Raw genomic sequence first — 40,666 nt, 5'->3', positions numbered from 1 at the left:
TGCCGCGCTCGTCCGAGCCGTACTCGGAGCCGTGCTCGTCCTTGTTCTCCCAGCCCTTGTCGGAGCCGTTGTCCGAGCCGTATTCCGAGCCGTGCTCGTCCTTGCCGTAGCTGCCGCGCTCCTCCGAGCCGTACTCGGAGCCGTGCTCGTCCTTGGACTCCCAGCCCTTGTCCGAGCCGTACTCGGAGCCGTGCTCGTCCTTCGACTCCCAGTCCTTCTTGCCCTCGTCCTTGGACTCCCAGTCCTTCTTGTCACGGCCTTCTTCGGCGTCCTGGCCGTGCTCCTCGCCCTTCCAGTCCTTGCTGTCCTCGTCGCCGTAGGCGTCGGCGGCAGCGCCGCCACCCTGGCCGCCGTTCTCGTCCTTGTTCTCGTCGTCCTTGCCGTTTTCGTCCTTGCCGTTCTCGTCCTTGCCTTCGTGGTCCTTGCCCTTGTCGTCCTTGCCGTGCTCGTCCTTGCCCTTGTCGTCCTTGCCGTTCTCGTCCTTGCCCTCGTGGTCCTTGCCGTTCTCGTCCTTGCCCTCGTGGTCCTTGCCGTTCTCGTCCTTGCCGTTCTCGTGGTCGGAGGAGTTCTCCTCCTCGCTCCACTCGCGGTCCTCGCCCCGGTCTTCGTGCGCCGGCTTGAGCTTGACCTTGCCGGTGACCTTGGACCACACGTACGCGTGCTCCTGCCGATCCGGGCAGATCTCGAGGAGCTTGACCTCGTCGCCCGCCTTGACGACGTGCGGCTTGGCGTAGACCTTGCCGTCGTCGTGGCCGTCGGCGAACGCGATCCCCGGTGCGAACACCAGGAGCGACGCGCCGCCGAGCGCGGCGCCCGCAACGACCTTCCCGAGCATCTTCTTAGCCATGACCTGCGTCACTCCATCCCTGTTGTCCTGCGCTCGGCGACAACCGAGCTAAGACCGACGTTAGACGGTTTCGCGACTTATGAAGTGAAAGATTCGCGTTTTGACCTTTGATCCAAGTAAGAGGTGAAGGAGTGCTACGCGGCTTTCGCCGCGGCGAGCGTCGTGTCGCGCGGCCCGGGACCTTCTGGATACGGCACGGTGTTCCGCGCTCGCCGTGCCCGGCTGGCCTTGGTCATCCGGTAGCGGCGGGTCCGAGCGGTGCGTGCCGCTCGGGCGCACTCGGGGGTATCGTCCGAAACGCTCCGGCAACGCATCGAGCCATTGCCATGGAAGCGCTCCCATGCAAGAATCGGCGAACGCGGTTCAGAGAGCCACACCGTGCAGGCAGGGGAGTCGAGGGCACCCGTTCATCGGGCGACATCCCGCCGCTGATCGACCGGCCGAAGCATCGGCCGGGCACCACCACCACCATCGCCCGTCCGGGTCGGGCGCCCCCCAAGAATCCCGTTGGCGCCGACGGCCGTCCGTGCAGGACGCCCATCGGGCCGTCCCGCCGGGCCGTACTCGGGCCCGGTCTCGCCCAAGGAGATCAGTGGCATGAATGTGTGGAGAAGGCTAACCGGCCCACGCCGGGCCCTCGCGCTCGCCGGCGCGGGTGCCCTGGTCGCCGGTGGGCTCGTAACGATTCCGGTTACCGCGGCGCAGGCCGCGACGCAGTGCGACATCGCGTACACGAGCAACGAATGGCCGGGCGGTTTCACCGCGAGCGTCACCATCAAGAACGTCGGCGACCCGCTGAACGGCTGGACCCTGGGCTGGACCTTCCCCAACTCCGGCCAGCGCGTGCAGCAGGGCTGGTCGGCCACGTTCACTCAGTCCGGCAGCCAGGTCACCGCCCAGAGCCTGTCCTACAACGGCACCCTGGCCACCGGCGCGTCGACGAGCATCGGCTTCAACGGCGCGTGGAGCGGCAGCAACCCGAAGCCGACCTCGTTCACCCTGAACGGCGTGGTCTGCAACGGTGGCACCACCCCGCCGACCACGCCCCCGCCGACCACGCCGCCGCCGACCGACCCGCCGCCGACCACGCCGCCGCCCACCACGCCGCCGCCCGGCACCAAGGTCGACAACCCGTACGCCGGAGTGCGCGGCTACGTGAACCCGGAGTGGAAGGCCAAGGCGGACGCCGAGACCGGCGGAAGCCGCGTCTCCAACAACCCCACGGCCGTCTGGCTGGACCGGATCGCCGCGATCAACGGCACGCCGGACAGCAGCTCCAACGGTGCCTTCGGGGTGCGGCAGCACCTGGACGAGGCGTTGCGCCAGGGCGCCGGCTACATCCAGTTCGTGATCTACAACCTGCCCGGCCGGGACTGCTCCGCGCTCGCCTCCAACGGTGAGCTGGGTCCGGACGAGCTGCCGAAGTACAAAGCCCAGTACATCGACCCGATCGCCGCTATCCAGGGCGAGTCGAAGTACAGCAGCCTGCGGATCATCAACGTCATCGAGATCGACTCGCTGCCGAACCTGGTCACCAACACGTCCGGCCAGCCCGGCGGCACGGTCATGTGCGACACGGTCAAGGCCAACGGCGCTTACGTCAACGGTGTCGGCTACGCCCTCGCCAAGCTCGGCGCCATCGGCAACGTCTACAACTACATCGACGCCGGACACCACGGCTGGCTCGGCTGGGACTCCAACTTCGGCCCGACCGCCGACATCCTGAAGACCGCCGCGGTCGCCTCCGGCAGCACGGTCAACAACGTGCACGGGTTCATCACCAACACCGCGAACTACTCGGCGCTGACCGAGCCGTACTTCAAGGTCACGGACAACGTGAACGGTCAGTCGGTGCGGCAGTCCAAGTGGGTCGACTGGAACTTCTACGTCGACGAGCTGTCCTTCGCCCAGGCGTTCCGTACCAAGCTGGTCTCGGTCGGCTTCAACTCCAACATCGGCATGCTGATCGACACGTCCCGCAACGGTTGGGGTGGCTCCGCGCGGCCCACCGGTCCGGGTGCCACGACCAGCGTCGACACGTACGTCAACGGGGGTCGCATCGACCGTCGGGCCCACCTCGGCAACTGGTGCAACCAGGCCGGCGCCGGCCTCGGCGAGCGGCCGCGGGCCAACCCGGCGACGGGCATCGACGCCTACGTCTGGGTGAAGCCCCCGGGTGAGTCGGACGGCTCCAGCAAGGAGATCCCGAACAACGAGGGCAAGGGCTTCGACCGGATGTGCGACCCGACGTACGGCGGCAACGCCCGCAACGGCAACAACCCGTCCGGGGCCCTGGCCAACGCGCCGATCTCCGGTGCGTGGTTCTCCGCCCAGTTCCAGGAGCTCATGCGCAACGCCTACCCGGGGCTCTGATCGGGTAGCTCACGCACCAACCCGCTGCCAGTGGTTGGTGAGGCACTGTTGGCAGCAGGTTCCCCCCGGGTCCCCGGCCCGACCGTCACAGGTCGGGTCGGGGACCCCCCTTGGGCGTGGTCGAAGCCCCTGGCGGGCCTGCGGCGGGCCCAGACGACGGTCGGCCGCGTTGGAGGTTGGCCCGGATACAACACCGGTATCCGGGCCAACCTCCGCCTTGCCGGACCGCCGCCTGGACTCCGCCTCGGCTCGACCGAGGACTTCGACTCACGCCCGTGTCGTCCCGACTCAGGGCACGGTGCGTTCGATCGCCGCCCGGCCCTGCTCGGCCAGGTCACGGCGGGCCTTCTCCAGGTTCTCCGGTGTCAGGTCCTGGCCGCGGGCCATCACCAGGTCCTCCGGCTCCCAGGGCTGTTCGCCTCCGGTGCGGATGTTGTCCCCACCAGCGCCGGTGCCCGTCCCGGTCGCCCCGGTGCCGGCCGCGTACGGGTCGCCGATCAGCTCGTCGGTGTCCGGTGCGAGATCGTCCGGTCGGGTGCGGGGTTCGGCGAAGCCCGGCGTGTCCCGGTCCGGGCCACCGCCGGTGCGCAGCTGCGGCACGGTGGCGTCATCGTCCACCGCCGAGGCCACCTCGGGGCTGTCCTCCAGCGGCGGTTGGCGATCGCGATCGGTCATGGTGCTGCCTCCTGTGTCCGACACGGTGCCTGATTTCCCCCACGTACCCCTTCGTGCCCCGCTCATGCCGCACGGCCCGGCGGTCGGGCCGGGCCGTGCTCATGTCGTGCGGTCGGGCCGGGCGGCCCGGCGGTCAGGCGTCGGGTTGCTTCTCGTTCGGGGCCGGCGCCTCCGCCGGGCGCAGCCACTGCCAGAGCAGCATGAGCAGCCCGAACACGAGCATCGCCAGCCCGGCCCACAGGTTGATCCGGACGCCTTCGGCCTTGTCGATCTCGGCCCGGCTGTCGAAGATGCCGATCAGCGTCACGATGATCCCGTACGCGACGAAGAGGCCACCGATCACCCGGCGGATGTCGAACAGCCGGGCCGCGGCGGAGCGCCGCTGCTCCGCCTGCGCCTCGTCGATCAGCGGGTCCTGTGCCGGCTGGCCATCGTTGCTCATCTGCCGACCCCTTTCCTTAGAAGACCGGGATGTAGAAGAGGGCGGCCAGCGCGACCGCGATCAGACCGAGCAGCACCGGAGAGCGGTACCAGACGGCGTCCCCGGCGAGCACGTCGCCCTTCAGGTCGACGCCGCCCATGCCGTACACCAGCCCGCGCAACTCCTCGTCCCGCTTGGGTGAGGTGAGTGGGGTGACGATCGCGGCGACCACCACCGCCGTGACGAACGCCAGACCGGCACCCCAGAAGCTCTCCTCCAGGTCGGAGTTGAAGTCGACCACACCGCCCTTGTAGAGCAGGTAGAGGCTCAGCGACACCAGGGTGCCCAGCAGCAGCGACCAGAAGCCGGCCAGGGCGCTCATCCGCTTCCAGAACATGCCGATGATGAAGGTGGCGAACAGCGGCGCGTTGAAGACGGAGAAGAGCGCCTGGATGTAGTTCATGATGTTGCTGAACCCGGCCGCGATGAACGCGGTCCCGATCCCGATCACCACGGCGGCGACCGTCGCCCACCGACCGACCCGCAGGTAGTACTCGTCCGACCGATCCCGGCGGATGTACGCCTGCCAGATGTCGTAGGTGAAGACGGTGTTGAAGCCGCTCACGTTGGCCGCCATGCCGGCCATGAACGAGGCGAGCAGCCCGGTGACCGCCACCCCGAGCACGCCGTTGGGGAGCAGGTCGCGCATCAGCAGCGGGATGGCGTTGTTGTACTGCAGGTCGCCGCTCTCCGCGCCGAGGCCCTTCACCGTCACCAGGGCCACCAGGCCGGGGATGACCGTGACCAGGGGAATGAACAGCTTCGGGTACGCGGCGATGATCGGCGTACGCCGGGCGGCGCTCATGTTCTTGGCCGAGAGGGCCCGCTGCACCTCGGCGAAGTTCGTCGTCCAGTAGCCGAACGACAGCACGAAGCCGAGGCCGAAGACGATGCCGATCCAGTGCGCGCCCAGCGGGTTGGCCGTGCTGCCGGTGTCCTGCCACGCGTGCAGGCCCGCCTCGCCCAGCTTGGTGTCGCCGACCGCGTCCATCAGGCCGTTCCACCCGCCGACCTTGACCAGACCGATCACGGTGACCGGGATGAGGCCGGCGAGGATGACGAAGAACTGGAGCACCTCGTTGTAGATCGCCCCGGACAGGCCGCCGATGGTGATGTACGCCAGCACGATCGCCGCGCCGACCACGATCGCCGTCCAGAGCGGCCAGCCGAGCAGCGCCTGCATGACGAGGGCCAGCGCGTAGAGGTTCACGCCGGCGATCAGCACCTGGGCGACGGCGAAGCTGAGCGCGTTGAGCAGGTGGGTGGGGCGGTTGAACCGCAACCGCAGGTACTCCGGCACGCTGCGGACCTTGGAGCCGTAGTAGAAGGGCATCATCACGATGCCCAGGAAGACCATCGCCGGGACCGCGCCGATCCAGTAGTAGTGGACCGTCATCACGCCGTACTGGGCCCCGTTCGCGGCCATTCCGATGATCTCCAGCGCGCCCAGGTTCGCCGAGACGAAGGCGAGACCGGTCACCCAGGCCGGCAGGGAGCGGCCGGAGAGGAAGAAGTCGACGCTGGTCCGGATCGCCCGACGCGCGGCGAAGCCGACCCCGAGGACGGTGACGAAGTACAGCGCCAGAATCAGGTAGTCCAGGCCGTTCATGTTGAGCCGAAGACCGTCGCCGTCCATCCCGCCACCCCTCGTCCCGACGTCCGCGCTGGTTGGTGCGCGCGCGCCCTATTACCCCCGTCCGGGCGGTTTCACTCCCGGAGGTGGAGACCGCCGCGTTCGGGCCCGCTCGGGCGGTCTCGCCCGCGCCTGGCGATGATGGGTACGCAAGGGGCGCCCCGGCCGTCACGGCCGGGGCGCCCAGTTGTCGGTCGGGTGTGACTCAGCGACCGAGTACGCGGTCCAGGAAGTCCCGGTAGTTGCGGACCGCCATCCGCAGTTGCTCGGTGTCGGCCGAGCCTGCGTCCTGCCACCCGCCCAGGGTGTTCTTTTGCGCGGCAAGCGCCGAGGAGAGGGCCTGGATGGCCTCCTCCACCAGCGACTGCGCCTCGCCGGCAGCCGCCTGCGGGTCGTCGACGAAGCGCAGCTGCACGTCCCGCCAGCGGTCCCGGAAGCCCTGCGCGGTGTTCGTGTCGAGGAGCGTGGCCGGCTCGGCCGCGACTGTCGACCCGGCGGGCCGGGATGTTCCGGCGGACTCCAGCGTGGGGCTGGTGTCGTCGCCGGGGACCGGCTCGCCGTCCGCGTCCGGGTCGACCATCTCCGGCGTCGCGCTGCCGTAGCCGGCCGCGCCCGCCGTGGCGGCGTCCCGATCGCCGGTCAGGTCGCCGCGCCGCTCGGGGTCGCCGTCCGTACTCCCCATGGGGACGACGGTGCGCGCGGACGTGTCCGCGTCGGTACGGTCGGCGCTGTCGTCGAGGTCCGCGCTGTCGACGTCGGTGTCGCGGCGGTGCAGCTCGGCGGTGGGGTCGGCGCGCAGGCCCTCCCGCTCGCCGTCCTCGGCGCCGTCGCCCGGCTGGGCGGTCCGCTCGGCCCGGGGGTCCGGTTGATCCTGCGGGCGTGGGCTGGCCAGCGCGGAGGCGGCCACCGCGTCGGCCACCGTGGTGGCGCCGAACGTCGTCGGCAGCGGCCCCGGCTCGTGGAAACCGCCCTCGTCGGCGTCGCGCCGGTGGCGCGGGTCGGAGTCGTCGGTCAGCTCGTCGTCGGCCGGGTCGTACGCGGGATCCCGGCCGGTGTCGTCGGTCCGCTCGTGGGCGGCGGTCTGGTCGTCGAAGGTGCCCCGGTCGTCGAGGGCGTCCTCAGGGACGTCGGAGCGGCCGGCTCGGTCGCCGGCCGGGGGTACCGGCACGGGCGCGGACCGGACGGCCTCCGGGTGGTCGTTGCTCACCTGCTGCTCTTCCTGGCGCATCGGTGGCCTCCTCAGCGGCTCGTGGCGTCGTGGTCCGGGTGGTGGCGCTGTTCCGGCGTACGGTTGCCGACCGGCTCCTCGCCCAGCAGGTCGGCGAAGAGTGCGCGGTAGTGCACGACCGCCTGCCGCAGCTCCTCGGTGCTGGCCTCGCCCCGGGAGTTGCGCAGGTGGATCTCGTGCGCGTCCCGGTAGTTCGTCAGTGTGCGGGCGTGCTCGACGGAGAGGTGGGCGATCTGGTCGGAGAAGTCACCGGTCGGGTAGCCCTGCTCCTCGATGAGGCGGGTGACCAGTTCGTCCGCGTCGCCCACGGTCTCGCCGGGGGAGTCGATGAAGCGGACCTGGAGTTCCTCCCAGGCGGCGCTGTACCGGGCCCGGGACTCCGGGCTGAGTGGGGTGAGCGTGAGCTCGGCATGCCGGCGTTCCCGGTCGCGCAGCTCGCGCTCGGCGGCGGACCGGCTGTCCTGTTCCGCCACCACCCGGTCGTACTCCGGCCCGAACCGGTTGCGCAGCGCGCGACGGCGGCCGAGCGAGCGGGCGGCCACGGCCAGAGCCGCGACGATCACCAGCACGACGAGCACGATGACGATTACCTGCGTGGGCGACATGGGCTCCTCCTTCGTCTCCTGGTATTCCCTCTGTGCGGTGATCGCCAATCCCGATCCGAGACACTTTCCTGACGGGGGCCGCAACTGCCCGCCAGCCAAAACTTGACTCATTCCAGAAAAGGCGCTTGGGTGGGGTGATGCACCCACAGCCCAGCAAGCCGATCCTCACCACCCGGCAGGGTCACCCCGTGCACAACAACCAGCAGCAGCGGACGGTCGGCTCGCGCGGCCCCGCCACGCTGGAGAACTACCACTTCCTGGAGAAGATCAGCCATTTCGACCGGGAGCGGATCCCGGAGCGGGTGGTGCACGCGCGCGGTTTCGTCGCACACGGCGAGTTCGAGGCGTACGGGACCATCGGCGACGAGCGGGCCGCGACCTCCACCCGGGCCAAGCTGTTCCAGGTCAGGGGCAGGAAGACGCCGGTGAGCGTGCGCTTCTCCACGGTCATCGGCGGCCGGGACTCCTCCGAGGCCACCCGCGACCCGCGTGGCTTCGCCGTCAAGTTCCGCACCGAGGACGGCAACTGGGACCTGGTCGGCAACAACCTGCCGGTCTTCTTCATTCGAGACGCGATCAAGTTCCCCGACGTCATCCACTCGCTGAAGCCGGACCCGGTGACGTTCCGTCAGGAGCCGAACCGGATCTTCGACTTCATGTCCAACACCCCCGAGTCGATGCACATGCTGACCTGGCTGTTCAGCCCACGCGGCATCCCGGCCAACTACCGGACGCAGGACGGCTTCGGTGTGAACACCTACCGGATGGTCAACGCCGCGGGCGAGGGCGTGCTGGTCAAGTACCACTGGAAGTCGCAGCAGGGCATCGAGTCGCTGACCGAGGAGCAGGCCTCGGCCATCCAGGCCAGCGAGTTGGGCCACGCCTCCAAGGACCTCTACGAGGCCATCGAACGCGGTGAGTGCCCCCGGTGGGAGCTGCACGTCCAGATCATGAGCGACGACGAGCACCCGGAGCTGGACTTCGACCCGCTGGACGACACCAAGACGTGGCCGGAGGACGCGTTCCCCCTGCGCCCGGTCGGCATGATGACGCTCAACCGTAACGTGAGCAACGTCCACAACGAGAACGAGCAGATCGCCTTCGGCACCGGCGTACTGGTCGACGGCCTGGACTTCTCCGACGACAAGATGCTTGTCGGACGGACGTTCTCCTACTCGGACACCCAGCGCTACCGGGTCGGCCCGAACTACCTCCAGCTACCGATCAACGCGCCGCGCGAGGACGTCCAGGTCAACACCAACCAGGACGGCGGCCAGATGTCGTACGGGGTGGACAACCGGGCCGGTAACCCGCACATCAACTTCGAGCCGTCCTCGGTGGCCGGTCTCGACCAGGCCGACGAGTCGTACCGGGAGTACCGGCCGTTCGTCTCGGGTCAGGTCATGCGGGCGCCGATCGAGCGGCAGAACAACTACGCCCAGGCCGGCGAGCGTTTCCGCACCATGCCCCAGTGGGAGCGCGACGACCTGGTGAAGAACCTGGTCAACCTGTTGGGTCAGTGCGACAAGCACATCCAGCAGAAGATGGTCTGGCACTTCAGCCAGTGCGACGACGCCTACGGTCGGCGGGTCGCCGAAGGTCTCGGCATCGCCGACCACGCCTGATTCCCACCGTCCGTCGCCGGCTCCGCCGGCAGCCGCGACAACGGCCCCGCCGTACGCGAACGCCCCGCCGGTCCGCCGCCGGGGCGTTCGCCGTTCCCATCCCCCGCACATCCCGGAGCGTCGATGTCGGCGCGACGGGCGGTAGTGCAACGGCCCTCGATTACGTATCCTGCCCAAGGCGCCCGCGCCGGTGCCCGGTGACACGGCCGGGCACGCAGTCGGCCGGCGCGTTGCCCGGCGGTGCCGGCGCCCCTCCTGCCACCCCTGTACGGGCGAGGTCTGATGAGAACCCGCGACTGGCCGATCCGCTCGAAGCTGACCGCGTTGGTCGTCGCACCGGTGACCGCGCTCCTGGCACTGTGGATCTTCGCAACCACCCTGACCTTCGGTCCCGCCCTGAACCTGCTCTCCGCCCGCACCCTGCTGTACGACCTGGGTCGTCCCGGCGAGACAGTGGTCACCGAACTGCAACGGGAACGCCGGCTCTCGGCGGTGCAGCTCGCCGGCAAGACCGAGCTGCCCGCACTCGCCGAGCAGCGCGGGCGCACCGATCGGGCGGTCGCCGAGCTGCGCCGCCGGGTGGACGGGGAACCCCTGCGCGACGCCGCGGACGACCTGCTGGAGACCCGGGTCGACCGGCTGGTCAGCGCCCTGGCGGCGCTACCCAGCGGGCGGAAGTTCATCGACGACCGCAAGGTGGACCGGGCCGGCGCGATCGGCCTGTACAGCGGCATGGTCGCCGCGGCGTTCCAGGCGTTCGCCGGCATGGCGACCCTGACCGACCCGGCCATCAACCGGCAGGCACTGGCGCTCACCGCACTGGGTCGCTCCCGGGAACTGCTCGGCCAGAGCGACGCGCTGCTGGCCGGCGCGCTGACCGCCGGGCGGTTCGCCGAGGGGGAGCACACCCAACTCGTACAGGCCATCGGCAACCAACGGTGGCTCACCGAGAGCGCCGTGGCCGACCTGCCCGAGAGCAGCCGGACCGCCTACCAACGGTTGACCGAGGGCGAGGCGTTCACCCGGCTGCGCACGATGCAGGACGCGCTTGTCGTACCCAACCGGTCCGGCCGGCCGGCGGTCGACGCGGCGGCCTGGCAGGCCAGCCAGGACGCGGTGCAGCAGCAGTTGCGGACCTTCGAGCTGTCCGAGGCCGACGCTCTCACCGACCGCTCGGTGCCGATGGCGGTCCGCATCCTGGTGCGGCTGGCCGCCGCCGGCGTGCTCGGGCTCGTCGCCGTGGTCGTCTCGGTGCTGGTGGCGCTGCGGGTCGGCCGCACCCTGGTCCGGCGGCTCAGCGGCGTCCGCACCGCCGCGCTGGAACTGGCCGAGCACCGGCTGCCCGACGTGGTGACCCGGCTGCGCCGTGGCGAGCAGGTCGACGTCGCCCGGGAGGCGCCGCCGCTGGAGTACGGCCACGACGAGATCGGCGAGGTCGGGCGCGCCTTCACCGAGGTGCAGCGCACCGCCGTCCAGGCCGCGGTGGACGAGGTCACCCTGCGTCGCGGGCTCAACGAGGTCTTCCTCAACATCGCGCGCCGGAGCCAGAGCCTGGTGCACCGTCAGCTGCACCTGCTGGACCGGATGGAGCGGCGCAGTGAGGACCCGGACGAGCTGGCCGAGCTGTTCCAGGTCGACCACCTGGCCACCCGACTGCGCCGGCACGCCGAGGACCTGGTCATCCTCGCCGGCTCCGCGCCCGGCCGGGGTTGGCGAAACCCGGTCGCGATGGTCGACCTGATCCGCGGCGCGATCTCCGAGGTCGAGGCGTACGAACGGGTGGACGTCACCGCCGTGCAACCAGCCGGCGTGCTGGGGCGGGCGGTCGGTGACGTCATCCACCTCCTCGCCGAGCTGGTCGAGAACGCCACCGCCTTCTCCCCACCGGACACCCGGGTCACCGTCACCGGGGCGCAGGTGGCCAACGGGTACGCCCTGGAGATCACCGACCAGGGGCTGGGCATGTCCGACGCGGCGCTGGAGGCCGCCAACACCCGGCTGGCCAGCTCGCCCGAGTTCGACCCGGCGCAGAGCGCCCGACTCGGCCTGTTCGTGGTGGCCCGGCTGGCGGCCCGACACGGCGTACGGGTGCGGTTGCGCCCCTCCGGGGAGGGCGGCGTGACCGCCGTCGTGCTCGTCCCCGGCGACCTGGTCACCACCGAACCGCCGGCCGGTCCCGACCCCGCCACGCTCGGCGCCGCGTCGGCCGACCCGAGCCGGCGGCTGGCCCGGACGGCGCGCCGGGGCACCGTGACCCGCCCCCGTACCCGCCCGCCGACGGCCCCGCCCGCCAGCACGCCTCCGCCCGCCCCACCCACCGGAGCGCCGACCCCGGCCACCCCGCCCGCCAATGGGCGCGACGACGGGTCGGCGACCTCCGACGAGCCGGCCGACGAGCTGGATGGCCTGCCCCGCCGGGTGCGACGTCGTACCCCGGTCGCCCAGCCCCGGTCTACCGTCACCGACACGCCGTCACCCCGCTCGCCGGAGGAGGTCCGCCAGGTGATGGCGGCGCTACAGGCCGGCACGGCGCGCGGACGCGCCACCGCCAGCACCCCGACGGGCCCGGCAGCGCCAACGGCGGCGCCGACCGGTCCGGCGGTTCCGGCGGCCCCCACCGACCCGCCGACGACCTCGGAACCCCCGACCGCGACTGAGAGGGACGCCTAGTGCGGCATTCGACGAAGCAGAGCGCCGGCCTCGACTGGTTGCTCGACGAGCTGGTGCAACGGGTACCGGCCGCCCGGGAGGCGGTGGTGCTCTCCGCCGACGGCCTGCTGCTCGGTTGTTCGGCCGATTTGGAGCGCTCGGACGCCGAACACCTCTGTGCGCTCGCCGCCGGCTTCTCCAGCCTGGCCCGGGGCGCCAGCCGGCACGTGGACGGCGGCCCGGTCCGGCAGACCGTTGTGGAGATGGAGGCGGCGTACCTCTTCGTCACCGCCGCCGGGCAGGGTGCCTGCCTCGCCGTGGTGAGCGATGCCGACGCGGACATCGGGCTGGTCGCGTACGAGATGGCGATGCTGGTGATCCGGGTGGGGGAGAGCCTCGCCGCGCCGGCCCGATCGGCTCCGGGTGCGGGAGATGCGGACTGAGCCGCCCGGGCCGCAGCACGAGTGGCTGGACGGCGAAGCCGGCCCGGTGATGCGCCCGTACACGCTCACCGGAGGCCGGGTACGCTCCGCCGTCGACGATTTCAACCTGGTCGCGTTCGTGCTGGCCGGTTCGGATGTCGACGCGGCGAGCCAACCGCACCTGCTGCCGGAGCATCGACGGCTGGTCGCGTTGGCCCACCGACCGGTGTCGGTGGCCGAACTGGCAGCCGAGCTGGACCTCGCGGTCGGCGTGGTCCGGGTACTGCTCGGTGATCTGCTCGCCGAGGGCCTGGTCGCGGTACACGAGCCGCCGGCCGCCGGCATCCTTCCCGACGACGACATCCTCAAGGCGGTGGTCAGTGGACTCCGTGCGCTATGACCAGGTGGGCACCAGCACCACCATCCCGCTGGCACTGAAGATCCTCATCGCGGGAGGCTTCGGGGCTGGCAAGACGACCTTGGTGAGCGCGCTGAGCGAGGTCCGTCCGTTGCAGACCGAGGAGGTGTTGACCGGCGCCGGGATCGGCACCGACGACATCTCCGGCGTGGAGGGTAAGTCCACCACCACCGTGGCGATGGACTTCGGCCGGATCACCATCAACGACGACCTTCAGGTCTACCTGTTCGGCACGCCGGGTCAGGACCGGTTCTGGTTCCTCTGGGACGAGCTGGCCTTCGGGGCGCTCGGCGCGGTGGTGCTGGCCGACACCCGGCGGCTGGCCGACTGCTTCCCCTCCATCGACTACTTCGAGCAGCGCGGCATCCCGTTCGTGGTGGGCGTGAACTGCTTCGACGACGCCCGCCGGTTCAACCTGGAGACCGTACGCCGAGCGCTCGACCTGGACCCGGACGTGCCGATGGTGCTCTGCGACGCCCGGGACCGGCAGTCCGGGAAGATGGTGTTGATCTCTCTGGTGGAGCATGTCGCCCGGCAGCGCGGCGAGCCGGTGCCGGCGGCCTGAGAACCGGACCCGGAAAGCCGGTTAACGGGCGGGCAACGCGGGCAGCCTCTGGTTGGATCGACGAAGGATGCCGGCGGAGGAGTGGGACGTGAGCGGTCAGGGTGAGGTCGTCCACATCGGGGGTTACACCGCGCAGAGTGGCGGGCGGGGCAGCGGCATCGTCGCCGCGCACCGCGACCCCACGACCGGGGCGCTGACCCCGCTCGGCACGGTGGCGGTCACCCCGTCCCCCTCCTTCCTGGCACGGCACCCCACCGAGCCGGTGCTCTACGCGGTCAACGAGCTGACCGACGGGGAGATCAGCGCCTGGCAGGTCGGGGCGGACGGCGCGTTGGACCCGCTCGGCAGCCGGTCGACCGGCGGCGCCGAGCCCTGCCACCTGGCGGTGCTGCCCGGCGGCGACCACCTGCTGGCGGCCAACTACGGCAGCGGCAGCATCGCGGTCTTCCCGCTCGACCCGAAGGGCGTGCCCGGCGAGCGCACCGATCTGGTGGTGCACGAGGGGCACGGTCCCGACCCGGATCGCCAGGACCATGCCCACGCCCACATGGTCTCGCCGGGGGCGGGCCGCGGCCCGATCTTCGGCGTGGATCTCGGCACCGACTCCGTCTACCGGTACGACCTGGACGACGCCACCGGACGACTGGTGCCGCGTGCGCCGCGGATCCGTACGGCGCCCGGCACCGGCCCCCGGCACCTGGCCCGGCACCCGGACGGACGGCGCTGCTACCTCGTGGGCGAGCTGGACGCCTCGGTCACCGCGTACGAGCTGACCGACGACGGCGCGTTGCACCAGCGCGGGCGGGTCGAGGCGAGTGAGCGGGCCGGTCACGTCCAACCGTCGGAGGTCGCGGTCGCCCCGGACGGCCGGTTCCTCTACGTCGCCAACCGTGGGGTGGGGACCGTGGCGGTCTTCACGCTGGCCGGTGACTTGCCCGAACTGGTGGCCGAAGTGGACACCGGCGGCGAGTGGCCTCGCCACTTCGCCCTGATCGGCGAGCACCTCTACGTCGCCGACGAGCGGGCGGACATGGTGCGGGTGTTCCGGCGCGACGCCGACACCGGCGTCCCGGAGGCGGTCGGCGAGCCGGTGCCGGTGCCGAGTCCGACGTGCGTTTTGCCCTGAACGATGGTTTAGGGACGCGAGTGTTGCACTGATTCGGCAACGCCACGAGGCTGTTACATCACTCTGTGTTGCAAAAAGGTGGTCAACTGTTTCTCCTCCGTAACTTTAGTCCGAACGGATGTGGCAGAGACGGCACCTAGTACGCAAGATGGTCACCGTGTCAGCAGGCCGCCATCGCATGCGTTCGAAACTCCACCTAGCCGCCGCCGCCGCAACGGCGGGGGTGCTCGTCGTGACGACGGGCGCGTGGTTCGGCTATCGGGAGTTGATCCAGCCCAGTTGCTCGGGGGAGATCCGACTCGCCGTCGCGGTCGCCTCCGAACTCGCGCCAGCGGTGGACGCCGCCGCGTCCCAGTGGGTCAAGGACGGCGCCGCGGTAGGCCCGACCTGCATCCGCGTCGACGTCTCCGCGTCCGACCCGGTCGACGTGGCGGCGGTGGTGGCGGCCAAGCACGGCGCTGTGCTGGCGGGTGTGGGGCAGGCCAGTGGCACCGCCGTCAGCCCGGACGTCTGGGTGCCCGACTCCTCGACCTGGCTGCTGCGGTTGAAGAAGGACGCGACCGCGTTCGCTCCGACCAACGGCGCGTCCATCGCGCGTAGCCCGATCGTCGTCGCGATGCCCGAGCCGATCGCCACGCGGCTGGGCTGGCCGGACAAGAAGTTCAACTGGACCGACCTGCTCAAGCAGGTCAACAACACCAGCGCACCGCTGCGCACCGGGATTGTCGAGCCGACCCGTGACGCGGCGGGCCTGTCCGGTCTGCTGTCGCTGACCGCGGCCGCCAACGGCGCCGGCGGCGACGCCCAGCGCAGCACCGTCGGCGCGCTCCGCGCACTGGCCACCGGGCGCTCCTCACTCCGCAACGACCTGCTGGCCCGCTTCCCGACGGCCAACGACTCGACGTCCATCGCCAGTGGTCTCGGCGCGGCGGCCCTGTCCGAAGAAGACGTCATGGCGTACAACAGCAAGAAGCCGCCGGTGCCGCTCGCCGCGCTCTACATGGAGCCGGCCCCGATGCCGCTGGACTACCCGTACGCGGTGCTGCCCGGCATCGAGCCGACCAAGGCGTCGGCGGCCCGGGTGCTGTTCGAGCTGCTCACCAGCCCCACCTTCCGCAACCGGCTCGCCGCACAGTCGCTGCGCGCCCCGGACGGCAACTGGGGCGAGGGCTTCAAGGCGCCGCAGGGTGCCCCGAGCCCGGCCGGCGGCGCGCCCACCGCACCGGCGAACGGCGGCACCGCGGCAGGTGGCCTTGACCCGGCCGCCATCCAGCGGGTCGTCTCCAGCTGGTCGATCGCCACCCAGTCCGGTCGCATGCTGGCCGTCATCGACGTCTCCGGCTCGATGAAGGACGAGGTTCCGAGCGCCAACAACCGCAGCCGGGAGGAGGTAACCGTCGACGCGGCCCGCCGCGGCCTCGGCCTCTTCGACGACTCCTGGTCGATCGGTCTGTGGACCTTCTCCACCAGGCTGGTCGGCAACCGCGACTACCGGGAGCTGGTCCCCATCGGACCGCTCTCCGGCCAGCGGGCCCAGTTGGAGGGCGCACTCGCCACCGTCAAGCCCTCCAGCGGCGACACCGGCCTCTACGACACGATGCTGGCCGCGTACCAGGCGGTGCAGGAGAACTGGCAGCCCGGCCGGGTCAACTCGATCGTGCTGTTCACCGACGGCAAGAACGAGGACGACAACGGGCTCAACCAGCAGCAGCTGCTCGCCAAGCTCAAGCAGCTCGCCGACCCGGAGCGGCCGGTCCAGGTCATCATGATCGGTATCGGCGAGGGCGTCAGCAAGGCAGAGTTGGAGTCGATCACCAAGGTGACCGGTGGCGACGTCTTCGTCACCAAGGACCCGAGCGAGATCGGCAGCATCTTCCTGAGCGCCATCGCACGGCGTCCGCCCGCACCGCGCTGATCCGACGCTCAGACGTCCAGGGGGCCTGCCGTACCGTCGATTCGGTGTGGCAGGCCCCTTTTCGGCCCGCCGGGTTGTTGAAGAAAAGTGACGGCAATACGTCGGAAGTAATCGGCAGTCATAGTTGTCAAGGCAGGATGTCGACTGTTCCGGCACGGTCGGTCCGCCTCCGGTCCGACCCGTCGGCCGGGGCCATCCTGTACAGAGTGGGAGGGCCGGTGAGCGTGGCGACACTCTTGACCCCCGCCACGTCGGCGGAGCCGAACGGTCGACGCGCCGGGCTGGTGGCACGCGCCGACGAACGGTCCTACGTCCGGGTCCTGGTGGTGCTGGACACCACCATCCTCATCATCGCGTTGCTGATCGGGTACGTCGCCCGTTTCGGTGACGACGAGCCGAGCGGCTCGGAGATCCCGTACGTGCTGGTCGCCCCCGGGTTGGTGCTGGCCTGGCTGATCTCGCTCAAGGCGCTCGGCTGCTACGACGACCGGGTGATCGGCTACGGGGCGGACGAGTACCGGCGGGTCAGCTCCGCCAGCCTGCGCCTGGCCGGGGCGATCGCCATCATCGGTTACATCGCCGACGTCGGCGTCTCCCGGGGCTTCCTGGGCATCTCCTTCGCGGTGGGCACCGTCGGGCTGGAAGTGGCGCGGTTCGCCGCCCGTAAGCGGCTGCACCGGGCCCGTTCGCTGGGCGCCGGCTGGTCCCGCAAGGTGCTGGTGGTCGGCGACACCGCCCACGTGTTGGAGCTGGTCCACACGCTGCGCCGCGAGCCGTACGCCGGTTATCAGGTGGTGGGCGCCTGCATCCCGGACGCGCTGCTCGCGCCGGTGGCGCAGCGGCTGGGTGACGTGCCGGTGGTGGGGTCGTTCCGGGGCATCCCGGAGGCCGCCACCGCGATCGGCGCGGACACGGTCGCGGTGACCGCCTCCGGTGAGCTGACCGCGACCCGGCTGCGCCGCCTCGGCTGGCAGCTGGAGGGGACCGGCATCGACCTGGTCGTGGCACCCGCGCTGACCGACGTCGCCGGCCCGCGGATCCACACCCGCCCGGTCGCCGGCCTGCCGCTGATCCATGTCGAGGCGCCCGAGTTCCGCGGGGTCCGCAAGCTGGTGAAGGGTCTCGTCGACCGGTCCGCCTCGTCGCTGGCGCTGGCGGTGCTGCTGCCGCTGATCGCGTTCATCGCCCTGGCCATCAAACTGGACAGCCGGGGCCCGGTGCTGTTCCGACAGGTCCGCGTCGGCCGGGGCGGGCAGGAGTTCGGCGTGTTCAAGTTCCGCACCATGGTGGTGAACGCGGACGCGCTGCTCGCCGAGTTGACCGCGCGCAACGAGACCGACGGCCTGATGTTCAAGATGCGCCACGACCCGCGGGTGACGCGCGTCGGCCGGCTGCTGCGCAAATGGTCACTGGACGAGCTGCCGCAGCTGGTCAACGTGTTGCTGGGTCAGATGAGCCTGGTCGGGCCCCGCCCGCCGCTGCCCTCGGAGGTGGCCCGCTACGACGGTGACGTGGCCCGGCGGCTGCTGGTCAAGCCCGGCATGACCGGCCTGTGGCAGGTCAGTGGCCGCTCCGACCTGAGCTGGGAGGACGGCATCCGGCTCGACCTCTACTACGTGGAGAACTGGTCCCTCGCCGCCGACCTCACCATCCTCTGGAAGACCTTCGGTGCGGTGCTGAACGGCCGCGGAGCGTACTGACCACCGGTCACGGTTGCGGGCCGGTCCAGTCCAGGCAGACGACCACCGCGTCGTCGACCAGGTCACCGGCCACGAACGCGCGCAGATCACCGATCAGCGACCGGACGGCGTCCAGGGGCGCCATCGGGCCGGTCCGCCGCAGGAACCGGTCCAGTGCCGTCTCGCCGTAGCGCACGTGCTGACCGGTGGCCTCCACCACCCCGTCGCTGACCACGAAGACCCGGTCGCCGCGCTCCAGCGGGAACTTCTGCTCGTGGTAGTCGGTCGCCTCGAACATGCCCAGCGGGAACTGCGCTTCCAACGGCTGCTCGGTGACGTCCCCGTCACGGAGCAGGACCAGTCGGGGCGACCCGGCGTCCACCACGGTCATCATTCCGGAGCGCAGGTCCAGCTCCATCAGCAACGCGGAGAGGTGCTGCTCGCCTCGGTACAGGTCGTAGATGGCCTGATCGGCGAGGGCGGCCTGGTCGGCCAGGCTCAGCCCGGCCCGACGCGCGTTGCGCAGTGCATGGGTGGCCAGCGAGGTGAGCAGGGAGGCGGCCACACCCTCACCGGTGCCGTTGATGGTGGACAACCAGAGCCGTTCCCCGTCGTCGGACCAGTCGAAGCTGTCGCCGCGCACCGCGTACGCCGGCTCCAACTGCCCGGCCAGGCTGAACGAGGGACGGATCCGGCTGCGGCCGGGGAGCAGGTCCCACTGCATCTCGGCGGCCAGGGTGAGGCGCTGGGTGCGCCGGGCCGCCCGATAGACGTCGGTGCCGGCGGAGACCGCCGCCACCTCGTGGGCGAGCGCGGTGGCGATCTCGGCCAGCGCGGCGACGACCTCCCGGTCGTCGGCAACGGGCGAGAGGCGCAGCACCCCTCGACGCTCGCCGCGCATGGTGACCGGGAACCAGGCGGTGCCGTCGGTCAGTATCGGCGACTGGTGGTCGAAGGCGCGCCAGGCCGGGTGCCCGGGGCTGGTGATCGAGTCACCCTCGGTGAGTGGCAGCAGCTCCGCGAGCCGGTAGTCGACCTGATACAGCTCGACCTCGGTGATCCCGTACGACCCGGCGAGCACCTCCCCGATACCAGCGACGAGCCGGTCGGCCGGTGTCTCGTTCAGGGCGCGTCGTGCCCGATTGACCGGTTCGCTCATCGTCAGTCCTTCGCTGAAAGCTCGACTACCAGTGGGTTCGGAGTACTCTCGGGCCACCATGGCCGAACTGAACCGTCCGACGGACCCTGAGACGAGTATGGCTGCCGCGCTGGACGCGGCGGCTGCTGCCCTGCTGGGCATCTGGGAGTCTGCCCGGGAGGGCACCGCCAACCGCGTCTCCGGCGCCCAGTTACGGGCGGTGATGGTGGTGGAGCAGTCCGACGGGATCAACCTGCGTCGGCTCGCCACCCGACTCGACATGCTGCTCAGCTCCGCCAGCCGCCTCTGCGACCGGCTGGTCGCCGCCGGTATGCTGGAGCGCGAGCCGGGCCGCTTCGACCGGCGGGAGATCTCGCTGCACCTCACCCCGGAGGCCCGCCGGCTCCTCGCCGAGCTGCGGGCCGACCGCCAGGCGCAACTCGCCGCCGTGCTGACCGGGATGAGCCGTGAGGGCCGCGACGCGCTGCTGCGCGGAATGCGGGAGTTCGACGAGACCGCCCGCCGCCAGCAGGCGCAGCACGCGCCGTCGCCCGTCGAGTCGACGGGCCAGGGGGACTGGCCGGACGACCCGGACCGGCCCGGTGGGCGATCGGGGGACTGGTCGGCCGATTCTGGTCGGCAGACCCGGGCGGTGTGGACGGGTTCGTCGGGCGGCCCGGAACGATCGGTCGGCACCACCCGAGAATGGCCGGCCGGCGACCCGCCGGTGGCGCGTACCGCCTGATCAAGCCGGCCGGGCCGTCGCCCGCCGGTCATGCCGGCGCCGACGCGCCCACGGCCAGCATCGCGATGTCGTCGTGGGCCTGCCCGTCCAGCCATTCATCGACCGCCCGGAGCACCCGGTCGATCAGCGCCGCCGGCGGTTGCCCGGCCGCCGCCGCGAGCGCGGCCCGCAGCCGGGCCTCGCCGAACGTCGCCGGGTCGCGCGGGCCGCGCGCCCCGGTCACCCCATCGGTGTACGCGAGCAGCAGGTCGCCCGGATCGAGGTGTACCCGGGTCTCGGTGAACCGTGCGGCTGTCAGCGCCCCCACCGGCATGCCACCGACCGGGACGGTGGTGACCGTGCCGTCGGCGGTGACCAGTAGGGGCGCCGGGTGCCCTCCGCCGGCGATCCGGACGTCCAGCCCGGCCGGCCCGCGGTCCAAGGAACCGAGCAGCAGGGTGGTGAACTGGCTGCGCCGTGCCGCGTCCGGCGCGTCGAACAGCGCCTGGTTGAGCAGGTGGATCAGCTCCAGTGGGCGTTGCTCGACGAGCCGCAGCGTCTGCAACGACTGGCGGACCCGGCCGGTCAGCACCGCCGCGCCCACGCCCTTGCCGCACACGTCGCCGAGCGCGAACAGGGCGCCGCGTGGGTGGGGGAACACCTCGTAGAAGTCGCCGCCGATGCGTAGGGTGTCGCCGGCGGCCCGGTAGCCGCCGGCCATGGTCACCCCGGGCACGACGGGCAGCTCGGGCGGGAGCAGGCTGGTCTGCAGCACCCGGGCCAGGTGGGCCTGCTCACCGTGCAGGTCGGCGGTGGCCAGCGCGGCACCCGCACGGGCGGCGAACTCCCGGGCCAGCTCCACGTCGCGCCTGTCGAAGCCGGCCCGCCCGGGCCGGCGGATGAGCAGCAGCGCGCCGGCCGACCCGCTGGCGCTGAGCAGCGGGCTGACCAGCACCATGCCCGGCGGGCCGAACCCGGGCGGCAGCAGGTCGGCCAGCTCGGAGCGTGGGGCGTCCGGCCAGGGGCCCGGTTCGGCGCGGTCACCGGCTAGCTTGGCCACGGCGCTGGTCAGCGCGGGACCGGCCAGCCCGGTGACCGGGGCGGGCTCGCCGTCGGCGTACCGGATCCACCGGGCGTGCGGCTCGGCCGGCGCGGTCGGTCGGGGCAGTGCCACGGCGACGTCGGCCAGGTAGGGAACGGCGAGGGTGGTGGTGGCCAGCAGAACCTGATCCCGGTGCACGGCCAGCGCCAGCCGGCTGCCGGCCTGGGCGAGGAACGCGGTGCGGGAGCGTTCGGCGAGCAGGGCTTCGGCGCGGGCGTGCTCCTCGGTGACGTCGCGGACATACCACGCCCACCGGGAGCCGGCGAGTCGCCGCCGGACGCCGCGCAGTCGCCGGCCGTGGTGGTCGGCCTCGAAGCGGTCGGCTCCGCTGGCGACCGCCCGGGCCAGGGCTGCCACCGGGCAGCCGGCCAGCTCGGTGCCGGCGTCGATCTCCGGGATCAGCTCGGCCGCCATGGCGTTGACCAGGGTGACCCGGCCAGTGCCGTCGGTGGTCAGCACGGCCTCGGCGAGCCCGTCAAGCAACTCGCGGGCCAACCGCTCGTCGGCCGGCAACGGGGTGCCGCCGGGTTGCCGGGTCGTGGTCACCGCCGGACGCCGGCTCGCGTCTGACGACGTGTGCGCATGCTGCTTCTCGACTCCTCACCGGGGATCGTTGCCTGGGAGCAAGGATACCGATCCTCCCCGACAGAGGCCCACGGCGCGGGGTGGCGATCAGCCGGAGCGGGCCAGCCAGCCGGCGGGTTGGGCGACGATCCGGCGGGCCACCGAGCCGGCGGCGCCTACCGCGGCGGCCTCCGCGCCGAGCCTCGACGGCCGGACCGTGACCGGCGACCAGGCGGCGGTGAGCACCCGGGCGCTGATCTCGGCGAGGACCGGGGGGCACAACCAGGGTGCGAGCGCCGCGTAACCGCCACCGAGCACCACGGTGTCCAGGTCGAGCAGGTTGACGACGCTGGCCACCGCGACGCCGAGCGCCGTTCCGGCGTCGTGCAGCGCCCGCAGCGCGTTGGCGTCGCCGGCCTCGGCCAACTCGGCGAGCCGGGCCGTCGCGGTGTCCGCCGGAAGCTCGGCCCGGGCCAGCCCCGCGGCGGCCACAATCGCCTCCTGCCCGGCGTACTGCTCCAGGCAGCCCTGCCCACCGCAGCGGCACGGACGGCCCTCGGGGTGGACCGGAAGGTGCCCGATCTCGCCGCTCCACCCGCGTACGCCGCGAAACAGCGCGCCGTCCAGCACGATGCCGGCGCCGATGCCCACCTCTCCGGAGATGTGCAGGAAGCTGGACGGGCCGGGTGGCTGCGAGTGCAGCTCGCCGAGCGCGGCGAGGTTGGCCTCGTTGTCCACCATCAGCGCGGGGACGCCGGGCACCTGCTCGATCAGCGGAGGGTGCTCGGCGAGCAGCGCGGGCACCGGCACGTCACGCCAACCGAGGTTCGGCGCGAGCCGGACCAGCCCGGCGTCGTCCACCAGCCCGGGCACCGCGAGCGCGGCGCCGACCAGGGTGAGGCCGTGCCGGGCAGCGTCCTCGCGGGCTGCCCCGGCCATCTCGACCAGGCGGGCCAGAGCGTCGGCGGGGGCCACCGGGCGCAGGTCGGCCCGGTGCACCGTGCGGTGCCGGACCTGGCCGGCGAGGTCCACCACGCAGACCGCCAGGTAGTCGACGTTGACCTCCAGGCCGAGCCCGGCCGGCCCCTGGTCGGCCAGGACCAGTCCGCGCGCAGGGCGGCCGGCGCCGGAGCGGGGCGCGGGGTCGGACTCACTGACCAGCCGGCCGGCGAGCAGGTCCTCGACCACCGCGGACACGGTGGCTCTGGTCAGGCCGGTAGCGGTAGCCAGGTCGGCCCGGGAGGGAGGTCGGTCCGCCGCGGCGATCCGGCCGAGGACCAGGGCGAGGTTGAGCTCGCGCAGACTGCCCTGACGGACTGCGCCGGCCGGGGCGTGGGTGAGGCTCACCCCCTTGACACTGCCATAGGGTGGGCAAATAATTCAATCGCTGAACAAATAGCGGACAACACCACCCGGAGGTCGCTCATGGCACCCCGTCCCACCCCCGCCGACAAGTTCTCCTTCGGGCTCTGGACCGTGGGCTGGCAGGCCCGCGACCCGTTCGGCGACGCCACCCGTCCTGAGCTCGACGCGGTCGAGGCAGTGCACCGGCTCGCCGAACTGGGCGCGTACGGCATCACCTTCCACGACGACGACCTGATCCCGTTCGGCGCCGACGCCGCCGCCCGTGACCAGCACATCGCCCGGTTCCGCAAGGCGCTCGACGAGACCGGCCTCGTGGTACCCATGGTCACCACCAACCTCTTCACCCACCCCATCTTCAAGGACGGCGGCTTCACCAGCAACGACCGCGACGTCCGCCGCTTCGCCCTGCGCAAGGTGCTGCGGCAGGTCGACCTCGCCGCCGAGCTGGGTGCCAGCACCTTCGTCATGTGGGGTGGCCGCGAGGGCTCCGAGTACGACCTCGCGAAGGACGTCCGCGCCGCCCTGGACCGCTACCGCGAGGCCGTGGACCTGCTCACCCAGTACTCCATCGACAAGGGCTACAACCTGCGGTTCGCCCTGGAGCCCAAGCCCAACGAGCCGCGCGGCGACATCCTGCTGCCGACCATCGGGCACGCGCTCGGCTTCATCTCCCAGCTCGCCCACCCGGAGCTGGTCGGCCTCAACCCGGAGGTCGGCCACGAGCAGATGGCCGGGCTCAACTACGCCCACGGCATCGCCCAGGCGCTCTGGCAGGGCAAGCTGTTCCACCTGGACCTCAACGGCCAGCGCGGCATCAAGTACGACCAGGACCTGGTCTTCGGCCACGGCGACCTGATGAACGCGTTCGCCCTGGTGGACCTCCTGGAAAACGGCGGCCCGAACGGCGGCCCGGCGTACGACGGCCCCCGGCACTTCGACTACAAGCCGTCCCGCACCGAGGACATGGACGGCGTGTGGGCCTCCGCGGCGGCAAACATGAGCACCTACCTGCTGCTCAAGGAGCGGGCGGCGGCGTTCCGCGCCGACCCCGAGGTGGTCGAGGCGCTCGCCGCCAGCAAGGTCGGCGAGCTGAGCACGCCGACGCTCGGCGACGGCGAGAGCTACGACGAGTTCCTGGCCGACAGGTCGGCGTTCGAGGACGTCGACGTGGACGCGGTGGCCGCCCGGGGCTTCGCCTTCGTCCGGCTCAACCAGCTCGCCGTCGAGCACCTGCTCGGCGCCCGCTGAGGCCCCGCCATGCCGTTGGTCGCAGGTGTTGACTCGTCCACCCAGTCCTGCAAGGTGGTGATCCGGGACGCGGAGACCGGCGCCCTGCTCCGGCAGGGCCGGGCACCGCACCCGGACGGCACGGAGGTCGACCCGGAAGCCTGGTGGCAGGCGCTGCGCAGCGCCGCCGACCAGGCCGGCGGGTTGGCCGACGTGGCGGCGATCTCCGTCGCCGGCCAGCAGCACGGCATGGTGTGTCTGGACGAGGACGGCCGGGTGGTCCGCCCGGCGCTGCTGTGGAACGACACCCGATCCGCCGACGCCGCCGCCGACCTCGTCGAGGAGGCCGGCGGCGGCTCGGCCGGGAGTCGCTTCTGGGCCCAGGCCAGCGGCAGCGTTCCGGTGGCCAGCTTCACCATCACCAAGCTGCGCTGGCTGGCCAAACACGAACCGGAGTCGGCCGCCCGGGTGGCCGCCGTCTGCCTGCCACACGACTGGCTGACCTGGCGGCTGGCCGGCGCACCGGGGTTTGGCGCGCTGCGTACCGACCGGGGCGACGCCAGCGGCACCGGCTACTGGTCGCCGGCGACCGGTGACTACCGACTGGACCTGCTGGAGCGGGGCTTCGGTCGGCGGTTGGTGGTGCCCGAGGTGCTCGGTCCGGCCGAGTCGGCGGGGAAGCTCGCCGACGAGCTGGGCGGGTCGGGCGGCGCGCTGCTCGGCGCGGGCACCGGGGACAACGCCGCCGCCGCGCTGGGTGTCGGTGCCGGCCCGGGTGACGTGGTCGTCTCGATCGGCACCTCCGGCACAGTGTTCAGCGTCGCCGACGTGCCGGCCGCCGACGAGAGCGGCACCGTCGCGGGCTTCGCCGACGCGTCCGGCCGTTTCCTGCCCCTGGTCTGCACGCTCAACGCGGCCCGGGTGCTGGACGCCGCCGCCGCGATGCTCGGCGTCAACCTGGACGAGCTGGCCGAGCTGGCGCTCTCCGCGCCGGCCGGGGCGGACGGGCTGGTCATGGTGCCCTACCTGGAGGGTGAGCGGACGCCGAACCGACCCCTCGCCACCGGCGCGGTGCACGGCCTGACCCTGCGCACGTCGACCCCCGCGCACCTGGCGCGGGCCGCCGTGGAGGGCATGCTCTGCGCGCTCGCCGACGGGCTGGACGCGCTGACCGCGCAGGGCGCCACCGTCCGCCGGGTCATCCTGGTCGGCGGCGGGGCCCGGTCGGCCGCGGTGCGTCGGATCGCCCCGCAGGTCTTCGGCTGCCCGGTGGTCGTCCCGCCGGCTGGGGAGTACGTCGCCGACGGCGCCGCCCGGCAGGCCGCCTGGGTCGCCCTGGGTGGTGCCGCGCCGCCGGTCTGGGCGGTCGAGGGCACCGAGGAGTACGCGGCAACGGCCGTCCCCGCCGTCCGCGAGCAGTACGCCGCAGCACGCGGGTTGGTGCTCGACAGGCGCTGAGCATCGGAATCGACGCGGGTGGGTGCCGGTGGACGCTGACCGGCACCCACCCGCGTGACGACCTCCTCCACGGAGTCTGGTTGGCTGCCGGTCATGACGGTGACCAGTGGCGGGCCCGGCCAGCGCCCGCACGGCCGGGGCGGCGGCCCGGCGCACCGGTTGTACAGCGTCGTGGTGTTTGTGCTGCTCGCCTCGCTGGACAACGTGGCGATCGGGCTGGTCCCCCCGCTGTACGGCCCAATCTCCGACGCGTTCGACGTGTCCGGGCGGCTGCTCGGCGTGGTCACCGCGGTCAGTTTCCTGGTCAGCGCGGTCGCGGCGGTCGGCTGGGCGTACGTCGGGGACCGGACCAACCGCAAGCCGCTGCTCATGGTGGGCACACTCCTCTGGGCGGCGGGCACCGGCGGTAGCGCGCTCGCCGGCGGCTACCTGACGTTCCTGGCCGCGCAGTTGGTCGCGGCCGTCGGCCTCGGCGCCGTCGGCTCGGTGGGCTTCTCCGTGGTCACCGACCTGATCTCACCGACCCGGCGCGGGCTGGTGATGAGCTTCTGGGGGCTCTCCCAGGGGGTCGGCACCCTCGCCGGCACCCTCGTCGGCGGGCTGCTCGGCGCGGCCGACTGGCGGCGGCCGTTCCTGCTGCTGACCGGCGTCGGCCTGGTCGCCACCCTGGCCTACCTGTTCACGTACGACATCCGGCGGGGCCAGAGCGAGCCGGAACTGGCCGGCCGGCTCGACGCCGGCGCCGAGTACGACTACCGGATCAGTCGCGCCGACCTGCCGCGCATCCTGGCCCGGCGGACCAACCGGTGGCTGATCCTGCAGGGTCTGACCGCGCAGGCCGCGTTCGGCTCGCTGGTCTGGCTGCCGGTGCTCTTCGCCGAACGGGCCGAGGCCCAGGGTTACTCCACGTCGACGGCTGTGGTGGTGGGCAGCGTCTTCGCCACCCTGTTCCAGCTCGGTGGGGTGCTGTCCATCGTGGGCGGCCTGATCGGCGACGCGGTGCAACGACGTACCCCGCGAGGGCGAGCACTCGTCGCCTCGATCGGCATCCTCGCCGCCCTGCCGTTCTACCTGGTGTTGTTCTTCGTCCCGGTGACCATCGACGTGCCGGACGGCGCGAGCGGCGGCGCGGTCGTCGGTGCGGTGCTGGCCAGTGTGTTCACCGAGCCGTCGGTCGGGCTGAGCCTGCTCACCGCGATCGTGGCGCTCGCGCTGACCTCGGCCAACTCACCGAACTGGTTCGCGCTGATCGCCGACGTCAACCCACCGGAGCACCGCGGCACGGTCTACAGCCTGGGCAACCTCGTCAACGGTGTCGGGCGCGCGGCCGGCAACGGGCTGGTCGGGGTGGCCTTCCAGGCACTGCGAGCGGCATTCCCGCCACCGCTGAACTTCGCCGTCGGGCTGGCCGCGTTCCAGCTCTTCTTCATCCCGACCGGCGTCATGTACTGGCTCGCCTCGCGTACCTCACCGGCGGACATCGACAACGTGCACGACCTGCTACACACCCGAGCCGACCGCCTCTAACCCCGCCCACCCCGCCCCGCCCCACCCCACCCCACCCCACCCCACCTCGTCGGGCCGGACCACCCCTCGCCCCGCGATCTTGCACTTACTGTCCCGACATAAGCGGCATAGAACCCGTACCGACAACCGAAACTGCAAGATCGGCGCGGCGGCGGCGTGGGCGGCACGTTCGGGGGGTGCGGTTTTGAGGGCGCAGGCGTCCCCGCGCGGCGGGCGGGCATGAATCGTTTACGACATCAGCTCCATAGCGAGCCGGTCCACACCGACCGGCCCGCCCGCGAGTACCGCGGAACGGGCCGGTCGGCGCTGGATCAGCCGCGCAGCCAGACGGTCACGTCGGCCGGGACCGCGCCGTCGTCGTCCAGGGCCGCGCTGGCGGCGAGCACCTCGGCACCGGCCGGCACCGGCACCGGGGCGGCACCGAAGTTGGTGAGCACGGTCAGCTCACCGTTGCGGAAGCTCAGCACCTCGTCGCCGGAGGACAGCCACTCCAGGGTGCCGCGACCCAGCCCGTGGGCGCGGCGCAACCGCAGCGCCGTGCGGTACAGCTCGTACGTCGAGCCGGGCACGTCGCGCTGGCGGTCCAGCGCGTACTCCGCCCAGAGCGCGGGCTGCGGCAGCCAGCTCGCGTCGGTCGGCCCGAAGCCGTACGACGGGGCGTCGGCCTCCCACGGGATCGGCACCCGGCAGCCGTCCCGGCCGCGCTGGGTGTGCCCGCTGCGCGCCCAGGTCGGATCCTGTCGGGCCTCGTCGGGAAGGGTGGTGTGCTCGGGCAGCCCCAGCTCCTCCCCCTGGTAGAGGTACGCCGAGCCGGGCAGCGCGAGCATCAGCAGGGTGGCCGCCCGGGCCCGACGCAGACCGAGCGCGGCGTCGGGCTGCGGGTCGCCGATGCCGATGCCGTTGGGGCGTACGGTGCCGACCGGCAGGCCGAGCCGGGAGGCGTGCCGCACCACGTCGTGGTTGGACAGCACCCAGGTGGTCGGCGCGCCGACCGAGTCGGTCGCCTCCAACGAGCGGGTGATCACCGCGTACTGGGCCGGTGCGGTCCACGCGGCGAGCAGGTACTCGAAGTTGAACGCCTGGTGCATCTCGTCCGGGCGCACGTAGCGGGCCAGCCGCTCGGCCGGCTCCACCCAGGCCTCGGCGACCAGCACCCGTTCGCCGGGGTAGCTGTCCAGAACCTGCCGCCACTGCCGGTAGATCTCGTGCACGCCGTCCTGGTCCCACATCGGCGGGCGCGGCTTGTCGATCTCGTTGCCGGAGAGGATCTCCTGCGGCTCCTGCCAGTCGGCCAGGTCGGCCTGCTTGATGAGGCCGTGCGCCACGTCGACCCGGAAGCCGTCCACGCCGCGGTCCAGCCAGAACCTCAGCACGTCCAGGAACTCCGCGTGCACCTCCGGGTTGTCCCAGTTGAGGTCGGGCTGCCCGGTGTCGAACAGGTGCAGGTACCACTGGCCGGGTTGCCCGTCGGCGTCGACGGTCCGGGTCCAGGCGGGACCACCGAAGACGCTCTGCCAGTCGTTCGGCGGCTGGTCGCCGGCCGGACCGTGGCCGTCCCGGAAGATGTACCGGGACCGTTCCGGGCTGCCGGGCGCGGCCGGCAGCGCGGCCTGGAACCAGCGGTGCGCCGAGGAGGTGTGGTTCGGGACCAGGTCGACGATCACCCGCAGGTTGCGGGACCGGGCCTCGGCGATCAGCTTGTCCGCGTCGGCGAGGGTGCCGAACAGCGGGTCGATGTCGCGGTAGTCGGCCACGTCGTAGCCGGCGTCGGCCTGCGGCGAGGGGTAGAAGGGAGAGAGCCACACCGCGTCCACGCCCAGCTCGACCAGGTGGTCGAGGCGGGCGGTGATGCCGGGCAGGTCACCGATGCCGTCCCCGTCGGAGTCGGCGAACGAGCGGGGGTAGATCTGGTAGATGGCGGCCTCGGTCCACCAGCCGGTGGCCGGGTGACCGGATTGGGTCTGCTGCGTCGGGTCGGTGTTCAGGGTCGTCTCCCGTGTTGCGGTGTTTTGGATTTCAGTGTGCCCGGGGCGGTGCGGTCGAGTCCCGGACCACCAACCGAGTGGGCAGGACCACCGGAGTGTCGCAACCGGTGCCCCGTTGACTGACGATGGGGCCGCCCGGCGGTCGGGCCCCGAGCGGGTCGAGCAGCATCTCGGCGGCCAGCCGGCCCTGCTCGGCGGCGGGCTGGGCGACGGTGCTGAGCCCGAGCACACCGGCCAGGTCGTGGTCGTCGATGCCGACCACGCTGACGTCCTGCGGCACCCGCAGTCCGACCTCACGCAGGGCGGTCATCGCGCCCATCGCCATCTCGTCGCACGCGGCGACGATCGCGGTCGGCGGCTCGCCGCGGGCCAGCAGTTCGGCGGTGGCCCGGTTGCCGCCGTCGATGGTGAAGGTGGACTCGATGTCCAGGGTCGGGTCGGGTCGCAGGCCGGCGGAGCGCAGCGCCGCCTGGTAACCCCGGCGTCGGTCGAGGTGGGTGGTGAAGGCCAGCTCGTCGTCCGGGTCGCCGGAGATGTGGGCGATCCGGCGATGGCCGAGGTCGATCAGGTGCGTGGTGGCGGTCCGCGCGGCCGCCACGTCGTCGATGCGTACGCACGGCCAGTTGGGCACCCTGCTGCCCGAGCTGATGGTGACTCCGGGCAGTTCCAGCGTAGCCAGCGCGGTCAGGTCGGCCGGACGCAACGGCGTGGCGACCAGCATCATGGCGTCCACCCGCTTGTGCAGGTTGGCCGTCCGCAGGACCCGCTGGCGGACCTGTTCCCGGCCGCCCAGGTTGTAGAGCAGCAGGTCGTAGCCGGATTGGTGGAGGTACTCCTCGACCGCCTCGACGACGGTGCTGAAGAACCAGCGGGTGATCCGGGGGACCACCACCGCGACCGTGCCGGTCCGTCCACCGGCGAGCCGGGACGCGCTCGGTGAGACCTCGTAGTCGAGTTGCTCGGCGGCGGCGAGTACCCGGTGCCGGGTCGCGGCCGAGACCGTCGGTAGTCCCCGCAGCGCCCGCGAGACGGTGGCCGTGGACACACCGGCCAGCCGGGCCACATCATCGATCCTCGTCACGGTTTCCCCCGCTCGGTGCCCGGAGCGCCCGCCGCCGCCCGAGGGGCCAGGCGGCGGCGGGCGCGCGGTCAGCCCTTGACGCTGCCGGCGAGCAGACCTCGCACGAAGAAGCGTTGCAGGGACAGGAACACGATGAGCGGTATGACGATGCTGACGAACGCACCGGCGGTCAGGCGCTGCCACTCGTTGCCCCGGGTGCCGGCCATCTCGGCGAGCCGGACGGTGAGCGGGGCGGTCTCGTCGCCGCCACCGGCGAAGATTAGCGCGACCAGCAGGTCGTTCCAGACCCAGAGGAACTGGAAGATGCCGAACGCCGCGAGCGCCGGGGTGATCAGCGGCAGCACGATGGTGCGGAAGATCTTCGGGTGGGTGGCCCCGTCGACCCGGGCCGCCTCCATCAGGTCGCCCGGCAGCTGCGAGATGAAGTTGTGCAACAGGAACACGGCGAACGGAAGCGCGAAGCAGGTGTGCGCGAACCACACCTGGGCGAACTTCTGCTCGTCGACCAGATCCCAGGCCGGCATCAGGGTGACGCCGCCGAGGGTGACACCGGTGGAGAAGAACTTCAGCAACGGCACCAGGGCCATCTGCAACGGCACGATCTGCAACGCGAAGATCGCGATGTAGAGCCAGTCCCGGCCCCGGAAGTTGATCCATGCGAGCGCGTACGCGGCGAGGCACGCGAAGGCGAGCGGGAAGAGCACCGACGGGATGGTGATCGCCAGGGAGTTGATGAAGGAGCCGGCGAGCTGCCCGGAGGACGCCGACCGCCCGAACAGGACCTGCTCGTAGTTCTCGAACGTGAACTGCGGGTTGGTGAAGCCCGTCCACCAGCCGGTGGTCTTGATCTCGTCCTCCGGGCGGAGGGAGGAGACCAGTAGGCCGAAGGTCGGGATGGTCCACACCACCGCGATGACGATCGAGACGAGCGTCGCGGTGCGGCTGTTCAGGCGCTTGCGGACCCGGCCGGCCGTGGTGGTCGGGGTGCCGTCGGTCTTCTGGGTGCCGGCGGCGACGGTGGGCGTTGCGGTAGTCATCTCAGCCCTCCCGCTGTTGACGGAGGTTACGGATCTGGTAGATCACGACCGGGATGACCAGGATGAAGAGGAAGACCGCGAGCGCGGAACCCCGTCCGTTCTCGCCGTACCGGAACGCCTGGTTGTACATCTCGTTGGCGATCACGCTGGTGTCGTAGTTGCCGTTCGTCGAGGTCCGGACGATGTCGAAGACCTTGAGCGTGGCGATGGTGAGGGTCACCATCACGACGATCAACGCGGGTCGGATGCTCGGCATGGTGATCTGCCAGAACATCTGCCACGGGCTGACGCCGTCGAGCCGGGCGGCTTCCACGATGTCGCCGGGGATCGCCTTGATCGCCGCGGAGAGCACCACCATGGCGAAGCCGGCCTGGATCCAGATCATGATGACGATCAGCAGCAGCGTGTTCAGGGGTGATTCGAGCAGCCACTGCTTGGGCTCACCGCCCAGGCTGACCACGATCTGGTTGAGCAGACCGATCTGGTCGCCGTCACCCCGGTAGGCGTAGACGAACTTCCAGATGATGCTGGCGCCGACGAAGGAGATGGCCATCGGCAGGAAGATCAGCGACTTGGCCACCGACTCGAACCGGGCCTTGTCCACCAGGACGGCGTAGATCAGGCCGAAGCCGGTCGCCACCAGCGGGACCAGGAGCACCCAGACCAGGGTGTTGATCAGGACCCGGACGATCGAGTCGTCGGAGAACATCCAGCCGAAGTTGTCCAGCCCCACCCACTCCGTGCTGGTCCTGTTCATCAGGGAGAGCAGCATGGTGCGGATGGCCGGCACGACCAGACCGACGACGAGCAGCAGCAGCGTCGGCAGCAGGAAGAAGAACGCGAAGATCCCTTCCCGTTGCTTGGGCCGACGGGGCAGCGGGGCCCCGCTCGCGGAGGCGGCGACGAGCTGCGCCTCCCGTCGCCGGGCGAACCAGGCCGGCACCACGTCGAGCAGCAGTAGGAGACCACCCACCACCAGCACGAAGGCGACCAGCCCGTACATCAGCATGAGGAACTTCGGCTGCTGATCGGCGAAGTCGAACTCCATCAACCCTCCCTTCCGGGTCCACCTCGGCCGGTGGCCCGGCCCGCGTCAGCGGACCGGGCCACCGCCGGGGATCACTTAGGCCAGCTGCTCTCGATGCCCTGGAGCACCGGGGCGGTCGCCTTGCCGTTCAGCCACTCGACCATGCCCTTCCAGAACGTTCCCGCGCCGACGCCGGCCGGCATCAGGTCGGATCCGTCGAAGCGGAAGGTGCCCGTCTTGTCCTGGAGGATCTGGACGGACAGCTTGTCGATCGGGCTGGCGACGTTGGCGATGTCCAGCTTGTTGTTCGCCGTGACCCAGTTGCCGAGCTTCGCGCGGCTGTTCACGTACTCCGCGGAGGCGAGGTAGGTCTGCACCGCCTGGACCTCGGGACGGTCGGCGTAGGCGACGACGAACTCGCCCGCGCCCAGTACCGGCTTGCCCTTGGCCGGGTCGATGGCCGGGAAGTAGAAGGCGAACGCGTCGCCGTCCTCGGCCACCTTGGTGCCCTCGGGGAACTGGTTGGCGTAGAACGACGCCTGACGGTGCATCGCGCACTTGCCGGTGGTCACCGGCAGGCCCGCCTCCTGGAAGGCGGTGGTGGTGATGCTCTTGACGCCGCCGAAGCCGCCGTTCATGTACTTCTCGTTCTTGAGGATCGTGCCGGCACGGTCGACCGCGTCGACGATCTTCGGGTCGTTGAACGGGATGGCGTGGGTGGTCCACTGGTCGTAGACCTCGGGACCCTGCGTACGCAGGACCACGTCCTCGATCCAGTCGGTGGCCGGCCAGCCGGTGGCGTCACCGGACTCGACGCCCGCGCACCACGGCTTCATGCCGCTCGCGGCGATCTTGTCGCTCAGGGCGATGAGCTGGTCCCAGGTGGTCGGAACCTCCCAGCCCTTCTCCTTGAACGTCTTGGGCGAGTACCAGACGAAGGACTTCACGTTGGCGCCGAGCGGCACGCCGTAGAGCGTCCCGTTCACGGTGCCGTACTTCAGCCAGTCGGCCGGCATGTTCTGCTCGGCGAGCGCCTTGGTGTCGGCGCTGAGGTTCTTCAGCTTGCCGGCGTCCGCGAAGCGCTTCACGAGGCCCGGCTGGGGCACGAAGGCGATGTCGGGGGCGTTTCCGCCGTCGACCCGGACGGGAAGCTGCGCCTCGAACTCGCCGCTGCCCTCGTAGTCGATCTCGATGCCGGTGCAGTCGGTGAACTGCGACCACGACCGCTCCAGCAGGTCGGCCTCGGCGTCACGGATGGACGCGTAGATGGAGACCTTCTTGCCGTCGTGACCCTGGTACTTCTCGTATGCGGCGCACTCCGCGGAGCCCGCTTTGCTGCTCTTCTTGTCGTCGCCGGTACCGCAGGCGGTGGCGCTGAGCGCCAGCCCGATTACACCGGCGATCACGAAGGCCTGGCGTGGTCTGGTAAAGACCGCCATGCCGTCCTCCTTCCTAGCCGGCGCGGTGGTGCTGGTGACCCGTCGCCGGTCCGATTGGGCGTGCACACATGTAAGCGCTTGCATCCGGCCCGGTCCACCCCCTGTCAGACACGAGCGAGTAACAATCCGGAAACCTGCGGGCTGCCTGGTGGGCGCGCTCCCGCGACATGCTGGGGACTCTTTCGAAGATTGACGATATCTGTCAGGCTGGGCGCACCGGATCGAAGGTTTTCGACATAGGAGGAGCTGTATGCGAAAGCGGTGGATCAGCCTGCTGGTGACGGGTCTCTTCGTCGGGGGAGCGCTGGTGCCGGCGACTCCAGCGCTGGCCGCGCCGACCTTCAAGGTGCCGTTCCCGTGCGGCCAGTCCTGGTCCGGGCAGACCCGGTCGGACCACAGCCCGGCGTACGCCGTCGACTTCAACCGCACCGACGACCTCGGCGACCCGGTGGTCGCCAGCGCCCCCGGCACGGTCGACCGGGTGACCGACCTCGGCGGCACCAGCTACGGCAAGTACGTCCGGATCAACCACGGCGGCGGCTACAGCACCTACTACGCGCACCTCAACGGCTTCAACGTCTCGGTCGGGCAGACGGTCGGGTACGGCAAGGTGCTCGGCTGGGTCGGCAGCACCGGAGGCTCGACCGGCCCACACCTGCACTACGAGCAGCGCCTCAACGGCGCCGACATCCAGGTCCGCTTCAACGGCGCCCTCGGGCTGTACTGGGGCACCAAGAGCTACACCAGTGACAACGGGTGCTCCTCGGGCGGCGGCAACGGCACGGTCGACACCGCCGGCACGCCGCTGACCGTCCGCTCCGGCCCCGGCACCGGGTACGCCTCGGTGGGCACCGTCGCCGACGGCACCCGGGTGACCATCGCCTGCCAGACCAGTGGCACCACGGTCACCGGCACGTTCGGCACCAGCTCGATCTGGGACCGGATCGGCTCAGGCCGCTACATCGCCGACGCGTACGTGTACACCGGCTCCGACGGATACATCCCCGGCGTGCCCCGCTGCTGACCCGGCCACGGTCCCCGGCGGGCACCGCCGCCGGGGACCGGTCGGTCAGGTGTTCAACTGCCAGATCGACAGGTTCAGCGCAGCGGCGAAGGTGACCCAGGCCCAGTACGGCAGCAGCAGCGCCGCCGCCACCCGGGACACCCGGGCGAACAGCACCACGGTCAGACCGATCGCCAGCCACATCAGCACGATCTCGGCGAACGCCAACCCGTACCGCCCCGCGCCGAAGAACAGCGGGGTCCAGATCGCGTTGAGCACCAGTTGGGCGGTCCACGCCCAGAGGGCGGGGGAGAAGCCGACCCGCCGCCAGGCCAGCCAGCCGGCCACCGCGATCAGCGCGTAGAGCAGCGACCAGACCGGCCCGAACAGCCACGAGGGCGGCGCCCAGCCGGGCTGCCGCAGGTTCGCGTACTCCTCGGTGGTGCCCTGCACGCCCAGCCCGCCGATCGCGGCCGCGACGAAGACCGCCGCCGCGAAGCCGGCGAGGGCCCACCACGCTCGCCGCCCGGAGGCCGCCGGTGCGTCCCGAGATATCTCCATGGTCGAGATATTTCCTCCCGGCGTCGGCTCAAACCGCCGAGCGGGGAGGGCGGGCCGGGGCCGGCCACCCACGAAAAAGCGCCGGGATCGCCGCGGCCGATGCTTCTGTCGGGAGGACGAAGCTCCGGTCGCGGCGACCCCGGCGGGTCCCGGTGTTAACGAGTTACGACGCTAATTGAAGATGCTGACACCACCCGGGCCGACCAACAGCCCGACGACGATGAGGACGATGCCCCACAGGATCTGCCGGCGGAACAGCGCGAGGATGCCGGCGACCACGAGTACGACTGCGAGAATCCAGAGAATCAGCTCCATGACCTCTGACTACCCGACTGGCCGATCGGGGAAACCTGGTCGGTGTCGAGTTGATCGCCAACGTGAAAGACGCTGTACGCCTGCTTGATCACCGGGTGGGCGACGTTGCGGACGCGTACCCCACCGGGGGTGGTGCCGCGCTCGGTGCCGGCGTGCGCGTGCCCGTGCACGGCCAGCGCCGTGGGCGCCGAGTCGATCGCCTGCCCCAACTGGTACGACCCCAGGAACGGGTAGATCTCCAACGGTTCGCCGGCCAGCGTGTCCGGCACCGGCGAGTAATGGGTGAGCGCGACCAGCATGTCGCAGTCCAGCGAGCGCAGCGCCGCACCGAGGCGGTCCGCGCTGTCGGTGGTGGTCCGTACGAAGGCCTTCATCTCCGGCTCGCCGAAGTCACTCGCGCACCGCCCGGCGAACCCGCCGCCGAAGCCCTTCACGCCGGCGATGCCGAGCCGGCCACCCGCGCAGTCCAGCACGACGCCGTTGCCCTCCAGCACGGTGATGCCCGCGTCCTCCAGCACCTTGACCACCTGTGGCACCTGGTCACACTGGTGGTCGTGGTTGCCCAGCACGGTCACCACCGGTACGGCCAACCCACCGAACTCCTCTGCCACACAGCGCGCCTCGGCCTCGGTGCCGTGCCGGGTCAGGTCCCCGGCCAGCAGCAGCACGTCGGCGCACTCCGGCAGTTCCTCCAACGCCGGTCGGAACCGGCCGACCACGTCCTCGTCCAGATGCACGTCGCCCACAGCGGCGATGCGGATCACCATGGAACCTCCCTCAGGGCAGTTGCTCGATCTCCGTGGGCGCCTGGGCGCGGATCACTCCGATGTCGCTGGTGATCGGCACGTCCGGGAAGCGCTCGGACACCCGACGCAGGATCTCCTCCCGCCGGTGCGGGCTCTCCACCTCGCCGTAGAGCACGAGGGCGCGTTCCCGTCGAATCACGGTGATCCCCTGTTCGGCGACGGCGGGGTCCTCGACGAGCAACCGTTGGATCTCCGCCTCGACGTACTCGTCCGGTGGCCCGGCGCCGATGTCGCGATGGTGGGTCACGATGTCCCCTCTCCTGGCTGGGTGCCGGCGGCCGACACCACCTCCAGCCGGTCCAGCAGCACCAGGAAAGCCTCGGCGTACGGCGAGTGCTGCGTCTCCTTGCGTACCCGTTCCCAGTCGATCTGCTCCCGCAGCGAGCGGGCCAGCGGCAGGCCGCGGGCGAAGTCGCAGTAGTGCTGGGAGAAGCTCAGCAGTTTGTGCACCATCAACTGGGTGGCGGACAGCACCGGCATGTGAATCGCGTCCACCGGCCGGACGACCGTGTCGGCGAACGTCTCCTCGGTCACCGGCGTCTCGATCGGCCGGTGGATCAGGTCCACCATCCGACCGTCGTCGAAGACCTTCACCAGCCAGTCCTCCGGGGGACGCTCGGCGACGAAGCCGGCGGCGACCAGCGCCTCCAGCGCCTGTTCGACGTCGGCCTCCCGGATCAGGAAGTCCACGTCGTGGTCGCTGGAGTGGCCCCCGTGGGCGTAGACGGCGAAGCTGCCGCCCAGGGCGAACGGAATCTCGGACTGCTTGAGCACGGCGGCGACCTTCTTGAGGGTGTGCACAAGACTCTCGTCCCCGCGCTCAGCCATCTGGTTCCTCCGTCGTCGTGTTGGTGGACCGGCGGTTGGGTTTCAAACTCCGGTACCCGGCATACCGGTCGGCCACACCTGCTGGTGACGCGGTCGGGCGTCAACAGGGATGAAGCACCACAAACCACGCGGAGCGCGTGCGTGGGTCGGATAACCTGTGGAGAGTGGCCAGATCATCGGGGATGCGACGACGCAAGGCCCGACTGCGCACCGTCGCCCTGATCGGCATCGACGGTTCGGGCAAGACCACCCAGGCGCACCGGCTGGCCGACGCGCTGACCGCCGCCGGCCGCCCCGCCACCTACCGCCGCAACGCCAGTGGCCGGCGCTGGCTCGGCCGGCTCGCCCACCGCCTCGGCCGGCCGGACGCGCAACGGCTCGTCGGGCGCGACGGCGTGCTGGCCGTGGAGTCGGTGCTGCGCTGGCTCGCCATCGCCATCGCCCTGCTCAGCTGCCTGCTCACCGGCCGAACGGCGGTGATGGACCGCTACTCGGCCTGCCAGTACGCGAGCATCCGGGCGCACGGTGGGCAGCGCTGGGAGCGGCTCGCCCGGGCCGGCTACCGGCTGTTCCCGACGCCGCAGGTGACCTTCCTGCTCGCCGTCGACCCGGCGGAGGCGTACCGGCGCATCGAGGAACGCGGCACCGACCACGAGACGATGGGGTGGCTCACCGCCGCCGACACCGCCTACCGGGCACTGCCCGAATACCCCAGCTTCGTGCTTGTGGACGCGGGCCGCCCGGCCGAGGAGGTGACCGAGCAGATCCAGGCGCACCTGGAGACCTGGCTGCCGCCGTCCGCGTCGGCCGGGGACGAGGCCGACCCGGTGGTGGCTCAGGCCCGCCCGTAGACCGGAACGGTGGCCCCACTGGTCGGGGCGGAGTCGGCCGACGCCAGGAACCGGATCACCGGCGCGATCTCCTCCGGGGTCACCCAGCGGGAGTGGTCGGCGTCGGGCTGGGCCGCCCGGTTCGCCGGGGTGTCGATGACGCTGGGCAGCACGGTGTTGCAGCGCACGTGCTGCGACCGGTACTCCACCGCGACCGCGTTGGCGAAGGCCAGCACCGCCGCCTTGGCGGTCGAGTAGCCGGCGGCCCCACGGAACGGGGCGACCGCCGCGCGGGCCGAGACGCAGACCACCGCGCCGCCTCCGGACGCCACCAGGTGCGGCAGCGCCGCCTGGGTGACCAGGTAGGTCGGCCGCAGGTTGACGGTGAGCATCCGCTCGAACTCCTCGACCGGCGTCTCGTGCACCAGCCCGCCGCTGGCGTACCCTCCGACGAGGTTGACCACCGCGCGCAGCGGCGCCGCCGGTTCGCCGGCGGCGGCCTCGACCGCCCGCGCCGCGCCCGCCGGCTCGCCCAGGTCCGCGACAACCCGGACCAGTCCGGCCGCCGCCGGCTCCGACCCCGGCCGGGCCTTTCGCTCCGGTACGACCACCCGCCAGCCCGCCTCGACGAACGCGGTGACGACCGCCCCACCGAGCCCCCCGGAACCCCCGGTAACCAAAACGCTGCCCAGTCCCATGAACCCCACGCTAGTGCCCCCTCACGCCTCCCGCTCTCCTGCGTCGATCATGAAGTTGTTGCCGCGACACGCCGATCTGAGTGGCAACAACTTCATGATCACGGTCTGCCATGGGCAGATTGGCTGGGTCGTTCGGACCTTGGGGGCGCAGGATCGGCGGATGCGGATCCTCATTCTCGGTGGCACTCGATTCCTTGGCCGGGCCACGGCCACGCTCGCCGTCGAGCAGGGGCACGACGTGACCTGTGCGGCCCGGGGCGTGTCCGGCGCCGTGCCGGCCGGGGCGCGGTTCGTGGCGGCCGACCGCGATGATCCGGAGGCGCTCGTCCCGCTCGCCGACGCCGGCTTCGACGCCGTGATCGACGTGACCCGCCAGATCAGCCACGCCCGGCACGCGCTCGCCGCGCTCGCCGACCACGTCGGCCACTGGTCGTTCGTCTCGACGATCTCGGTGTACGCGGACCACTCCACCCCGGGTCGGACCGCGACGGACACGCCCCTGCTGGCGCCGGCGCCACCGGACGTGGACGGTCCGATCGGCCCGGACCACCGCTGGTACGGCGGGTGCAAGGTGAGCATCGAGGAGCTGGTCCGGGAGCGGATGGGAGAGGACCGCTCGTTCATCTGCCGGGCGGGGCTGATCGTCGGCGCGGAGGACCCGAGCGACCGTTTCCCGTACTGGGTGCGGCGGCTGGCGGCCGGTGGCGAGGTGCTGGCACCCGGCCGGCCGACCGACCGGGTGCAGTTCGTGGACGTGGCCGATCTGGCGCGCTGGTTGCTGCACGCCGCCGGCACCCGCCTCGGCGGCACGTACGACGGCACCGGTCCGGCGATGTCCCGGGCCGACCTGTTGGCCGGGGTGGCCGCCGGGCTGGGCGTCGCCGACCCGGCCCTCACCTGGGTCGATCAGGAGTTCCTGCTGTCCCACGACGTACGCGAGTGGTCGGGGGAGCGGGCGCTGCCGCTCTGGGTGCGACTGCCGGAGGCCGCTGGCCTGATGGACCGGGACGTTCGACCGGCCCTGGACGCCGGTCTGGCGGTCCGTCCGCTGGTCGACACCGTTCGGGCGACCGCGTCCTGGATGGCCGCACACCCGGACGCCGTCCGGCAGGGTGGACTCGACCCGGCGGATGAGGCGGCGATCCTGGGGAAGTGGCAGGCTGTACGGGACCGGTGATCCCGGCGATCGAAGTTTCCCCCACCTCGGACAGTCATAGTTGACGCTCACGCCTGCTGAAAGTAAGTTTCATCCGTGGCGAAGAGTGCGAAGATTTCTGCGAGTCACGAGCCCGGTGGGCTGATCGTCCACATCAGCGGGCTGTTGCCGTCGCTGTCGCCCGCCGAGCAGCGGGTCGCCCGGCTGGTGGTCTCCGATCCGGCGGCCGCTGCCCGTCGGACGATCACCGACCTCGCCACCGCAGCCGAGACGTCCGAGGCGACAGTCATCCGGTTCTGCCGTTCGGTGGGCATGGACGGCTACCCCCAACTGCGCATCCGCCTCGCCGCCGAGGCCGCCCGCCGGATCGAGCCACCGGACGCCCGAGTGGTCGGCGGTGACATCCCGCCCGGCGCCGACCTCGCCCAGATCATCGCCACCATCGCGTTCAACGACGCCCGGGCCGTCGAGGAGACTGCCGAGCAACTCGACCCGGCCGTCTGCGAGCAGGTGGTCGAGGCGATCAGCGGTGCCGGTCGGATCGACATCTACGG

Annotated in this window: 37 protein-coding genes (1 of these 37 running past the window's edge); 17 read left to right on the top strand and 20 right to left on the bottom strand. The window is 71.4% G+C overall.

Annotation, left to right across the window (positions count from 1 at the left end):
• A partial coding sequence (locus tag ACFYL6_RS06835; RefSeq protein WP_387168484.1) for a hypothetical protein occupies positions 1–847 on the bottom strand: 847 nt, incomplete at its 3' end.
• A gap of 597 nt (positions 848–1,444) precedes the next feature.
• Here ACFYL6_RS06835 and ACFYL6_RS06830 point away from each other — a divergent pair.
• The gene (locus ACFYL6_RS06830; RefSeq protein WP_387168480.1) at positions 1,445–3,220 is read left to right on the top strand and encodes a glycoside hydrolase family 6 protein; all 1,776 of its coding nucleotides are present in this window, start codon (positions 1,445–1,447) and stop codon (positions 3,218–3,220) included.
• A 288-nt stretch (positions 3,221–3,508) separates the two neighbouring features.
• Here the strand turns inward: ACFYL6_RS06830 and ACFYL6_RS06825 are convergent, their stop codons facing one another.
• From ACFYL6_RS06825 to ACFYL6_RS06805, 5 genes are all read right to left on the bottom strand, one after another.
• On the bottom strand, positions 3,509–3,895 hold the full coding sequence (locus ACFYL6_RS06825; protein WP_387168477.1) for a hypothetical protein: 387 nt from the start codon (positions 3,893–3,895) through the stop codon (positions 3,509–3,511).
• A gap of 133 nt (positions 3,896–4,028) precedes the next feature.
• Complete coding sequence (locus ACFYL6_RS06820; RefSeq protein ID WP_387168474.1) at positions 4,029–4,337, bottom strand: hypothetical protein; 309 nt, start codon at positions 4,335–4,337, stop codon at positions 4,029–4,031.
• Positions 4,338–4,353: 16 nt separating this feature from the next.
• Positions 4,354–6,012 (bottom strand): sodium:solute symporter family protein, encoded by a 1,659-nt coding sequence (locus ACFYL6_RS06815; protein WP_238661258.1) that lies wholly within the window; start codon positions 6,010–6,012, stop codon positions 4,354–4,356.
• Positions 6,013–6,214: 202 nt separating this feature from the next.
• Complete coding sequence (locus ACFYL6_RS06810) at positions 6,215–7,237, bottom strand: hypothetical protein (protein ID WP_387168471.1); 1,023 nt, start codon at positions 7,235–7,237, stop codon at positions 6,215–6,217.
• Between the two features lie 11 nt (positions 7,238–7,248).
• Positions 7,249–7,842: a hypothetical protein gene (locus tag ACFYL6_RS06805; protein ID WP_387168468.1), complete on the bottom strand. Its 594-nt coding sequence runs from the start codon at positions 7,840–7,842 to the stop codon at positions 7,249–7,251.
• 137 nt (positions 7,843–7,979) lie between these two features.
• Between ACFYL6_RS06805 and ACFYL6_RS06800 the strand changes: the two genes are divergently transcribed.
• The 8 genes from ACFYL6_RS06800 to ACFYL6_RS06765 all read left to right on the top strand — a co-directional run bounded on the left by ACFYL6_RS06800 (position 7,980) and on the right by ACFYL6_RS06765 (position 18,262).
• On the top strand, positions 7,980–9,467 hold the full coding sequence (locus tag ACFYL6_RS06800; RefSeq protein WP_387168464.1) for a catalase: 1,488 nt from the start codon (positions 7,980–7,982) through the stop codon (positions 9,465–9,467).
• Between the two features lie 282 nt (positions 9,468–9,749).
• Positions 9,750–12,137, top strand: coding sequence for a nitrate- and nitrite sensing domain-containing protein (locus ACFYL6_RS06795; protein WP_387168462.1), 2,388 nt, complete (start codon positions 9,750–9,752; stop codon positions 12,135–12,137).
• Complete coding sequence (locus tag ACFYL6_RS06790; protein WP_387168459.1) at positions 12,137–12,559, top strand: roadblock/LC7 domain-containing protein; 423 nt, start codon at positions 12,137–12,139, stop codon at positions 12,557–12,559. Before ACFYL6_RS06795 ends, ACFYL6_RS06790 begins: the two co-directional genes overlap by 1 nt.
• A complete protein-coding gene (locus ACFYL6_RS06785) occupies positions 12,549–12,938 on the top strand; it encodes a DUF742 domain-containing protein (RefSeq protein ID WP_238660845.1) in 390 nt (129 codons plus the stop codon). The genes ACFYL6_RS06790 and ACFYL6_RS06785 overlap by 11 nt, the downstream gene beginning before the upstream one ends.
• A complete protein-coding gene (locus ACFYL6_RS06780; RefSeq protein ID WP_184178007.1) occupies positions 12,919–13,521 on the top strand; it encodes an ATP/GTP-binding protein in 603 nt (200 codons plus the stop codon). Before ACFYL6_RS06785 ends, ACFYL6_RS06780 begins: the two co-directional genes overlap by 20 nt.
• 88 nt (positions 13,522–13,609) lie before the next feature.
• Positions 13,610–14,647 (top strand): lactonase family protein, encoded by a 1,038-nt coding sequence (locus ACFYL6_RS06775; protein WP_387168455.1) that lies wholly within the window; start codon positions 13,610–13,612, stop codon positions 14,645–14,647.
• A 157-nt stretch (positions 14,648–14,804) separates the two neighbouring features.
• Complete coding sequence (locus tag ACFYL6_RS06770) at positions 14,805–16,562, top strand: substrate-binding domain-containing protein (protein WP_387168452.1); 1,758 nt, start codon at positions 14,805–14,807, stop codon at positions 16,560–16,562.
• A 218-nt stretch (positions 16,563–16,780) separates the two neighbouring features.
• Positions 16,781–18,262, top strand: coding sequence for a sugar transferase (locus ACFYL6_RS06765; protein ID WP_387168448.1), 1,482 nt, complete (start codon positions 16,781–16,783; stop codon positions 18,260–18,262).
• 7 nt (positions 18,263–18,269) lie between these two features.
• Here ACFYL6_RS06765 and ACFYL6_RS06760 read toward each other — a convergent pair whose 3' ends face one another.
• Positions 18,270–19,400, bottom strand: a complete 1,131-nt coding sequence (locus ACFYL6_RS06760) for a PP2C family protein-serine/threonine phosphatase (RefSeq protein ID WP_387168446.1) — start codon at positions 19,398–19,400, stop codon at positions 18,270–18,272.
• A 97-nt stretch (positions 19,401–19,497) separates the two neighbouring features.
• Here ACFYL6_RS06760 and ACFYL6_RS06755 point away from each other — a divergent pair, with 97 nt between their 5' ends.
• Entirely contained in the window at positions 19,498–20,124 is a 627-nt protein-coding gene (locus tag ACFYL6_RS06755) for a MarR family winged helix-turn-helix transcriptional regulator (protein ID WP_387168443.1), read from the top strand.
• Between the two features lie 28 nt (positions 20,125–20,152).
• On the opposite strand, the gene ACFYL6_RS06750 is transcribed toward ACFYL6_RS06755, so the two are convergent.
• Together ACFYL6_RS06750 and ACFYL6_RS06745 are read right to left on the bottom strand one after the other, a co-directional pair.
• On the bottom strand, positions 20,153–21,751 hold the full coding sequence (locus ACFYL6_RS06750; RefSeq protein ID WP_387168440.1) for a SpoIIE family protein phosphatase: 1,599 nt from the start codon (positions 21,749–21,751) through the stop codon (positions 20,153–20,155).
• Between the two features lie 126 nt (positions 21,752–21,877).
• Positions 21,878–23,116, bottom strand: a complete 1,239-nt coding sequence (locus ACFYL6_RS06745; protein WP_387168437.1) for an ROK family protein — start codon at positions 23,114–23,116, stop codon at positions 21,878–21,880.
• Between the two features lie 78 nt (positions 23,117–23,194).
• Between ACFYL6_RS06745 and xylA the strand changes: the two genes are divergently transcribed.
• From xylA to ACFYL6_RS06730, 3 genes are all read left to right on the top strand, one after another.
• Entirely contained in the window at positions 23,195–24,382 is a 1,188-nt protein-coding gene (xylA, locus tag ACFYL6_RS06740) for a xylose isomerase (RefSeq protein ID WP_387168435.1), read from the top strand.
• 9 nt (positions 24,383–24,391) lie between these two features.
• Positions 24,392–25,819, top strand: a complete 1,428-nt coding sequence (xylB, locus tag ACFYL6_RS06735) for a xylulokinase (protein ID WP_387168432.1) — start codon at positions 24,392–24,394, stop codon at positions 25,817–25,819.
• A gap of 93 nt (positions 25,820–25,912) precedes the next feature.
• On the top strand, positions 25,913–27,346 hold the full coding sequence (locus ACFYL6_RS06730) for an MFS transporter (protein ID WP_387168429.1): 1,434 nt from the start codon (positions 25,913–25,915) through the stop codon (positions 27,344–27,346).
• 311 nt (positions 27,347–27,657) lie between these two features.
• Here ACFYL6_RS06730 and ACFYL6_RS06725 read toward each other — a convergent pair whose 3' ends face one another.
• The 5 genes from ACFYL6_RS06725 to ACFYL6_RS06705 form a co-directional block, all read right to left on the bottom strand.
• Positions 27,658–29,331, bottom strand: a complete 1,674-nt coding sequence (locus ACFYL6_RS06725; protein WP_387169504.1) for a glycoside hydrolase family 13 protein — start codon at positions 29,329–29,331, stop codon at positions 27,658–27,660.
• A 31-nt stretch (positions 29,332–29,362) separates the two neighbouring features.
• Positions 29,363–30,412: a LacI family DNA-binding transcriptional regulator gene (locus tag ACFYL6_RS06720; RefSeq protein WP_387168426.1), complete on the bottom strand. Its 1,050-nt coding sequence runs from the start codon at positions 30,410–30,412 to the stop codon at positions 29,363–29,365.
• 68 nt (positions 30,413–30,480) lie between these two features.
• Positions 30,481–31,449 (bottom strand): carbohydrate ABC transporter permease, encoded by a 969-nt coding sequence (locus ACFYL6_RS06715; protein ID WP_387168423.1) that lies wholly within the window; start codon positions 31,447–31,449, stop codon positions 30,481–30,483.
• Between the two features lies 1 nt (position 31,450).
• Entirely contained in the window at positions 31,451–32,497 is a 1,047-nt protein-coding gene (locus ACFYL6_RS06710; protein WP_387168420.1) for a carbohydrate ABC transporter permease, read from the bottom strand.
• A gap of 71 nt (positions 32,498–32,568) precedes the next feature.
• A complete protein-coding gene (locus tag ACFYL6_RS06705) occupies positions 32,569–33,915 on the bottom strand; it encodes an ABC transporter substrate-binding protein (RefSeq protein ID WP_387168416.1) in 1,347 nt (448 codons plus the stop codon).
• Positions 33,916–34,165: 250 nt separating this feature from the next.
• On the opposite strand from ACFYL6_RS06705, the gene ACFYL6_RS06700 reads away from it, so the two are divergent.
• Positions 34,166–34,939: a peptidoglycan DD-metalloendopeptidase family protein gene (locus ACFYL6_RS06700; RefSeq protein ID WP_387168413.1), complete on the top strand. Its 774-nt coding sequence runs from the start codon at positions 34,166–34,168 to the stop codon at positions 34,937–34,939.
• A 45-nt stretch (positions 34,940–34,984) separates the two neighbouring features.
• Here ACFYL6_RS06700 and ACFYL6_RS06695 read toward each other — a convergent pair whose 3' ends face one another.
• The 5 genes from ACFYL6_RS06695 to ACFYL6_RS06675 form a co-directional block, all read right to left on the bottom strand.
• Positions 34,985–35,479 carry a TspO/MBR family protein gene (locus tag ACFYL6_RS06695; protein WP_387168410.1) on the bottom strand — a complete coding sequence of 165 codons (495 nt, stop codon included), beginning with the start codon at positions 35,477–35,479 and terminating at the stop codon, positions 34,985–34,987.
• 171 nt (positions 35,480–35,650) lie between these two features.
• Entirely contained in the window at positions 35,651–35,794 is a 144-nt protein-coding gene (locus ACFYL6_RS06690) for a GPGG-motif small membrane protein (protein ID WP_007464364.1), read from the bottom strand.
• The gene (locus ACFYL6_RS06685) at positions 35,785–36,561 is read right to left on the bottom strand and encodes a metallophosphoesterase (protein ID WP_091405690.1); all 777 of its coding nucleotides are present in this window, start codon (positions 36,559–36,561) and stop codon (positions 35,785–35,787) included. Before ACFYL6_RS06685 ends, ACFYL6_RS06690 begins: the two co-directional genes overlap by 10 nt.
• A 10-nt stretch (positions 36,562–36,571) precedes the next feature.
• Entirely contained in the window at positions 36,572–36,847 is a 276-nt protein-coding gene (locus tag ACFYL6_RS06680) for a hypothetical protein (protein ID WP_124823215.1), read from the bottom strand.
• Entirely contained in the window at positions 36,844–37,428 is a 585-nt protein-coding gene (locus ACFYL6_RS06675) for a nucleotidyltransferase (protein WP_238658023.1), read from the bottom strand. The genes ACFYL6_RS06680 and ACFYL6_RS06675 overlap by 4 nt, the downstream gene beginning before the upstream one ends.
• 182 nt (positions 37,429–37,610) lie before the next feature.
• Between ACFYL6_RS06675 and ACFYL6_RS06670 the strand changes: the two genes are divergently transcribed.
• Complete coding sequence (locus ACFYL6_RS06670; RefSeq protein ID WP_387168405.1) at positions 37,611–38,279, top strand: thymidylate kinase; 669 nt, start codon at positions 37,611–37,613, stop codon at positions 38,277–38,279.
• Here the strand turns inward: ACFYL6_RS06670 and ACFYL6_RS06665 are convergent.
• Positions 38,264–38,956 carry an SDR family NAD(P)-dependent oxidoreductase gene (locus tag ACFYL6_RS06665; protein ID WP_387168403.1) on the bottom strand — a complete coding sequence of 231 codons (693 nt, stop codon included), beginning with the start codon at positions 38,954–38,956 and terminating at the stop codon, positions 38,264–38,266. The two genes, ACFYL6_RS06670 and ACFYL6_RS06665, sit on opposite strands and share 16 nt — an antisense overlap.
• Before the next feature lie 160 nt (positions 38,957–39,116).
• Here ACFYL6_RS06665 and ACFYL6_RS06660 point away from each other — a divergent pair, with 160 nt between their 5' ends.
• On the top strand, positions 39,117–40,133 hold the full coding sequence (locus ACFYL6_RS06660) for an NAD-dependent epimerase/dehydratase family protein (protein ID WP_387168401.1): 1,017 nt from the start codon (positions 39,117–39,119) through the stop codon (positions 40,131–40,133).
• Between the two features lie 75 nt (positions 40,134–40,208).
• Positions 40,209–40,666 carry the 5' portion of a MurR/RpiR family transcriptional regulator gene (locus ACFYL6_RS06655; RefSeq protein ID WP_091405675.1) on the top strand. It continues 457 nt past the right edge of the window, so the window shows 458 of its 915 coding nt (coding positions 1–458); its start codon is at positions 40,209–40,211; the stop codon falls past the right edge of the window.

This window comes from Micromonospora sp. NPDC007208 (assembly GCF_042869175.1).
In the GTDB taxonomy this organism is placed as follows: Bacteria; Actinomycetota; Actinomycetes; order Mycobacteriales; family Micromonosporaceae; genus Micromonospora; species Micromonospora foliorum.
The sequence above is the reverse complement of the archived record's forward strand: the minus strand, read 5'-3'. Positions and strand labels throughout refer to the sequence as shown.

Bases quoted from the DNA above. Each gene is read 5' to 3' on its own strand.
- ACFYL6_RS06805 (WP_387168468.1), bottom strand. From the start codon at position 7,842: ATGTCGCCCACGCAGGTAATCGTCATCGTGCTCGTCGTGCTGGTGATC.
- ACFYL6_RS06755 (WP_387168443.1), top strand. From the start codon at position 19,498: ATGGCTGCCGCGCTGGACGCGGCGGCTGCTGCCCTGCTGGGCATCTGG.
- ACFYL6_RS06675 (WP_238658023.1), bottom strand. From the start codon at position 37,428: ATGGCTGAGCGCGGGGACGAGAGTCTTGTGCACACCCTCAAGAAGGTC.
- ACFYL6_RS06690 (WP_007464364.1), bottom strand. From the start codon at position 35,794: ATGGAGCTGATTCTCTGGATTCTCGCAGTCGTACTCGTGGTCGCCGGC.
- ACFYL6_RS06715 (WP_387168423.1), bottom strand. From the start codon at position 31,449: ATGACTACCGCAACGCCCACCGTCGCCGCCGGCACCCAGAAGACCGAC.
- ACFYL6_RS06695 (WP_387168410.1), bottom strand. From the start codon at position 35,479: ATGGAGATATCTCGGGACGCACCGGCGGCCTCCGGGCGGCGAGCGTGG.
- ACFYL6_RS06730 (WP_387168429.1), top strand. From the start codon at position 25,913: ATGACGGTGACCAGTGGCGGGCCCGGCCAGCGCCCGCACGGCCGGGGC.
- ACFYL6_RS06670 (WP_387168405.1), top strand. From the start codon at position 37,611: ATGCGACGACGCAAGGCCCGACTGCGCACCGTCGCCCTGATCGGCATC.
- ACFYL6_RS06795 (WP_387168462.1), top strand. From the start codon at position 9,750: ATGAGAACCCGCGACTGGCCGATCCGCTCGAAGCTGACCGCGTTGGTC.
- ACFYL6_RS06705 (WP_387168416.1), bottom strand. From the start codon at position 33,915: ATGGCGGTCTTTACCAGACCACGCCAGGCCTTCGTGATCGCCGGTGTA.
- ACFYL6_RS06800 (WP_387168464.1), top strand. From the start codon at position 7,980: ATGCACCCACAGCCCAGCAAGCCGATCCTCACCACCCGGCAGGGTCAC.
- ACFYL6_RS06830 (WP_387168480.1), top strand. From the start codon at position 1,445: ATGAATGTGTGGAGAAGGCTAACCGGCCCACGCCGGGCCCTCGCGCTC.
- ACFYL6_RS06710 (WP_387168420.1), bottom strand. From the start codon at position 32,497: ATGGAGTTCGACTTCGCCGATCAGCAGCCGAAGTTCCTCATGCTGATG.
- ACFYL6_RS06700 (WP_387168413.1), top strand. From the start codon at position 34,166: ATGCGAAAGCGGTGGATCAGCCTGCTGGTGACGGGTCTCTTCGTCGGG.
- ACFYL6_RS06815 (WP_238661258.1), bottom strand. From the start codon at position 6,012: ATGGACGGCGACGGTCTTCGGCTCAACATGAACGGCCTGGACTACCTG.
- ACFYL6_RS06820 (WP_387168474.1), bottom strand. From the start codon at position 4,337: ATGAGCAACGATGGCCAGCCGGCACAGGACCCGCTGATCGACGAGGCG.
- ACFYL6_RS06810 (WP_387168471.1), bottom strand. From the start codon at position 7,237: ATGCGCCAGGAAGAGCAGCAGGTGAGCAACGACCACCCGGAGGCCGTC.
- xylB (WP_387168432.1), top strand. From the start codon at position 24,392: ATGCCGTTGGTCGCAGGTGTTGACTCGTCCACCCAGTCCTGCAAGGTG.
- ACFYL6_RS06760 (WP_387168446.1), bottom strand. From the start codon at position 19,400: ATGAGCGAACCGGTCAATCGGGCACGACGCGCCCTGAACGAGACACCG.
- ACFYL6_RS06660 (WP_387168401.1), top strand. From the start codon at position 39,117: ATGCGGATCCTCATTCTCGGTGGCACTCGATTCCTTGGCCGGGCCACG.
- ACFYL6_RS06825 (WP_387168477.1), bottom strand. From the start codon at position 3,895: ATGACCGATCGCGATCGCCAACCGCCGCTGGAGGACAGCCCCGAGGTG.
- ACFYL6_RS06685 (WP_091405690.1), bottom strand. From the start codon at position 36,561: ATGGTGATCCGCATCGCCGCTGTGGGCGACGTGCATCTGGACGAGGAC.
- ACFYL6_RS06665 (WP_387168403.1), bottom strand. From the start codon at position 38,956: ATGGGACTGGGCAGCGTTTTGGTTACCGGGGGTTCCGGGGGGCTCGGT.
- xylA (WP_387168435.1), top strand. From the start codon at position 23,195: ATGGCACCCCGTCCCACCCCCGCCGACAAGTTCTCCTTCGGGCTCTGG.
- ACFYL6_RS06785 (WP_238660845.1), top strand. From the start codon at position 12,549: ATGCGGACTGAGCCGCCCGGGCCGCAGCACGAGTGGCTGGACGGCGAA.